This is a genomic window from Pseudomonas sp. PP3 (genome assembly GCF_905336995.1).
Taxonomy (GTDB): domain Bacteria; phylum Pseudomonadota; class Gammaproteobacteria; order Pseudomonadales; family Pseudomonadaceae; genus Aquipseudomonas; species Aquipseudomonas reinekei.
The window spans coordinates 4461215-4517534 of record NZ_HG995459.1 but is presented as its reverse complement, the minus strand read 5'-3'; the positions used below and the strand labels follow the sequence as shown (position 1 = coordinate 4517534).

The following is a 56320-nucleotide window of genomic DNA, read 5'->3' as shown; positions in this document are numbered from 1 at the left end:
GGGGCGCACGGAATTGTTCCGCATGCTCAGCGGCCTGGAACGCAACACGGCCGGGCGCCTGCATTTGCGCGGTCATGAGCTGAAATTACGATCACCTCGCGATGCAATTTCGGCGGGGATTCTGCTCTGCCCCGAAGACCGCAAAAAGGAGGGCATCATGCCGCTCTCCAGCGTCGCCGAGAACATCAACATCAGCGCCCGCGGCGCTCATTCCACCTTCGGTTGCCTGTTGCGCGGCCTATGGGAAAAGGGTAACGCCGACAAGCAGATCAAGGCGCTGAAAGTGAAGACGCCCAGCGCGGCGCAAAAAATCATGTACCTGTCCGGCGGCAATCAACAGAAGGCCATTCTTGGTCGCTGGCTGTCGATGCCGATGAAAGTCCTGCTGCTCGATGAGCCTACCCGTGGCATCGACATCGGCGCCAAGGCCGAGATCTACCAGATCATCCACAACCTGGCGGCGGATGGCATCGCCGTGATCGTGGTGTCGAGCGACCTGATGGAAGTGATGGGCATTTCCGACCGCATCCTGGTGCTGTGCGAAGGCGCGCTGCGTGGCGAGCTGAGCCGCGAACAGGCCAATGAATCCAACCTGCTGCAACTGGCTTTGCCGCGCCAACGCGCTGACGGCGTGGCGAACTGAGAGGTGACTATGATGACAACCCAAAACGAAACCCTGCCGACTGCGCGCAAACCACTGGACCTGCGGCGCTTTCTCGATGACTGGGTGATGCTGCTGGCGGCTGTCGGCATTTTTGTCGCCTGTACCTTGCTGATCGACAACTTCCTGTCACCCCTGAACATGCGGGGGCTGGGGTTGGCGATTTCAACCACGGGGATCGCGGCGTGCACCATGTTGTACTGCCTGGCGTCCGGGCATTTCGACTTGTCGGTGGGCTCGGTGATTGCCTGCGCCGGGGTCGTCGCGGCGGTGGTGATGCGTGACACCGACAGCGTGTTGCTCGGCGTCGGCGCGGCGTTGGTGATGGGCCTGATCGTCGGCCTGATCAACGGTATCGTGATCGCCAAGCTGCGGGTCAATGCGTTGATTACCACGCTGGCGACCATGCAGATCGTGCGCGGCCTGGCTTACATCTTCGCCAACGGCAAAGCGGTGGGCGTGTCCCAGGAATCGTTCTTCGTCTTCGGCAACGGTCAGTTGTTCGGCGTGCCGGTGCCGATCCTGATTACCATCGTCTGCTTCCTGTTCTTCGGCTGGTTGCTCAACTACACCACCTACGGGCGCAACACTATGGCCATCGGCGGCAACCAGGAAGCGGCGCTGCTGGCCGGGGTCAACGTAGACCGGACCAAGATCATCATCTTCGCCGTGCACGGTGTGATCGGTGCGTTGGCCGGGGTGATCCTCGCCTCGCGCATGACCTCCGGCCAGCCCATGATCGGCCAGGGTTTCGAGCTGACGGTGATCTCGGCGTGCGTGCTCGGCGGGGTCTCGTTGAGCGGCGGGATCGGCATGATCCGGCATGTGATCGCCGGGGTGCTGATTCTGGCGATTATCGAGAACGCGATGAACCTGAAGAACATCGACACGTTTTACCAGTACGTGATTCGCGGTTCGATTCTGCTGTTGGCGGTGGTCATCGACCGACTGAAACAGCGCTGACACCCACCTTTGTGGCGAGGGAGCTTGCTCCCGCTCGAGTGCGCAGCACTCGCAAATTCCTCGATCAAAACAGAGGATTTGGGGCCGCTTCGCTGCCCAGCGGGAGCAAGCTCCCTCGCCACAATGATTCCTCCTTCCGTCACCTCCCCATAAATATTTCTTGCTCGTTTCATCCACTTTCGGTTATCACTTTGTACATGATTAGACAGGTTCGATTTGACAAGAAACAACGGGTGGTCGACGAGCTCATCCGGCGCATCGAAAGCGGCCTCCTGGAGGACGGCTTTCAGTTGCCGGGCGAGCATCAGTTGGCTCAAGAATTCAAAGTCAGCCGAGGCACTTTGCGTGAAGCCCTGGCCGAATTGAAACGGCGCAACTACATCGCGACGCAAAGCGGGGTGGGTTCCATCGTCACATTCGACGGTGTGGTGCTCGACCAGCGCAGCGGCTGGGCCCAGGCCCTCGCCGACAGCGGGGCGCTGGTCAATACCGAAGTGCTGCGGCTGGAGGCGGTGACCCGTCCCGACTTGCTGTCGCGCTTCGGCACCGAGCAGTTCATCACCCTCGACCGTCGTCGCCGTTCCAACGACGGTACGCTGGTGTCCCTCGAACGCTCGTTGATGCCCGCTACCGGAGGCCTGGAAAGCCTGCCGCGCGTGGGGCTGATCGACAACTCCCTGACCATCACCCTGGCGGCCTACGGCTACATCGGCGAGCGTGGCGATCAATGGATCGGCGCCGAACCGTTGAGTGAACAGGACGCCGAGCTGCTGGGACGTCCGGTCGGCACGGTTTTCCTCAAGGCCTTGCGTACAACCTACGACCGGCAAAACCGCTTCATGGAGCAAGTGGAAAGTTTGCTCGACCCTGTGCATTTTCGTCTGCACCTGCAATTTGGAACTTCAAAATGACCGCGCTCGATCGTGCCTTGGGCGCGTTCTATGGCCTGGCCCTGGGCGATGCCCTGGGCATGCCGACCCAATCGTTAAGCCGCGCTGAAATTCAGGCGCGCTTTGGCGACATCACTGACCTCGAAGATGCCGGCCCCGATCAACCGATCGCCGCGAACATGCCCAAAGGCTCGATCACCGACGACACCGAACAAGCCATCCTGGTCGGCCAGTTGCTGATTGATGGCGAAGGCAAGATCGAACCGTCGGTCCTCGCCCAGCGTTTGATCGAATGGGAAGCCGTAATGCAGGCCAAGGGCTCGCAGGATCTGCTCGGGCCCTCGACCAAACGCGCCATCGAGATGATCCTCGCCGGCCATTCACCGCAAGAGGCGGGGCGCTACGGCACCACCAACGGTGCGGCGATGCGCATTACGCCAGTGGGGATCGCAGCGAATGTTGCCGATCCGCAGCGTTTCATTGCAGCGGTGGTGCAGGCCTGCCAGGTCACCCACAACACCACGCTGGGTATTTCCAGTGCGGCGGCAGTGGCGGCGGTGGTGTCCGCCGGGATCAACGGCATGGACCTGGGCGAAGCGTTGAACCTCGGTCAGCACATCGCCCAGCAAGCCGAAACCCATGGCCACTGGGTAGCCGGTGGACGCATTGCGTCGCGCATCAGTTGGGCGCGGACTATCAGCGTCGACAGCGACAAGGCATTACTGGCCGACTTGATGTACGACGTGATCGGCACGTCAGTGGCTTCGCAGGAGTCGGTGGTGGTGTCGTTTGCCCTGGCCCAGCAAGTGGCCATCGGTGAAATGAATGCCTTCGAGGCGCTCTGCATGGCGGCGAGCCTGGGTGGCGATACTGACACCATCGCGGCGATCCTGGGCGCGATGCTCGGGGCCTGTCTGGGTCTTGAGAGTTGGCCTGTGGAGATGATCGACACTGTCAAGGCGGTGAACGATCTTGAGCTGGAGCCCTTGGTGCAGCAGCTGCTGACGCTGCGCTGATTTTCGGGTCGATCCGATTTCCCGTGGCGAGGGAGCTTGCTCCCGCCCGGCTGCGCAGCAGTCGTAAACGCTGACGACTCGGTGTGCCTGCCTCACGACTGTCGCAGGTTCCTCGCCACACATGTCTTATCGTTTTGCGTCATTGCCACAACCACAAAAATGGCAACAGGAGCATTTTCATGAGTTCATCAAACGCCGGGCAAAGTGCCGGGCAACTGGAAACCCGCGGCATCGAACCGGTGCCGGAATCCGAGTGCAACGGCCATCCGCTGCAACTGTTCTGGGTCTGGTTCGCCGCCAACATTTCCATCCTCGGCCTGCCCCTGGGCGCGACCCTCGTGGCCTTTCGCGGGCTGGCGATCTGGCAGGCAGTCATCGTCGCGATCCTCGGTGCCGCCGGCTCTTTCGCGGTGGTCGGGATCATCTCCATTGCCGGTCGTCGTGGCCGTGCGCCGAGCCTGACCCTGTCACGGGCGATCTTCGGCGTACGTGGCAATATCGGTCCGACCCTGGTGTCGCTGATGTCGCGTCTGGGCTGGGAAACCGTCAACACCACCACCGCGGCATTCGTGCTGCTGTCGCTGTGCTCGATCCTGTTCGGCTCGCCGGTGGAAGCGAAAAGTGCACCGCTGCTGACCCTGGTGTTCATCGCGATTTTCGTACTGTTGACGTTGTCGGTGTCCGGCCTGGGTCACGCCACATTGCTGGTGATCCAGAAGTGGGCCACCTACGTGTTCGGTGCGCTGAACATTCTGGTCGGCGGGTTCCTCTGCGCGACCATCGACTGGAGCGCGGTGTTCAACGCGACGCCTGCACCGATTAGCGCGATGATCATCGGCATCGGCACCATGGCGGCCGGCACCGGGATCGGTTGGGCCAACGCCGGCGCGGACATGTCGCGCTATCAGCACCGCAGCGTCAAGGCCGTGCGCCTGGTGGCCTCGGCGGCCTTCGGCGCGGGGATTCCGCTGGTGCTGCTGATCACCCTCGGGGGCCTGCTGTCGGTGGGCAACAACGACCTGGCCCAGGCCACTGACCCGATCATCGCGATCCGCGACATGTTGCCGACGTGGATGGCCGTGCCGTACCTGATCACCGCCTTCGGTGGCCTGTTGCTGTCGAACAACTTGTCGGTGTACTCCGCCGGCTTGACCACGCTGACCCTCGGCCTCAAGGTCAAGCGCGTCTACGCGGTGGTGGTCGACATCGTCGCGATCTTTGCCGGTTCGATCTACTTCATGCTGATCGCCGACAGTTTCTACGGCCCGTTCATCACCTTTATTTCCCTGCTGGCCGTGCCGATCACGGCGTGGGTCGGGATCTTCGTGGTCGACTTGATTCACCGTCACTACTACAGCCCCAAGGATCTGTTGGACGTCAGCCCGAGCAGCGCCTATTGGTATCGCGGCGGCGTGGAATGGCGTGCATTCGGTGCGTGGGCCATTGCCATCGTGTTGGGTTTCAGCTTCACCACCATCGGCACCACGGCAGAGAACGTCTGGTTCAAGGGCTTCCTCTCCGACTCGTGGCTGGGCCATAACGGCCTCGGCTGGATCGTGACTTTTGTGGTGGCCGGCGGGATCTACTGTGTACTCGGTGGGGCGAAGGACCGTCGCGCTGGGTTGACCGAGAATGCTCATGCCTAAGATGTTGCACACCGGCCAGGTCATCATCGACCTGGTCATGGCCGTGGATAAACTGCCGCAAGCCGGGGGCGATGTGCTGGCGCAATCCGCCAGTTTCGAAGCCGGCGGCGGTTTCAATGTGATGGCCGCCGCGCAGCGCAACGGGTTGCCGGTGGTGTATCTCGGTCGCCACGGCAGCGGGCGTTTTGGTGATCTGGCCCGTGACGCGATGAACGCGCAAGGTATTCACATCGGCATCGCCGATCCCGCCGAGCGTGATACCGGTTTGTGCGTTGCAATCACCGATGCTTCTGCTGAGCGTAGCTTCGTCTCCTACATAGGCGCCGAGGGTGAATTAAGCGCAGAGGATCTGGCCAGCGTCTCGGCCGAGGCGGGCGACTATGTCTACGTCAGCGGCTACAGCCTGCTGCACGTGGGCAAGGCGCAACCGTTGGTTGACTGGGTACTGACGCTGCCGGCAGGCGTCAACGTGGTCTTCGATCCGGGCCCGCTGGTGGATTCCCCGGATGCGCCGTTGATGCAGGCGTTACTGCCGCGCATCAACGTGTGGACCAGCAACAGCGTCGAGGCGTTGAAGATTACCGGCGCGACGGACATCGCTCAGGCATTGGATCGACTGGTCGGATATCTGCCGCGCGATGTGCTGATGGTGGTGCGTGACGGGCCGCAAGGGTGCTGGATCAGCCAGGGTTCTGAGCGCAGTCATGTGCCGGGATTCAAGGTTGAGGCTGTGGACAGTAACGGGGCCGGTGATGCCCATGCGGGCGTGTTCGTCGCGGGATTGGCGCAGGGCTTGTCGGCGTTTGACGCGGCGCGTCGGGCCAATGCGGCCGCGGCGTTGGCGGTGACTCGCTGGGGGCCGGCGACCTCGCCCGGGACTGCTGAGGTGGATGCGTTGATGGGTAAGACTTTCGGCGACTGATCCGCCGCTATCGCGAGCAAGCTAGCTCCTACAGAGGTTCTGTGTACCACACAAATTCCTTGTGGGAGCGAGCTTGCTCGCGATAGGTCAATCAGCTTCAACACAAATCCCGGACGCATGCCCGGGAATGTCATCGCCCTCAGGCATCCAGCTTGCGTGCCGCCTCAACCCCGGCGGCGCTGAGCTTGATGGGCAGATTCAATGAATGTTCGCCGGCTTCATTGCACTGCACATTGCCGTGCTGGATCAAACCGCGCTCCTGCAACGTGGCGAGGGTGCTGGCCACGACTTTCTCCCCCCGGTAATTGTCCAGGACCTCCTTGCCCAGGCCGCTTGGGTGGGCGTGCAGCAGGCGGGTCAGGACTTCTTTTTCCAGGTTTTTATCGACGTTCATGGTTACCTCTTCATGGTGATGGACTTCATGATGATGGGTAGGTACTGCGGAGAATTACTGGCTGGCACCGCCTTCTGAACCCGAACCACCGGTCGTGGTTTTCGAGTCCATGCCAGGGCCGGCGTTGTCTGGCGTTTTGGTGTCCGGCACGTTGAGGCCGCCCTGACGGCCCATGTCGTTACCTTGAGTTCGCGGGTCGGTGCCGGTGGACGGCGGCAGGCTATTGTCAACGCCCGTGCCGTTGGTGTTCATGCCGGGGGCGCTCTGGATGGCGGGGGACTTGGGCGCTTCGACCGGATTGGTCGGGCCGGTGCCGGACGCGGTGGTCGCAGCGATGGCAAGCGGGGAAAGCAGGGCAGCGAAGGCGAGGGCGGTCAACCGGGTCGAGATCATGGGGGTGTCTCCATTGATTTAGAGTCCTTACCTGATGTTGGTCCGCCCTTGTTTTGAATTGGTGCCTGATGAACGACGAACGGTTCAGGTTCGCTGCAAGGTCTTTTGTGGCGAGGCAGCTTGCTGCCGCTGGACTGCGAAGCCGTCCCAATAGATATCGAACGCGCGGCGACTTAGTATGGCGTTTTCAACCTCTGACAAGGCATGTCCATGACGATCGAAATCCGCCCGGCAACCCCCAGTGATGCGCCGCAAATCCTCGCGTTCATCACTGAACTGGCCGACTACGAACGTGCCCGCCATGAAGTCATCGCCAGCGTCACCGACATCGAGCGCAGCCTGTTCAGCGAAGGCGCCACGGCCCATGGCCTGATCTGCCTGCGCGAGGGTTTGCCGATCGGCTTCGCGGTGTTCTTTTTCAGTTACTCCACGTGGCTGGGCAGCAACTGCCTTTACCTCGAAGACCTCTACATCACCCCGGAACAACGCGGCGGCGGTGCCGGTAAAACCCTGCTGCGGCACCTGGCGAAAATCGCCTGCGCCAATGATTGCGGGCGGTTTGAGTGGAGCGTGCTGGAATGGAACACGCCGGCCATCGATTTTTATAAATCCCTGGGCGCGCAACCGCAGGAAGAGTGGGTTCGCTATCGCATGGACGGCAAGGTACTTCGCGAGTTCGCAGACGGAAATTGAACCGTGACAGTTCGCTGTAAACCCATTCTGTAGGAGCTGGCTTGCCAGCGATGGCAGGCTCGAAAGCAACGTAGCGCTTTAGGGCTGGCTCCTACCGTTGCTTTATCAATATCGCAGAAATCGACCTCTGCGATTTTTTTTGCCTGACTCAAGTGCATCCCAATATATGGGAGTGATATTTATATATTGAGATTTCGCCTCGCGAGGGTTTATAGTCCAGCTCACTCACTGCCAAAAAACAAAACAGGTGAAGCGATGCTGGCGCAATTGATCGCGCTCGATTGGGGGACAACCTCATTACGTGCTTACAAACTTGCCGAAGGTGGCCAGGTTCTCGAACAGCGTTCGCTGTCGTCGGGGATCATGCAGTTGCCCAAGGCGCCACGAATCATCAACGGTCGTGAATGCACCGACGGTTTTGAGCTGGCTTTCGACGAGGCCTGCGCAGACTGGCTCGATGCTCAGCCCGATCTGCCGGTGATCGCCTGCGGCATGGTCGGCAGCGCCCAGGGCTGGCGCGAAGCGGCCTACCGCGATACGCCGGCCAACGTTGCCAATCTCGGAACCTCCCTGCAAACCGTGCGCAGCCTGCGTGGCGTCGATGTGTATATCGTGCCGGGTGTGATTCAACGTTCGCACCTGCCGAACGTGATGCGCGGCGAAGAGACTCAAGTCCTCGGTGTCCTGCAAACCCTCGCGGGCGAGGCGGGCGCTGACCTGTTGATCGGCCTGCCGGGCAGCCATTCGAAATGGGTGGAAGTGAGCGATGGCTGCATCGTGCATTTCGATACCTTCATGACCGGCGAAGTCTTCGCCGTGCTCAGCGAACACAGCATTCTGGGGCGCACCCAACAGCGCGGCGGTTCGTTCGATGGCGAGGCGTTTGATCGTGGTGTCCAGGTCGCGCTGTCGGCGGACGGTGACATCGGCGTGCTGTCGACCCTGTTCAGCGCCCGCAGCCTCGGATTGACCGGCGAACTGAGCGCTGCGGCGCAACCGGATTACCTGTCCGGCCTGCTGATCGGCCATGAGCTGTCGGCCCTGGCCTCCGTTCAGCGTCGTCGGCGCAACAGCGTTCATCTGCCGGCGATCATCCTCATCGGCAATTCCCAACTCTGCACCCGTTACAGCCGTGCCCTCGACGCTTGCGGCTTTACCAAGGTGTCTCTGGCCGAGCAGGCCACTGAACGCGGGTTGTGGCAACTGGCGCTGGCTGCCGGGCTGATCCGGCCCAACCCAATCCGTTAAACCTGACTGGAGTCCTGACATGCTCAAACAAGCACTGGCGCAAAACGGTCTGATCGCGATCCTGCGCGGCTTGCATCCGCAAGAAGCGGCGGCCATCGGGGAAGTCCTGTACGCCGCCGGTTTTCGCGTTATCGAAGTCCCGCTCAACTCTCCTGTGCCGTACGAAAGCATTCGCATCCTGCGCGATGCCTTGCCCGCCGATTGCCTGATCGGTGCGGGGACGGTGTTGAGCCCGGCACAGGTCGAACAGGTGAAAGCGGCGGGCGGCCAGGTGATCGTCATGCCCCACAGCGACCCGAAAGTCCTGCGCGCAGCGAAAGCAGCCGGGTTGTTCCTGTCACCGGGCGTGGCTACACCGACCGAGGCGTTCGCGGCACTGGCTGAAGGCGCCGATGTGCTGAAGATGTTCCCGGCCGAGCAGATGGGGCCGGCGGTCGTCAAAGCCTGGCTCGCGGTGTTGCCGGCTGGAACCGTTCTGGTACCTGTCGGCGGGATCACCCCGGACAACATGCAGGCGTTTATCGACGCCGGCGTCAAAGGTTTCGGCCTCGGTTCGGGCCTGTTCAAACCGGGCATGACAGCCGAGCAAGTGGCGGCCAATGCCAAGGCCTACGTCGCTGCCTGGAAGGCCCTTCGCTAAGACTTTTTTGGCGCTGCGAGCGCTGCATCCAATAAGAGAGACAAACAGATGAAAATCACCAAACTGACCACTTTCATCGTTCCGCCACGCTGGTGCTTCCTCAAGGTTGAAACCGACGAAGGCGTAACCGGTTGGGGCGAGCCCGTCGTCGAAGGCCGCGCCCACACCGTGGCTGCTGCCGTTGAAGAATTGTCCGATTACCTGATCGGCAAGGACCCGCGCAACATCGAAGACATCTGGACCGTGCTTTATCGCGGTGGCTTCTACCGTGGCGGTGCGATTCACATGAGCGCCCTGGCCGGTATCGACCAGGCCTTGTGGGACATCAAGGGCAAGGCGTTGGGCGTGTCGGTCAGCGACCTGCTTGGTGGTCAGGTGCGGGACAAGATTCGTGTCTATTCGTGGATCGGCGGCGACCGTCCGGCGGACACCGCGCGGGCGGCGAAAGAAGCCGTCAGCCGTGGTTTCACAGCAGTAAAAATGAACGGCACCGAAGAGCTGCAGTTCCTCGATACCTTCGACAAGGTCGACCTGGCCCTGGCCAACGTTGCCGCCGTGCGTGACGCGGTCGGCCCGAATGTCGGCATTGGTGTCGACTTCCATGGCCGGGTGCACAAGCCGATGGCCAAGGTGCTGATGAAGGAGCTCGACCCCTACAAACTGATGTTCATCGAAGAGCCGGTGCTCAGCGAAAACTATGAAGCACTGAAAGAACTGGCACCGCTGACCAGCACGCCGATTGCCCTCGGTGAGCGCCTGTTTTCGCGCTGGGATTTCAAGCGCGTGCTCAGCGAAGGCTACGTCGACATCATCCAGCCGGATGCGTCCCACGCGGGTGGCATCACCGAAACCCGCAAGATCGCCAACATGGCCGAAGCTTACGACGTGGCGCTGGCGCTGCATTGCCCGCTGGGTCCGATTGCCCTGGCGGCGTGCCTGCAACTGGACGCGGTTTGCTACAACGCGTTCATTCAGGAGCAGAGCCTGGGCATCCATTACAACGAGAGCAACGACCTGCTCGACTACATCAAAGACCCACGGGTGTTCGACTACGACAAAGGCTTCGTGAAGATCCCGAACGGCCCGGGCCTGGGCATCGAGATCAACGAGGAATACGTGATCGAACGCGCCGCCGTCGGCCACCGCTGGCGCAACCCGATCTGGCGCCATGCCGATGGCAGCTTTGCCGAGTGGTGAGAGATCTCTGACCCACGACAAATCCCCTGTAGGAGCTGGCTTGCCAGCGATAGCGTCCTGTCAGTCACATCAATGCCGGATGTGATGCCGCCATCGCCGGCAAGCCAGCTCCTACAGGGTTAGCGTCAGTCTTTAGAACGACCTCAATAAACATAAAAAGAGGCACTCCCCATGCAACCGCAAACCCTCACCGGGCAGGCGTCGTTGGCGGCGCCCAGCCGTAAGCGTTTTTTCATCATGGTGCTGCTGTTCATCACGGTGGTGATCAACTACCTGGACCGCAGCAACCTGTCGATCGCCGCCCCGGCGCTGACCAGCGACCTGGGTATCGACCCGATCCACGTCGGGCTGATTTTCTCCGCATTCGGCTGGACCTATGCCGCCATGCAAATCCCCGGCGGCTGGCTGGTGGACCGCGTTCCGCCGCGCATCCTCTACACCGCTGCATTGCTGCTGTGGTCGATCGCCACGGTGATGCTCGGGTTCGCCGGCAGCTTCATTGCGCTGTTCGTCCTGCGCATGGCCGTCGGTGCCCTCGAAGCCCCGGCCTATCCGATCAACAGCCGCGTAGTCACCACTTGGTTCCCGGAACGTGAACGCGCCACGGCCATCGGCTTCTACACCTCCGGGCAGTTTGTCGGCCTCGCGTTCCTGACGCCGGTACTGGCCTGGCTTCAGCACGAATTCGGTTGGCACATGGTATTCGTCGCCACCGGTGCGGTGGGCATTCTCTGGGCGGTGATCTGGTACGCGGTGTACCGCGAGCCGCGTGATTTCAAGGGGGCGAACGAAGCCGAAATCGAACTGATCCGCGAAGGCGGCGGGCTGGTGGATATCCAGGCCGAACAAGCCAAGGTCAAGGCCAAATTCAGCTGGACCGACCTCGGCATTGTCCTGAGCAAACGCAAACTCTGGGGCATCTATCTCGGCCAGTTCTGCCTCAACTCGACGCTGTGGTTTTTTCTGACGTGGTTCCCGACCTACCTGGTGAAATACCGCGGCATGGACTTTATCAAGTCCGGCCTGTTGGCATCGCTGCCGTTTCTCGCGGCGTTCGTCGGCGTGCTGTGTTCCGGGTTCTTCTCGGACTTCCTGATCCGTCGCGGCTACAGCGTGGGGTTCGCCCGCAAGTTGCCGATCATCAGCGGCTTGCTGATTTCCACCTCGATCATCGGCGCCAACTTCGTCGAGTCGACGCCGCTGGTGATTGCATTCCTGGCGTTGGCCTTCTTCGGCAATGGCCTGGCGTCGATCACCTGGTCGCTGGTGTCGACGCTGGCTCCGGCGCGATTGCTGGGATTGACCGGTGGGGTGTTCAATTTCATCGGCAACCTGTCGGCCATCGCCACGCCCATCGTCATCGGTTTCCTCGCCAGCGGTGATTCCTTTGCCCCGGCGATCACCTATATCTCGGTTCTGGCGTTGATCGGTGCGCTTTCCTACATCTTGCTGGTGGGCAAGGTCGAGCGTATCAAGTTGTAGTCGTGGCATCCGGGCGACCATAATGCCGCCCGTTCACTCGCTCAACGGTAAAGGCTGGATATGCAGGAAGACGCCCCAAAAATCGCCAAGGACGCCGCACCGACCGGCACTCAGACACTGCTTCGCGGTTTGGGTGTGGTCCAGGCTGTGGCCAGCGGTGCCCGCGATCTCAAGGAAATCGCCCGGCTGATCGGCACCACGCGCAGCACCACCCATCGTCTGGCCAGTTGCCTGGTGGACGAGCGTTATCTGCGAGTGGTGCCGCAAGTGGGTTATCTGCTGGGGCCGAAGCTGATCGAACTGGGATTCCAGGCGCGTGAAGAGTTGCCATTGGTGACGCTCGCCGGGCCGTATCTGGATGAGTTGTCGGCATTGACCGGCGACACCATTCATCTGGCGATCCGTGAAGGCGACGAGGTGCTGTACCTGCACAAGAATCCGGGGCGCAATGGCCCGGAAATGCGTTCGCGGGTCGGCCATCGCATGCCGTTGGCGCGCACCGGGATCGGCAAGGCGCTGATGCTCGATGACACGCCGCAAGAGTGGCAACGGCTGTACGAAGTCAGCCTGCCGGCGGGTGGGAAAAATCAGTTCTGGCCGCAGCACCCGGAGCAGTCCTGGGAGCAATTTCAGCAGCGCATGATTGAGTACGTGGCCGGCGGTTATGCCTTCGACCTGGAAGACAACGAACCGTCGATCCGCTGCGTGGCGGCGCCGATCCGTGATGCCAGCAAACGCATCGTCGCCGCGATCAGCATCGCCAGCACCGTGCCTTATATGCCGCTGGAAAAAATGGCCGAGCTGATTCCCCTGATCAAAGGGGTCACAGCCCGGCTGTCGGCGGAGCTTGGCCTCAAGGTTTAAACCTTGAGGGTCGCCATGTCGATGACGAAGCGGTACTTCACGTCACCGGCGATCATGCGCGTGTAAGCCTCGTTGATCTGGCGGATGTCGAGCATCTCGATGTCGCAGGAGATGTTGTGTTCGGCGCAGAAATCCAGAACTTCCTGGGTTTCGGCGATGCCGCCGATCAAGGAGCCGGCCAGTACGCGGCGGCTCATCACCAGTTTGCCAGCGTGTACCGGTGGCTCTACCGGCTCGATCAGCCCCACCAGAATGTGCACGCCGTCGAAGCGCAGGGTATCGAGGTAGGGATTGAGGTCGTGTTGCACCGGAATGGTGTCGAGCAGGAAGTCGAAATGCCCGGCAGCGGCTTTCATCTGTTCGGCATCGGTGGAGACGATGACGTGGTCCGCACCTTGGTGGCGAGCTTCTTCAGCCTTGCTAGCCGATCGGGTGAACAGCGTCACTTCAGCGCCCATCGCCTTGGCGAACTTGATGCCCATATGGCCCAGGCCACCCATGCCGAGAATCCCGACTTTGTCACCGGCCTTCACGCCGTAGTGCTTGAGCGGCGAGTAGGTGGTGATGCCGGCGCACAGGATCGGCGCGGCACTGGCCGGATCGAGTTTCTCGGGGATGCGCACCACGAAGTGCTCGCTGACCACGATGCTGTCGGAGTAACCGCCCATGGTGTTGCTGCCATCCACGCGGTCCGGGGTGGCGTAAGTCATGGTCGGGCCTTCGAGGCAGTATTGCTCGAGGTTGGCCTGGCAGGCTTCGCAGCTACGGCAGGAATCGACCATGCAGCCAACGCCAACCAAATCGCCGACTTTGTGCTGGGTGACATTCGCACCCACGTCGGTAACTTTTCCGACGATTTCGTGGCCAGGCATCAGCGGATAAACGGCAATGCCCCATTCGTTGCGGGCCTGATGGATGTCGGAGTGGCAGACGCCGCAGTAGAGAATCTCGATGGCCACGTCGTCGGCCCGTGGGCTGCGCCGTTCGAATTTCACTGGGGCGAGGGGGGTGGTGGCCGATTGGGCGGCATATCCGATGGCGGTGTACATGGTGAACCTCGCAAAAGCTTTGACAGGTGAGGTGGCGCATTCTGGGCGCCGAGACCTGTGTCGCAAATGACGATTCCTCCGGGTGTCATGCCTAATCCTCCGGCATGCGGGGGGCAGCCATCGAATTGGCCAGCGGATCTGCGATGATGCTTTCATCCCTTTTTCCGTGACTTTTTTTGCGAAGAACTCCGATGCTGTTAACCCGTCATCTTGATGCCAACGCCGCGCTGGTTTCGTTGATCGAGCCTTTGTCGTCCCGCGACGGCTTCGTCCCGACTGCACTACCGGGCGTACAGGTTTTGCGTGCCACCTGTGACGTGGCCCGTGGACCGCAGATTTATGAGCCGAGCCTGGTGATCATCGCCCAAGGCAGCAAACTGGCGTATCTCGGGCCTCGTACCCTGGAATATGGCGCCGGGCACTATCTGATTCAGGCGCTGCCAGTGCCGTTCGAGTGTGAAACCTTTGCCGCACCGAACGGGCCGATGTTGGGCGTTTCCGTCGCCATCGACCGGGTGATGCTGGGCGAGTTGGTGATGGCGATGGGGTTAGTGCCGGGGCGGCATATTCCGGCTCAAACGCCTGAGTCCATGACCTCGGCGGTGCTTGACGATGCCATGCGGGGTTGTGTTGAGCGGTTACTGCGTTGCCTGCACGATCCGCTGGAATGCCAGATCATGGGACAAGCGCGGTTGCGCGAATTGTTGTTCGTCGCCTTGCGCGGTCCTCAAGCCGATGTGTTGCGGGCACTGGTGGAGCAGCAGGGGCAATTCGCCCGGATCGCGGCATCGCTCAGTCATCTGCATGCGCACTACACCGAACCCTTGAATGTCGAGACTTTGGCCAGTTGCGCGAACATGAGTGCGTCGACGTTTCATGAGCATTTCAAGCGCAGTACGTTGCTGTCACCGGTGCAGTATCTGAAGCGATTGCGTTTGCTTCGGGCACAGCAGTTGCTTGTGAGCGAGGGGTTGGGTGTGGCGCAAGTGGCGCACAGGGTGGGGTATCAGAGCACGTCGCAGTTCAGTCGCGAGTACAAACGCTACTTCGAGCGCAGCCCCGGAGAAGAACGCGCCGCCTGATCCCGAAACGAAGCCCTGTGGCAGGTGTTTATATGCAGGCAACAAAAAGGCCCCCATTCGGGAGCCTTGATGTTCAGCGGTTCGGCTTACATGTTCGGGTAAGTCGGGCCGCCAGCGCCTTCCGGCGTCACCCAGGTGATGTTCTGTGCAGGATCCTTGATATCGCAGGTCTTGCAATGAACGCAGTTCTGGGCGTTGATCTGGAAGCGCTTCTCGCCGTCTTCCTTGGTGATCACTTCGTACACGCCGGCCGGGCAATAACGCTGGGCAGGTTCATCGTACAGCGGCAGGTTCTTGCTGATCGGGATGCTCGGATCGGTCAGCTTCAGGTGGCACGGCTGCTCTTCTTCATGGTTGGTACCGGAGATGAACACCGAGCTCAGTTTGTCGAAGCTGATCTTGCCGTCCGGTTTCGGGTAGTCGATCTTCTTGCAGTCGGCGGCCAGCTTCAGGCAAGCGTAATCCGGCTTGGTGTCGTGCAGGGTGAACGGCAGTTTGCCGCCGAAGATGTTCTGGTCGAGCCAGTTGAAACCACCACCCACGATCGCGCCGAACTTGTGGATCGCCGGGCCGAAGTTGCGGCTGGCGAACAGTTCTTCGTGCAGCCAGCTGTTCTTGAACGCGTCGACGTAGCTGGTCAGTTCTTCGCTGCCGTCCTTGTCGGCGAACAGTGCGTCAGCCACGGATTCCGCAGCGAGCATGCCGGACTTCATTGCCGTGTGGCTGCCTTTGATCTTGGCGAAGTTCAGGGTACCGAGGTCGCAACCGATCAGCGCGCCGCCCTTGAAGACCATTTTCGGCAGCGAGTTCAGGCCGCCCTTGCAGATGGCACGTGCGCCGTAGCTGATGCGCTTGCCGCCTTCCAGATACTGCTTGAGCACCGGGTGATGCTTGAGGCGCTGGAACTCGTCGAACGGTGAGAGATAGGTGTTGCTGTAGGAGAGGTCGACGATCAGGCCCACTACGACCTGATTGTTTTCCAGGTGATAGAGGAACGAGCCACCGGTGTTCTCGGTGCCCATGATGTCCATCGGCCAACCGGCGGTGTGGACTACCAGGCCTGGCTGGTGCTTGGCCGGGTCGACTTCCCAGATTTCTTTCAGACCGATGCCGTAGTGCTGGGCATCGGCGTCAGTGTCCAGGTTGAAGCGCTTGATCAGTTGCTTGCCGATGTGGCCACGGCAGCCTTCGGCGAACAGCGTGTATTTGCCACGCAGTTCCATGCCCGGGGTGTACAGGCCTTCTTTCGGATTGCCTTCGCGGTCAACGCCCAGATCACCGGTGATGATCCCGCGAACGATACCGTTTTCGTCGAACAGCGCTTCCTGGGCGGCGAAGCCTGGGTAGATTTCTACGCCCAGGTTCTCGGCCTGCTGGGCCAGCCAGCGGCACAGGTTGCCCAGGGAAATGATGTAGTTGCCTTCGTTGTGCATGGTCTTGGGCACAAAGAAGTCAGGAATCTTCTGCGCGCTTTCGGCGTTCTTGAGCACGAAGATGTCATCGCGGGTGACGGGCGTGTTCAGCGGCGCGCCGAGTTCCTTCCAGTCCGGGAACAGTTCGTTCAGGGCGCGTGGTTCAAACACGGCACCGGACAAGATGTGAGCACCGACTTCGGAGCCTTTTTCGACCACGCAGACGCTGATTTCCTTACCGGCTTCAGCAGCCTTCTGCTTCAAGCGGCAGGCGGCGGAAAGACCAGCGGGGCCGGCACCGACGATGACCACGTCGAATTCCATGTATTCGCGTTCCACAGGCTATCTCCTACTCAAGGCTCAACAGTTTTTTTCTAATTTTGGAGGTTAGGTGTCGCATCCTTGAATCCCGGCGCAAGGTCGGGAGAGGACAATCGAGTGACCACCTTTCTCTTTGGGTGGCGCATTATATCTACACCACTCTCAGGGTCCAATACAAACGTTTGTTTGAATTGGCTCAAAGCCAGAGAAATCAAAGTCACGCGGCTTATGAACGGCTATTTTGCCGTATTGACCGGAATAGGTGTTCCGGTCAAGATACGGGCGGTTTTGCGCTCGCCGTAGGCTGACTGTTGGTTTCAAGAGCACCTCTAAAGACAGGGCGATGGCAGTAGCAAGTGATGCGCCACGACGATTTGGCGCGCAGTTTACACGCCGCGATATTGAATGACTCGTCAGTCACTCCTGACGAACGGTCATCAACATCATGAGCGAAGCTCACTTGACACTTTTGCCGGCGTTTTTGGAGGTGCCCTTGCGCCCGATGAGCATCAACCGCCAGGTTCGCCTAGGCGACTTTCTTTTCACCGGAGAGTAACGAGGAATCCATGAAGGTTCTTGTAGCTGTCAAACGCGTTGTGGATTACAACGTCAAGGTCCGCGTCAAGGCGGACAATTCCGGCGTCGATCTTGCCAACGTCAAGATGTCGATGAACCCGTTCTGCGAGATCGCAGTGGAAGAAGCCGTACGCCTGAAAGAGAAAGGTGTTGCGACTGAAATCGTCGTCGTCTCCATCGGCCCGACCACCGCTCAAGAGCAACTGCGCACCGCGCTGGCTCTGGGTGCCGATCGCGCCATCCTCGTCGAATCCGCCGAAGATCTGACTTCCCTGGCTGTTGCCAAACTGTTGAAAGCTGTTGTCGACAAGGAACAGCCACAGCTGGTGATCCTTGGCAAACAAGCCATCGACAGCGACAACAACCAGACTGGCCAGATGCTCGCTGCATTGAGCGGCTACGGTCAGGGCACGTTCGCTTCGAAAGTCGAAATCAGCGGCGACAGCGTTGCTGTCACCCGCGAAATCGACGGCGGCGCGCAGACGGTTTCCCTGAAACTGCCGGCCATCGTCACCACCGACCTGCGTTTGAACGAGCCACGCTACGCGTCTCTGCCAAACATCATGAAAGCCAAGAAGAAGCCTCTCGAAGTGCTGACTCCGGACGCTTTGGGCGTTTCCACCGCCTCCACCAACAAGACCGTAAAAGTCGAAGCGCCTGCTGCACGCAGCGCGGGTATCAAGGTCAAGTCGGTGGCTGAACTGGTCGAGAAACTGAAAAACGAAGCGAAGGTAATCTAAATGACTATCTTGGTTATTGCTGAACACGACAACAAAGTGCTGGCTCCGGCCACGCTGAACACCGTGGCTGCTGCTGCCAAAATCGGCGGTGACATCCACGTTCTGGTTGCAGGCCAGGGCGCTGGCGCCGTGGCTGAAGCCGCTGCGAAAGTGGCTGGCGTGGCTAAAGTGCTGGTTGCCGACAACGCTGCCTACGCTCACCAGCTGCCGGAAAACGTTGCGCCTCTGGTCGCTGAACTGGGCAAGGGCTACAGCCACATCCTGGCTGCCGCTACTTCCAACGGCAAAAACATCCTGCCGCGCGTTGCCGCTGCACTGGACGTTGACCAGATCTCCGAGATCATCTCGGTAGAAAGCGCCGACACCTTCAAGCGTCCGATCTACGCCGGTAACGCCATCGCTACCGTTCAATCGAACGCTGCGGTGAAAGTGATCACCGTGCGTGCCACCGGTTTCGACCCGGTTGCTGCTGAAGGTGGTTCGGCTGCCGTTGAAGCCGTTGCTGCTGCTCACGACGCTGGCATCTCCAGCTTCGTCGGCGAAGAACTGGCCAAGTCCGATCGTCCGGAACTGACTGCTGCCAAGATCGTCGTTTCGGGCGGGCGCGGCATGCAGAACGGCGACAACTTCAAACACCTGTACGCCCTGGCCGACAAGCTGGGTGCTGCCGTGGGTGCTTCGCGCGCCGCGGTCGACGCAGGTTTTGTACCGAACGACATGCAGGTCGGTCAGACCGGCAAGATCGTTGCTCCACAGCTGTACATCGCCGTCGGTATCTCCGGCGCGATCCAGCACCTGGCCGGCATGAAAGACTCCAAAGTGATCGTTGCGATCAACAAGGACGAAGAAGCGCCAATCTTCCAGGTGGCCGATTACGGCCTGGTGGCGGACCTGTTCGAAGCCATCCCTGAGCTGGAGAAGCTGGTCTAATCCGGCTGCTTCACTTATAAAGAGCCCGACCTTTTGGTCGGGCTTTTTTTTGCTTGTCTGTAGGATTCGGCTTGCTGGTGATGGCATCCCTGCGGTTCATCTGGAACACCGCAATCATGCCATCGCCAGCAAGCCGGCAACTACAGGGAGATATAACGGGGTTTGAGTGGAGTGTAACGCCATGGATTTGCGTGTTGTGTGGAGTTTGCTGGGGTTGACGCTGTTACCGGGGCTTTGCGCCGCCGCAGGCAAGTGCGAACGCCTGGTGGTAACCGGCAGCCCCGACGCGCCGCCATACCTGTGGCAAGACCCGCAAAACCCCAAGCATCTGATCGGCGCCAGTGCCGATTTGTTGGAGCAAGTGGCAGGGCAGTTGGGCATCAAGGTCGAACTGCTTTACGCCGGCAAACGCTCTCAGGCTCTGGACGAGGTGCGCAGCGGACGCATGGACATGCTGGCTGACGCGCCCTTGACGGTCAGTGAGCTCGAGTCCCTGGATTACATTCATCCACCGTTGCTGGAAAACGATTATCTGGTCTGGACCCGCAAAGACTCGCCACTGGTTTACAACGATGTGCAGGATCTGCAGGGCCACCCCGGCGCTTTGTCGGAAAAGTCTCGATTAACCTCTGCATTCGGCACATATGCCGAACAGAAATTGACCCTCACCCGTACACCCAATCTGACCCAGGCCTTTCAGAAATTGCTCTTGGGCGAGGTGGAATTTGTTCTCGCCGGACGCTACTCCGGCATGGCGATGGCGCAGACACTGGGCATGGCCAACGACTTGATCGCCCGTGTGCAACCGGTCGACAGGCCGGGGCTGTTTCTGGCGGTTTCCCATAACTCGGCATGCAACGACCCCTGGTTGCGCGGACAGCTGGCCAAAAAGATGACAGAATTGCCCGCGTCCGGACTGACGGAGGCTGTGCTGCAACGCAATATCGAGCGTTGGAATGCGCAACAGAAAGAACCTGTCAGTGCCCCAAAACAGTAGGGATTTTTAGTGAGTATTCGACCTCTTTTCGCTGCCCTGGCCGTTCTGGCTCTGGCGGGTTGTGCAGCCGATCCGGCGCCGAATGAACAAATGCGCCTGACCGAACAGGCACTCGAACAAGCCAAGGCTGTTGGCGCCACTGCCGATGAAGTGCCGGAAATGAAACTGGCCGAAGACAAGTTCAAGCGGGCCAAAGGCAGCATGGCCGACCAGTCTTACAAGAATGCGCGGATGCGGGCCGAGCAGGCCGAGCTGGACGCGCGTCTGGCTGAAGCCCGGGTCCTGACCCTCAAGAGCGAGGAACAGTTGAACGTTCTCAACACCCGCATCGCCCGTCTGCGCAAGCAGTTGGGAGATGCCCAATGAATCTCAAGTCCAAAGTGCTCGGTGGTTTGATCCTGGCCGGTTGCGCCAGCCTCTATGGTTGCGCCGGCCAACACAGCGAGGCGGCGTTGCAGCAGGCAAGTGCCGACTTCCAGAAGGTCAAGGAAGATTCCAATGTGCTGCGTATCGCGCCCAAGGATGTGATTCGTGCCGGTGAGTCCCTGGCTCGGGCCGACCGCTTGTCCACTTACTGGGGCAGTGGTTCGGACGTGTTGCAGTACGCCTATCTGAGCCAGCGCTACAGTGAGATCGCTCGGGAGCACACCAATCAGGTGCTCAACGAAGAGCGTGCAGCCAAGCTCGAACTGGAGCGTCAGCGCCTGCAACTGGCCTTGCGCGAATCCAAGCTGCTCAGCGTGCAGCAACAGGGTAAATGGCTCGAAGAGCAGATCGTGGAGTTGGCGACGACGCAGACTGATCGCGGCTTGGTGATGACCTTGGGCGATGTGCTGTTCGATACCGGTGAAGCGGAGCTGAAAAGCTCGGCCAACCGCGTGGTATTGAAGATCGTGCAGTTCCTGCAGCTCAACCCCAAGCGTGTGGTGCGAATCGAAGGCTACGCCGACAGCACCGGCGGCAAGCAGGAAAACCTCAAACTGTCCCGTGACCGTGCGCAATCGGTGGCGGACGTGCTGATGGACCTGGGCATCGAAGACAAACGCATTCAGGTCGAAGGTTATGGCGACGAATACCCGGTGGACGCCAACGCTTCCGAGCGTGGACGTGCGCAGAACCGCCGCGTGGAAATCGTCTTCTCCGACGAAAAAGGCCAGCTCGGCGCCGCCCGCTAAGGGCGCTTTCCGCTGAAACTCTGCACTCTTACAAAACCCGGCCTGCCAGACAGCGCCGGGTTTTTTTGTGCCTGCCGAATACCCAGCAAAAACAGTACAGTTTTTGCTGACACTGCACTGTACTGTCGACTATTGTGACAACTGTCCCAGTACACTTCCAAACTGTTCCGGTATTGTTTCACACAAGAATAAAACGCCCGTGAAATCGAGTGCTGCGTCATGACCAATCTCTTGCTTTATCAACGTATTGCTCAGCAACTGGCCGAGGACATCCGTCGTGGTGTCTATCAACCGGGCGAGCGCGTGCCTTCGGTGCGCAAGATGAGTTCGCAGCTCAATGTCAGCCATGCCACGGTTTTGCAGGCGTATGCCAACCTGGAAGATCAGGGTCTGATTCGCGCCCGGCCACAGTCCGGTTACTACGTGCACCAGACGCCGGCCCTGACAGCGCCGACGCCGGACATCGCCAGGGTCGAGCGTCCGGGCCTGGTCACGCGCAGCAGCATCATCCAGCAGGTGCTGGTCGAGTCGCGCCGCGAAGGTGTGTTCCCGTTGGGGGCTGCTGTGCCAAGCGTCGACTATTTGCCGGTGCGGGCGTTGCATCAGCAATTGGCCAAAGTCACCCGTTTCCATAGTCCCCGTGCGTTCAGCTACATGTTCAGCCCCGGTTTCGAACCGCTGCGCCGACAAGTGGCGATCCGCATGCGCGATGCCGGTGTCGTGGTCGATCCTTCGGAAGTGGTCATCACCCACGGTTGTGTCGACGCCTTGCAGATGTCGCTGCGGGTGCTGACCCGGCCTGGCGATCTGATCGCCGCCGAGTCGCCGACTTACTACGGTTTGCTGCAACTGGCCGATTTGCTGGGCCTCAAAGTCATCGAAATCCCTAGTGACCCGTCCACCGGCATGAGCCTCGAAGCCCTGCAACTGGCGGCCAACCAATGGTCGATCAAGGCACTGGTGCTGACCACTCGCTTGAGTAATCCGTTGGGCGGCACCATGCCCGAAGAGCGGCAAAAGCAGCTGCTTCGCCTGGCATCGGACTTCGATATTCAGATCGTCGAGGATGATATCTACGGCGAGCTGATGTTCGAGCAGGGGCGCACCAAATCCCTCAAGGCCTATGACCGGCTGGATCGGGTTATCTACTGTTCGAGTTTCTCCAAGACCCTGTCACCGGGGGTTCGCATTGGCTGGATGATCGCTGGCAAGTTCCAGCAGGAAATTCAGCGGCTACAGACCTTCAGTACCCATTCAGCCTGCAGCGTCACGCAGATGGGCATTGCCGCCTATCTGGAAAACGGCGGTTACGACCGGCACCTGCGCTACATCCGTCAGGAGTATCGCAAGAACCTCAGTGCCTTCCAGCTCGCGGTGCAACAGTACTTCCCCGAAGGCACGCAGATGACGCGGCCGACGGGCGGTTTCATTTTGTGGGTGAGTCTGCCAGGGCGGGTCAACACCCAGGAATTGCATGTGCGGGCGCTGCAGCAAGGCATCAGTATCGCGCCGGGGCTGATTTTCAGTAACACCGAGCAGTTCAATCACTGTATCCGGCTCAACTGCGGTATCCCGTGGAACCGCGAGGCTGAGCGTGCATTGATGACGCTGGGCATGCTCGCCACTCAGCTCTGTCAGGAAATGGCCGGAGGGCTGTAACAAGTAATATGGCGTTACTGGCCGTGCTTGTCTTGTTGGTTGCAACAGGCGAGCATAGGCGTCTCTGCCGTTTGCGCCGTTGGGTCCATGAAACCGATTTTTCCTGCTGCCTGGCTTTTGGTCTGCCTGTTAATCAGTGCTCAGCCGGGATTTGTGATGGCCGCTACCGCTCAGGAAAAACCGGCGGCAAGCACGCCTTCGAAAAAAACCGCAGCCACCAAACAAACGGTGCCGGTTAAAAAGAAACCTGCCGCGGTTAAAAAGCGTCCACCCATCGCCTCGAAATCGAAAACGGCCAGTGAAGTGGCGAAAACCCAATTGCCTTCCACCCACCTGGATTTGAGCTTGCCCAAGGACATGGTTGAAGAGCTTGATCCGGTCGGCACGGTGCCATTGCCCAAGCGCGAACCTGTGTTGCCGCAAATGTTCGGTGACAAAAGCAGTCAGTTTCAGCTCAACGGTCGCTTGATCAGTAACGAAATGCAGCTGCAATTGCGCAATGAAGAGCGCCGCGAAGTCGAAGGCGCCGCGCTGGAGTTCGAGTTCAAGCAATAACCCCCAGCAGTTCATGACCTGCGAGCCAGACGCTTTGTCGGAGACTGGGCAGTCACGCCGCCGTTCAGGTAAAAACCCATGGCCGGGTAATTTAAAACAACTGTTTTAGCGGTTACTCTGTGCCCCGTCCTTTAATACATTGCTCGTCGTGAGGTACTTGTCGTCATGAAATGCCGTGAGGGCTGTGGCGCTTGTTGCATTGCCCCTTCCATCAGTTCGCCGATTCCCGGAATGCCTAAGGGCAAAGCCGCCGGTGAACGCTGCCTGCAATTGTCTGCCGAGAATCTGTGCAATATTTTCGGACAACCGGAGCGTCCAGCCGTGTGTTCGGCATTCGAGGCTGATGTTGAGGTGTGTGGCAGCAGCAGTGAAGAAGCCATCAGGCTGATTGGCTGGTGGGAGCAAATGACGGCGGCGTAATGTGTCAACGAACGGAACTTCAACAATAAGGAATAACATGATGGGTTCGCTGCATCGTATCGCTGTGTTGTGTGGTTTGACGGCTGTATTGGCCACCTCGGTTGCACAGGCCGAAGACTGGAAAGTCGCCAAGAACGAAGACGGCATCAAGGTTTCCTTGAGTGAAGTGGCGGGTTCCGACTACAAGGCCTACCAGGGTGTCACCCTGATGAAAACCACCATGGCCAAGCTGCGCGCGCTGCAGGAAGACGTATCCGGTGCCTGTGCCTGGATCCACGAGTGCAAGAGCCAGAAGTTGCTCAAGCACGAAGGTGACCAGAGCTGGACCTACACTCAATTCAATACGCCATGGCCAGTCACCCCGCGTGACTCGGTGTTGCACATCACCACCGTTGAAGGTGCCGACGGCAGCCTGACCCGCAAGCTTGAAGGCGTGCCCACGTACGCTCCCGAAGAAAAGGGGTTTGTGCGGGTGACCAAGGTTGAAGGCTTCTGGAAGTTCGTGCCCAAGGGCGATCAGGTTGAAGTGACTTATCAGGTTCACACCGAGCCGGGTGGCAGTATTCCTTCGATGGTTGCCAACAAGTTTGTGGTAGATGCGCCGTTCAATACGCTGAAAAATCTGAAGGCTCGCGCCGAGAAGTGATGAGGTTGCTGGTAATGCGCCCCGACTTGCTCGGGGCGTTTTGTTTGCGGCCAACCCGGCGTAATCGTCCCCGCGTAAAGGGAATCAGCCACCTGGATGCCCCCAACTCCTGGGGTCCAAACCTGTTTCTTTTGTTTCCAAATATGCGTTGCACAGAATTTTCACAATGCCTACAAGACAATTCGCCCGCGTTTGCATCGGCAACAGTAATCAATGGCAATGCCGCCGTTGATCGTGCAACATTTGCGCACCGCGCAAGCCCCGGGGCCGGGTAATGGCCAATAGAGGGCAAGGCGCCGCTGTATCTTGAAACTTCAACTTCCAATGGGTCCTAAAACGACATGGCAATCCCGGACGCCCTGAGTCAGCAGCGAGCTTCGAGTCGCCTGCTGCAACCGACCGTCAAATCGCATCTGGCCTACACGCTGCTGTGTGCCTTCGTGATGATGGTGATGTTTTCCGCCCTGCGCCTTGCGCTGCTGGTCTACAACCGCGAAATGATCCTCGATACACCGGCCTCGACCTTTTTCGAAGCGTTCGCCAACGGCCTGCGTTTCGACCTGCGTCTGGTGGTCTACCTCAGCATCCCGTTGATCCTGGCACTGTTCAGCGCCCGGGCCATGGCTGCGCGCGGGTTCTTTCGCTTTTGGCTGACCATTGCGTCCAGCATCGCGTTGTTCCTGGGCCTGATGGAGATGGACTTCTACCGTGAGTTCCACCAGCGCCTCAACGGACTGGTTTTCCAGTATGTGAAAGAAGATCCGAAAACCGTGATGAGCATGCTCTGGTACGGTTTTCCGGTGGTCCGCTACCTGCTGGCCTGGGCCGTTGGCACCTGGCTCCTGAGCCTGGCGTTCAAGGGCGCAGACCGAGCGACCCGTCCTCGTGGTCCGTTCAGCGGCGGCAGCATCAGTACCCGCCAGGTTGCACCGTGGTACGCACGCATCATGGTCTTCGTGGTCTGCCTGCTGATTTGTGTGGTCGCCGCTCGTGGCACCTTGCGCCAGGGCCCGCCAATGCGTTGGGGTGATGTCTACACCACCGATTCCAACTTCGCCAACCAACTGGGCCTGAACGGCACGCTTTCTCTGGTAGCCGCGGCGAAGAGCCGGATGTCCGAAGATCGCGACAACATCTGGAAAGCCACGTTGCCGCAACCGATGGCGCAGCAGACCGTGCGCGACATGCTGGTGATGAAGGACGACAAGCTGGTGGATGGCGAAACCGCCGCAGTACGTCGTGACTACACGCCGCCAGCCGACAAGACCCTGCCGATCAAGAACGTCGTTGTGATCCTGATGGAAAGCATGGCCGGACACTCGGTCGGTGCGTTGGGCGCCTCGGGCAACATCACGCCGTACCTCGACAAACTGTCGAAGGAAGGCCTGCTGTTCGACCGTTTCTTCTCCAACGGTACCCACACCCATCAGGGCATGTTCGCCACCATGGCGTGCTTCCCGAACCTGCCGGGCTTCGAGTACCTGATGCAGACCCCGGAAGGCAGCCACAAATTGTCCGGCCTGCCACAGTTGCTCAGCGCCCGTGACTACGACGACGTGTACGTCTACAACGGTGATTTCGCCTGGGACAACCAGTCGGGTTTCTTCAGCAACCAGGGCATGATCAACTTCATCGGGCGTAACGACTTCGTTAACCCGGTGTTCTCCGATCCGACGTGGGGCGTGTCCGACCAGGACATGTTCGACCGTGGTCTGGTTGAACTGAAGGCCCGTGACGGCAAGGACAAGAAACCGTTCTATGCCTTGTTGCAAACCCTGTCCAACCACACCCCTTACGCCTTGCCGACGCCATTGCCGGTCGAGCGTGTGACCGATCGTGGCAGCCTGAACGAGCACTTGACCGCCATGCGTTACGCGGACTGGGCGTTGGGCCAGTTCTTCGAGAAGGCCCGCAAGGAGCCGTACTTCAATGAAACCCTGTTTGTTGTGGTTGGCGACCACGGTTTCGGCAACGAGCGGCAGATCACCGAAATGGATCTGGGTCGTTTCAACGTGCCGATGCTGCTGATCGCACCAGGCATCCAGGAAAAATTCGGCACGCTGAACCACACCGTGGGTACGCAGATCGACATCGTACCGACCATCATGGGGCGTCTCGGTGGCGAAGTGCGTCATCAGTGCTGGGGGCGTGACCTGCTCAACCTGCCTGAAGGCGATACCGGTTTTGGTGTGATCAAGCCATCGGGCAGCGAACAGACCACGGCCATCGTCACGGCAGACCAAATTCTGGTTCTACCACGGGACAAGGACATGGCGCCGAAAATGTACCAGTACGAACTGGGTGCCAAGCCGCACGCCGAGGTTGTACCGGATGCACCGCGCACCGCCGAACTGAAAACCAAGCTTGAGGCGTTCCTGCAAACGGCGACCAAGAGCTTGATCGATAACACTGCCGGTGTTGTCGACGGCACGCCGGACTAAACGGTGACGCAATAAAAAAGAGGCCCTTGAAAAGGGCCTCTTTTTTTTGCTTTTCAAACCTTCATATTTTGCCGAGTAACAACAGAATCAATATCACCACCAACACCACGCCAATGATACCGGACGGGCCATAACCCCAACTTCTGGAGTGCGGGAAGACCGGCAGACCACCGATCAGTAACAAAATCAGAATGACGAGAAGAATTGTGCCCATGTCTATTTCCTTGCTGTAAGAGTTCAGGAATGACGTTGCCGTTATCAGTCAGCGGGAATGTCATTAATTCGAGCTGCTTAAAACTTCCGACCATCGCGCTCGAAAAATAATTCCAAGTTTTTTTGCTGTTTTTCGAACCAACGCCAATTCCAATTCTTGTTGTATTAGTTTATCCATCCGTTCCGCCGGTTTGCTCGGGCCATTCAGCAATCTGATGGAGCGTGGGTCGGGCAATATCCTTCGCTACACTCGACGCATCTTCCCCGGAACAACAAGGCTGTTTGCTATGCAAAATCGCATGATGATCACTGGCGCAGGCTCTGGCCTGGGTCGCGAAATCGCGCTGCGCTGGGCGCGTGAGGGCTGGCAACTGGCCTTGTCGGACGTCAGTGAGCCCGGCCTGCAGGAAACCCTGAAACAGGTGCGCGAAGCGGGCGGCGACGGTTTTATCCAGCGTTGCGATGTCCGCGATTACAGCCAGCTGACCGCGTTTGCCCAGGCTTGCGAAGTGAAGCTCGGTGGTATCGATGTCATCGTCAATAACGCCGGCGTGGCGTCGGGTGGGTTCTTCAGTGAACTGTCCCTGGAAGACTGGGACTGGCAGATCGCGATCAACCTGATGGGTGTGGTCAAGGGCTGTAAGGCCTTCCTGCCGCTGCTGGAAAAGAGCAAAGGCAAGATCATCAACATCGCGTCGATGGCAGCGTTGATGCAGGGCCCGGCCATGAGCAACTACAACGTGGCCAAGGCCGGCGTGGTGGCGTTGTCCGAAAGCCTGCTGATCGAACTGGCTCAACAGGAAGTCGGCGTGCATGTGGTATGCCCGTCTTTCTTCCAGACCAACTTGCTCGACTCTTTCCGTGGCCCGACCCCGGCGATGAAAGCCCAGGTTGGCAAGTTGCTGGAAAGTTCGCCGATCAGCGCCGCTGACATCGCCGACTACATCTATCAGCAGGTCGCTGCCGGCGAGTTCATGATTTTGCCCCACGAGCAGGGCCGCATGGCTTGGGCACTGAAACAGAAGAACCCGCAATTGCTCTACAACGAAATGACGATCATGGCTGACAAGATGCGCGCCAAGGCCAAACAAAGCGCAGGCTGAACTTGCCCGCGCGCGACGGCATCGTTAGGGTGGCCGCCATCGGCCACTCTCACGAGACGTTCGCATGCTCAACTATTTGTGGTTCTTCCTCGCCGCGCTGTTCGAAATCGCCGGTTGCTTCGCGTTCTGGATGTGGTTGCGCCAAGGTAAAAGCGCCTGGTGGATTGTGCCCGCGCTGCTTAGCCTGACCTTGTTCGCACTGTTGCTGACCCGCATCGAGTCGACTTATGCCGGTCGCGCCTATGCCGCCTACGGTGGCATTTACATCATTGCCTCGATTGGCTGGCTGGCGGTGGTCGAACGGATTCGTCCGCTGGGCTCGGACTGGATCGGCGTGGCGTTGTGCGTGATTGGCGCCAGCATCATCTTGTTCGGACCACGTTTTTCCGCCTCCTGAAAACGGGCGGTACTTTTACAAGCTTTGTCAGACGTTTCCGTCAGCACTCTGGTCGCGGGCTGTAAGTTCAGTCTGGATTACCGCTGCTGCCTTGAAGGCCCGACCTGCGCCGGGCATCTTCAGGGTTCGGTAATCCTTAAAGGACCAAGGCCATGCTTGTACTCAGTCGCGTTGTGGGCGAAAAAATTTCCATCGGTGACGACATTTCCATCCGCGTTGTCGCCGTCAATGGCAACAATGTGCGTTTCGGCATCGAGGCGCCGAAGACCGTCAGTGTGCATCGTTCGGAGATTTACGATCGCATCAAGCGCAAGCTGCCCCGACAGAAAGAATCAGTCGAATAGATGTTTGGGCACGTCGTGCTTGAGCATCAGCTGGCACTGTTCGCTTTCCGGGTCGAAGACGATCAATGCCTGGCCCTTGGTCAATGCCTGGCGCACCCGAAGAACACGGGTTTCCAGCGGCGTGTCGTCGCCATTGTCGGTGCCGTCGCGGGTCACGAAATCCTCGATCAGGCGGGTGAGGGTGTCGACTTCAAGTTGGTCGTGGGGGATGAGCATAGGCACCTCGGGTGAACAATGTGGCGATGCTACGGCGAATGGGCGAGTGCGGCTAGTTCTGCCTCCTCCGTTGACGGCACCATCGCCATCGCGAGCAGGCTCGCTCCCACAGTCAATCGCGTAGTCCTGTGGGAGCGAGCCTGCTTGCGATGGCGCCAGATCAGTCCACAAAAATGCAGTGATCAACTATCCGACCGCTGCCCTACGAGGCTGTCCACCGACGGCACCCGCGTATCGCTTTCCATCTGGGTGTCGTGCTCGATCTGGTGACTGAACCGATCCAGTGATCCCGTGGCAGGTTGGGCGTCGCTGGCGAAGACCGGCGGGCTGAGGATGTAGGCGCCAAGCAGGCGGCTCAGGGCTGCAAGGCTGTCGATGTGGGTACGTTCGTAGCCATGGGTCGCGTCGCAGCCGAAAGCGAGCAGGGCGGTGCGGATGTCATGGCCGGCGGTGACCGCCGAGTGCGCATCGCTGAAGTAGTAGCGGAACAGGTCGCGGCGCACGGGCAAGTCGTTATCGCTGGCCAGGCGCAGCAAGTGTCGCGACAGGTGGTAGTCGTAAGGCCCGCCAGAGTCCTGCATCGCGATGCTCACCGCGTGTTCGCTGGAGTGCTGGCCCGGGGCGACTGGCGCGATGTCGATGCCGACGAATTCGCTGACGTCCCACGGCAATGCCGCCGCGGCGCCGCTGCCGGTTTCTTCGGTGATGGTGAACAGGGGATGACAGTCGATCAGCAGTTCCTCACCACTGTCGACGATGGCTTTCAGCGCCGCCAGCAGTGCCGCGACCCCGGCCTTGTCGTCGAGGTGACGGGCACTGATGTGACCGCTTTCGGTGAACTCCGGCAGCGGGTCGAAGGCGACGAAATCGCCGACGCTGATGCCCAGCGAATCGCAATCGGCGCGAGTCGCGCAGTAGGCATCCAGACGCAATTCGATGTGGTCCCAACTGATCGGCATTTCATCCACGGCCGTGTTGAAGGCATGCCCGGACGCCATCAACGGCAACACGCTGCCACGGATCACACCGTTGTCGGTGAACAGGCTCACCCGGCTGCCCTCGGCAAAGCGGCTGGACCAGCAACCTACCGGGGCCAGGGTCAAACGACCGTTATCCTTGATGGCCCGCACGGCTGCACCGATGGTGTCCAGGTGGGCGGAAACGGCGCGGTCGGGGCTGTTCTTCTTGCCCTTGAGGGTGGCACGGATGGTGCCGCGACGGGTCATTTCAAAGGGAATGCCCAGTTCTTCCAGGCGTTCGGCGACGTAGCGCACGATGGTGTCGGTGAACCCGGTAGGGCTGGGAATGGCGAGCATTTCCAGCAGGACTTTTTGCAGATAAGCGAGGTCGGGTTCGGGGTATTTAATAGTCATGGAAACTCCTGATGAGTGAAGAGCATCGATGGTTTCGATGAGTGAAAACGTTGTCGTCTGTTGAGCCGCCATCGCGAGCAGGCTCGCTCCTGCATGGGTGCGCGTCACCTTGGAGGAGCGGGCCTGCCGATCAGGCGCTACATCACTAGGAAGCTGCCGGCTGGCTATGCGGAAACAACAAATCCACAAAACGCTCAGCCGTCGGTTGCGGCTCGTGGTTGGCCAGCCCGGCGCGTTCATTGGCTTCGATAAACACATACTCCGGCTGATCGGCGGCAGCCACCATCAGATCCAGGCCCACCATCGGGATATCCAGCGCGCGAGCGGCTCGTACGGCAGCGTCCACCAGGGTCGGGTGCAGGATCGCGGTGACGTCCTCGAGAACGCCGCCGGTATGCAGATTCGCCGTACGCCGCACGAACAGATGTTCGCCCGCCGGCAGGATGCTGCTGTAGTCGTAACCGGCCGCGTGCAGGGTGCGCTGGGTTTCATGGTCCAGGGGGATTTTGCTTTCGCCGTCGGTGGCCGCCTGGCGACGCCGGCTCTGGGCTTCGATCAGCGCGCCAATCGAATGCTGACCATCACCCACCACTTCCGCCGGCCGGCGAATGGCCGCCGCCACCACTTCAAAGCCGATCACCAGAATGCGCAGGTCGAGGCCTTCATGGAAGCTTTCCAACAACACACGACTGTCGAACTGGCGGGCTGACTCGATGGCCTGCTGGACCTCTTCGATGCTCTGCAAATCCACCGCCACGCCCTGGCCTTGCTCACCGTCCAGCGGTTTGACCACCACACGTTGGTATTCGTCGAGGAACGCCAGGTTGTCATCGGCATTTGCGGCCAGTTGTTGTGCGGGCAAGTTCAAACCGGCGGCCTTGAGCACTTTGTGGGTCAGGCTTTTGTCCTGGCACAGGCTCATGCTGATGGCGCTGGTCAGGTCGCTGAGCGATTCACGGCAGCGAACACGCCGCCCGCCGTGACTGAGGGTGAACATGCCGGCCTCGGCATCATCGACATGCACATCGATGCCGCGTCGATGCGCTTCTTCGACGATGATCCGCGCGTATGGGTTGAACTCGGCTTCGGGGCCCGGACCGAGAAACAACGGCTGATTGATGCCGTTCTTGCGCTTGATGGCGAATGTCGACAGGTTGCGAAAGCCGAGCTTGGCGTAAAGGTTTTTCGCCTGGCGATTGTCGTGCAACACCGACAAGTCGAGGTAACTCAGCCCGCGGCTCATGAAGTGCTCAATCAAATGCCGCACCAGCACTTCGCCGACGCCAGGCCGCGAACAGTGCGGATCGACCGCCAGGCACCAGAGGCTGCTGCCGTTCTCCGGATCGTTGAATGCCTTGTGATGATTGAGGCCCATGACGCTGCCGATGACCGCGCCGCTGTCCTCGTCTTCGGCCAGCCAGTACACCGGGCCGCCAAGGTGTCGCGGGGTCAGCAAAGTAGCGTCGATCGGCAGCATGCCGCGTGCCTGGTACAGCTGGTTGATCGCATTCCAGTCAGCGTCGCTCTGGGCGCGGCGGATACGAAAGCCGCGAAACACCCGAGTGGCCTGACGATAGTCGCTGAACCACAGGCGCAAGGTGTCGGACGGGTCGAGAAACAATTGGGTCGGTTCCAGCCCCAGCACTTGTTGGGGGGCAGCGACGTACAGCGCAATATCGCGTTCGCCGGGTTGCTCGTTGAGCAGCTCCTTGGCGAGGCTGGCCGGATCGGCAAAGGTATGACCGATCAGCAGGCGGCCCCAGCCGCAATGCACGGCAATCGGCTCGCCGCCCAGTGCGCTGCCGTCTTCGGCCAGGCGCGCCTGCAAGCGTTCGTAGGAGGGCGCCTGACCGCGTAACAAGCGTTGGCTGAACGCCGTGGCGTGAGGTTTCATCGATCAGATTCCTTGTTCACTGAGCCACAGGTTCAGGGCCGCCAGTTGCCACAGCTTGGAGCCGCGCAGCGGGGTCAGTTGCCCTTGCGGGTCAGTCAGCAGCCGGTCGAGCATGGCCGGGTTGAACAGGCCGCGATCCTGGCTAGGGTCGAGCAACAATTCGCGCACCCAGTTCAGCGTGTCACCCTGCAAATGCTTCAGACCCGGCACCGGGAAGTAGCCTTTCTTGCGTTCGATCACTTCACTCGGGATCACGAGTCGCGCGGCCTCCTTGAGCACCTGTTTGCCACCGTCCGGCAGTTTGAATTTACCCGGCACTCGGGCCGACAATTCCACCAGGCGATAGTCCAGAAACGGTGTGCGTGCTTCCAGGCCCCAGGCCATGGTCATGTTGTCGACGCGTTTGACCGGGTCGTCCACCAGCATCACCGTACTGTCCAGGCGCAGGGCTTTGTCCACCGCTGCATCGGCACCCGGTTGTGCGAAATGGGCTTTGACGAAGTCACCGGCGGCGTCATTGGCGGTCAGCCATTTCGGCTGCACGGTGGCGGCGTAGTCGTCGTAGCTGCGGTCGAAAAACGCTTCGCGATAGGCCGCATACGGATCGCTGGCGCCGTCCACCTGCGGGTACCAGTGGTAACCGGCAAACAGCTCATCGGCGCCCTGGCCGCTTTGCACCACTTTGCAATGCTTGGCCACTTCCCGGGACAGCAGATAGAAGGCGATGCAATCGTGGCTGACCATCGGCTCGCTCATCGCGCGGAACGCGGCGGGCAGTTGCTCGATGATCTCTTTTTCATCGATGCGCAGTTGATGGTGTTGGGTGCCGTAGTGTCTGGCGATCAGGTCCGAATACTGGAACTCGTCGCCACGCTCGCCACCGGCATCCTGGAAGCCGATGGAAAACGTCGACAGGTTTTCAACACCGACTTCACGCAACAAGCCCACCAGCATGCTCGAATCGACACCGCCGGAAAGCAGCACGCCAACATCGACCGCTGCTCGTTGGCGGATCGCTACGGCCTCGCGGGTACTGTCGAGCACACGGTCGCGCCAGTCTTCGAGTGTCAGATTCATCTCATCAGCGTGTGGGCCGTAGGGCAGGGTCCACCAGGTTTTCTGCTCGGTACGGCCATCCGCCTCGATGCGCATCCAGGTCGCGGGCGGCAGTTTTTCGATGCCGGCCAGCAACGTACGTGGCGCCGGGACCACAGCATGAAAATTCAGATAATGATTGAGCGCCACCGGGTCAAGGATCGGGTTGATGTCGCCCCCCTTGAGCAGCGCCGGCAACGCCGAGGCAAAGCGCAGGCGCTGGCCGGTGCGCGACAGGTACAGCGGTTTTACACCGAGACGGTCGCGGGCGATGAACAGGCGTTGGGCATCACGCTCCCAAATGGCGAAGGCGAACATGCCGTTGAGTTTCGGCAGCAGCGCTTCACCCCAGGCGTGAAAGCCTTTGAGCAGCACTTCGGTGTCGCCACCGGAATAGAAGGCATAACCGAGCGCTTCCAGCTCGGCACGCAATTCGGGGTAGTTGTAGATGGCGCCGTTGAAGGCCAGGGACAAGCCCAGTTGGTTGTCGATCATCGGCTGCGCCGAGCCGTCCGACAGGTCCATGATTTTCAGGCGTCTGTGGCCCAGGGCAATCGGCCCTTGGCTGTGAAAACCCCAGGCATCGGGGCCGCGTGGTGCCAGGTGATGGGTAATTCGTTCAACCGCCGCGAGGTCTGCAGGTTGATGATCAAAACGTAACTCGCCAGCTAATCCGCACATAAATTCCTTACCGGTTTTTCCGTTGGGGAGGGGCAAACGATACCGCGCCAAAACGGCGGGTACTCAGAAACTGACCCGGCTCAATCCCCGGAGTTTTAGACCGATAAGTTATAAAGAGCGCTAGCCCTCCCGGTTGGGCGACGGTCACCCAACCTGTAGGCGTTGGCTTGCTGGCGATGGCGTCCATGGATTTGGCGCCGGGTTTGAGGCCCTGTCGCCAGCAAGCCAGCTCCTTCAAGGGGCGAGTCAGGCGTGGGTGCGGCGGATCAGGTTGCGCAGTGCGAACCGGTTCGGGTGACAGGCTTCGGCCACGCTTCTGGGCAGGGGCAAGGGTTCATCATCCAGCCAGGCGGCCAGCAGTTCTCCGGACAGCGGTGCGGTGATCAAACCACGTGAGCCATGACCACTGTTGACGTACAAACCGTCGAGCCACGGGCAGTCGATATTCGGCACCTGCCGGGCGTCCTTGCTCAGGGCGGCGTAAGCCTGGGTAAATGCCTGGCTGTCCGCCAACGGGCCGACGATTGGCAGGTAGTCGGGGCTGGTGCAGCGAAATGCGGCGCGCCCCTGGAGGCTTTCAGGGGCCAGTTCGGCGATGCGTAATCGGCTGACCAGATCCTCGGAAATCTCTTCGAGCATGGCCAGGTTGCCCAGGTGTTCAGCGGTGGTCGGGGTCAGGTCATCGCTCTTGAAGTCGAAACTCGCGCCCAGTGTGTGCTCGCCCAGACGCGCCGGTGCGACATACCCTTCGGCGCAGACCACCGTGCTCAACGCCTGACTTTGTGGGGTTTGCATCAGGCGGGTGATTTGCCCGCGAATGCGTTTGAGCGGCAGCCCGGCGCTTTCCGGAAAACGCTGAATCTCGGCGGCACCGGCCAGCACCACCACCGGAGCGCTGGCGAGCAAGCGCTCGCCGTCCCAGGCTTGCCACTGGTCATCGACCTTGCGCAATTGCACGGCATCGTGATGCGTCAGTATTCGAATATCGGGGTGCGCGGCCTGCCATTGGCACAACGCCGGAGGATGCACCCAGCCACCTTCGGGATAGTACAAACCACCGTGCGCCAGGCCGATCCCCGCCAGCGCCTGGGCCTGGGGCTGCTCGACCAGGTGCAGCAGGTCCGCAGGAAACGCCTCGGCCAGTTGCGCCTGACGTTCGCCTTCCTTGGCGTTGAACGCCAGTTGCAGCACGCCGCAATCGTCCCAATCAGTGCCGCGTTGCAGGTGTTCGAGTTGGCGTCGGGTGTAACCGAAACCGCTGACGATCATTTGCGACAGCGCGGTGCCGTGAGCGGATAACTTGAGGTAAAGCACGCCTTGCGGATTTCCGGAGGCTTCCTGGGCAATGTCGGCGTGGCGCTCGAGCACGGTCACCTGCCAGCCCCGCGCCGCGAGGCTGGCCGCGCTGGCACAACCGGCCAGTCCGGCGCCGATCACCAGTGCGCGGCGTTCACCGGCCAGCGGTGCAGGTCGGGCGAACCAGGGTTTGGCTGGCAAAGGCGCGGGAACCTCCTGCGGCCAACCCAGAAACTCACCGCGCAGGATCTCCCATTTATGGCCGATACCCGGCGTGCGTTTCATCTTGAAACCGGCGGCGTTGAGTAGTCGCCGGACCCAACCGGTGCTGGTGAACGTGCTGATGGTCGAGCCTGGGGCGGCCAGTCGCGCCAGTTCGACGAACAGTTCGGCGGTCCACATGTCAGGATTTTTCGCCGGGGCAAACCCGTCGAGAAACCAGGCGTCGATCTGCGCGTCCAGTTGCGGCAGTTGCTCCAGTGCATCGCCGATCAGCAAGGTCAGGGTCACCCGACCGTTGGCCAGCGTCAGCCGCTGAAAGCCTTGATGGATGGCCACGTATTGCGCCAGCAATTGATCGGCCAATACTTTGAGTTCGGGCCACAGGGCCAGGGCGCGTTGCAGGTCGGCGGGGCTCAAGGGGTACTTTTCGACACTGACAAAATGCAGCCGCGCACCGGCCGGCGCGTGTTGCTCGAACACCTGCCATGCACACAGAAAATTCAGCCCGGTACCAAACCCAGTCTCGCCGATAACCAGCCGGCCATCGTGCGGCAACGCGGCAAAGCGTTCCGCCAGGCGGTTCTGCTCGATGAACACGTAGCGGGTTTCGTCCAGCCCCGACTTATCGGAGAAATACACATCGTCGAACAGGCGCGAATAGGGACGACCCTGGTCGTCCCAGTCGAGCTGGGCGTGGGGCAATACAGGTTTCATGGCGGGCTCGGTCACGGCAAGGTGGCCATTCTAGCTGATCGCGGGGCCGTGCTTGATCCGCTTTTGTGGCGAGGGAGCTTGCGTCTGCAAAAATTGGATTTCTTCCACGTGACACCGGTCAATCCGCTAGTCTTGCTCACATCTGGAAGGGAGCCATCCATGTTCGAATCCGCTGAAATCGATCACGCCATCGACAAAGAAACCTACGACGCCGAAGTACCCGCGCTGCGCGAAGCTTTGCTGGAAGCGCAATTTGAGCTGCAGCAGCAGCACCGGTTTCCGGTGATCATCCTGATCAACGGCATCGAAGGCGCCGGCAAGGGCGAGACGGTGAAATTGCTCAACGAGTGGATGGACCCACGCTTGATCGAGGTCCGCACGTTCGATCAGCAAACCGATGAAGAGCTGGCGCGGCCGCCGGCCTGGCGTTACTGGCGGATGCTGCCGGCCAAGGGGCGCATGGGCGTTTTCTTCGGTAATTGGTACAGCCAGATGCTGCAGGGCAGGGTGCATGGCGAATTCAAGGACCCGCGTCTCGATCAAGCCATCAACGGTGCCGAGCGCCTGGAAAAGATGCTGTGCGATGAAGGCGCGCTGATCGTCAAATTCTGGTTCCACCTTTCCAAGAAACAGATGAAGGCGCGCCTCAAGGCGTTGGCCGACGATCCATTACACAGCTGGCGCATCAGCCCGCTGGACTGGCAGCAATCGCAGACCTACGACCGCTTCGTGAAGTTCGGCGAGCGGGTCTTGCGTCGCACCAGTCGTGACTATGCGCCGTGGCACGTCATCGCCGGGATGGACGCGCGGTATCGCAGCCTGGTGGTGGGCAAGATTTTGCTCGACAGCCTGAACGGTGCGTTGAAGCGGCCGAAGATCCATCCGGAAAAAGTCAGCGCCGCACCGGTGTTCCCCAGCGTTGATCATGTCAACCTGCTCGACAGCCTGGACCTGAGCCTGCACCTGGATAAAGACGATTACGAGGAACAGTTGGTGACCGAGCAGGCACGGCTTTCCGGGTTGATGCGTGACAAACGCATGCGCCGTCACGCGCTGGTTGCGGTGTTCGAAGGCAATGACGCCGCGGGCAAGGGCGGGGCGATTCGGCGAGTGGCAGCGGCGCTTGACCCACGGCAATACAACATCGTGCCGATTGCCGCGCCCACTGAAGAAGAGCGCGCGCAGCCGTACCTGTGGCGCTTCTGGCGACACCTGCCGGCGCGGGGCAAGTTCACCGTGTTCGACCGCTCCTGGTATGGCCGGGTGCTGGTGGAGCGTATCGAGGGCTTTTGCAGCCCCGCGGACTGGTTGCGCGCCTACAGTGAAATCAATGACTTCGAAGAGCAGATCGCCGATGCCGGGGTGGTCGTGGTCAAGTTCTGGCTGGCCATCGACAAACAGACGCAACTGGAACGCTTCCAGGAGCGCGAAAACATCCCCTTCAAGCGCTTCAAGATCACCGAGGATGACTGGCGCAATCGGGACAAGTGGGACGACTATCGCGCCGCTGTCGGCGACATGGTCGACCGCACCAGCACTGAAATCTCGCCGTGGACATTGATTGAAGCCAACGACAAGCGCTGGGCGCGGGTCAAGGTCTTGCGCACCATCAATCAGGCACTGGAAGACGCCTTCGAGAAGTCCGACAAGCGCGCCAGCAAGGAAAACAAAAGCAAGAAGTGAGGCGATGTTTGCGCATACGCGGGGTGAATGATTGTCGCGGTCGGTAATTGGGTGGGCTTATGCTCGGTCCATTCTCAACCGACAACAACAATGAGGTATGCCATGCGTGAAGTGGTGATCGTCGACAGCGTGCGGACCGGCCTGGCCAAATCCTTTCGCGGCAAGTTCAACCAGACCCGTCCGGATGACATGGCCGCGCATTGCGTCAACGCCTTGCTGGCGCGCACCGGTATCGACCCGGCCAGCGTCGAGGACTGCATCGTCGGCGCCGGCTCCAATGAAGGCGCCCAGGGCTACAACATCGGTCGCAATGTCGCGGTGCTGTCGCGTTTGGGCATCGGCACCGCCGGCATGACCCTCAACCGCTTCTGCTCGTCTGGCCTGCAGGCGATAGCCATCGCCGCCAACCAGATCGCTTCGGGTTGCAGCGACATCATTGTCGCCGGTGGTGTCGAGTCGATCAGCCTGACCATGAAAAGCGTCAACACCGATCACCTGATCAACCCGCTGCTCAAGGAGCAGGTGCCGGGTATTTATTTCCCGATGGGCCAGACCGCCGAAATCGTCGCTCGCCGCTACAGCGTCAGCCGCGAAGAACAGGATCTGTACGCCCTGCAAAGTCAGCAACGCACCGCCCAGGCGCAGGCTGCCGGGCTGTTCGACGATGAAATCGTGCCGATGGCGGTGAAGTACCGCGTTGAGGACAAGGCCACCGGTCAGGTTCAGATCCTCGACGCAATCGTTGATCGCGATGACTGCAATCGTCCCGAGACCACGCTGCAAAGCCTGGCCGGATTGAATCCGGTGTTCGCCGAGGATGGTTCGGTCACGGCGGGCAACTCGTCGCAGTTGTCGGACGGCGCTTCGATGACCTTGGTGATGAGCCTGGAAAAAGCCCTGGCGTTGGGCTTGAAGCCGAAAGCGTTTTTCCGTGGATTCACCGTGGCAGGTTGCGAACCGGATGAAATGGGCATCGGCCCGGTGTTCTCGGTGCCGAAACTGCTCAAGGCCAAGGGGTTGCAGATGGGCGATATCGATCTGTGGGAACTCAACGAAGCGTTCGCCTCGCAGTGCCTGTACGCGCGTAATCGGCTGGAGATCGATAACGACAAGTACAACGTCAACGGCGGCTCGATCTCCATCGGCCATCCGTTCGGCATGACCGGTTCGCGTCAGGTCGGGCACATCGTTCGCGAGTTGCAGCGGCGTAATCTGCGCTATGGCATCGTGACGATGTGTGTGGGTGGCGGGATGGGCGCTAGCGGGTTGTTTGAGGCGGTGCGGTAAACGCGTCGGATTTTGTTGGTGACTGTTGTATAGCTATCGCTAGCAGGCTATCTCCCACACTGGATCTGTGTCGCCTATCAGACCCCTGTGGAAGCTAGCCTGCTAGCGATAAAGGCGACTCGGTTTATCTATTTACCGCCATATTCTGCATCCGCTCAATGTACGCCTGAATTTCCCGCGCCGCCGCCTCGGCACTCTCAAACGGCCCCTCCAGGGTGTTTTCCCGGGTGCTGAAAAACAACTCTCCATTGACCCGACATAACCGGTCGCTGCGAAAGTGCAGGGCGGGGGCGTTATCCTGGGCACGCATGCCATACATGGCGATCTCCTGAAATTTTCCTGGCGTGGATCCAATCAGCTTATGCAAGAACCACTTGCGGCGCCTGGCGATCCGATCGACGGCAGATCGCCAACTTAACGTTGCGACCTGCACAGTTTCATTCGCGGCCGGATGCCAACTGTCCCTGTGTAGTGCGGGCCAGTGCGCCTAGAATGCGGTGACTTGTCATTGGGTTTCGGGGTTTGCATGCACATTTCATCGGGTCGCTGGGTGTACGGTTTGTTTCTGGCCCTGCTGACCGCGCTGCTGTGGGGAATCCTGCCCATCAAACTCAAGCAGGTCTTGCTGGTGATGGACCCGGTCACGGTCACCTGGTTTCGCCTGATGGTGTCCGGCAGCTGCCTGTTCATTTATCTGGCCGCGACCAAACGTCTGCCGAGCCGCAAAGTGCTCGGCCCGCGCGGCGGCTGGCTGGTAGCGATGGCGGTGCTTGGGCTGGTGGGTAACTACGTGCTGTACCTGATGGGACTCAACCTGCTCAGCCCGGGAACCGCACAATTGGTGGTGCAGATGGGGCCGATCATGTTGCTGATCGCCAGTCTGTTTGTATTCAAGGAGCGTTTCAGCGTAGGGCAGGGGATTGGCCTGCTTGTGCTGCTGATCGGGTTCGCGTTGTTTTTCAATCAACGACTGACCGAGTTATTGACGTCGTTGAGCGATTACACCGCCGGTGTGTTGCTGGTGTTGTTGGCGTCTACGGTCTGGACCTTCTATGCCTTGGGGCAGAAGCAGCTGCTGACGGTGTGGAATTCATTGCAGGTGATGATGGTGATCTATCTGTTCTGCGGGCTGTTGCTGACGCCGTGGGTGCATCCGCTTGAGGCGCTGGAGTTGAGCCCGTTGCAAGGCTGGTTATTGCTGGCGTGTTGCATGAACACCCTGATCGCCTACGGTGCGTTTGCCGAAGCGCTGGCGCATTGGGAAGCTTCGCGGGTCAGCGCGACGCTGGCGATCACGCCGTTGGTGACCTTTGGCGCTGTCGCCATCGCCGCCTGGATGTGGCCAGACTATGTGCATGCCGAGACCATCAATGGCCTGGGGTATGGCGGCGCGGTGCTGGTGGTGCTGGGGTCGGCACTGGTCGCGTTGGGGCCTTCGCTGATCGCCGGCCTCAGGGCGCGCAAGATGCGGATGGCGGCTAACTAGACCGCGTCATCGTTCATCGCGGGCAAGCCACGCTCCCACAAGGACTGTGTCGGTCACAAATATTGCAATCGACACAAAACCTGTGGGAGCGTGGCTTGCCCGCGATGACGGACTATCCGGCGCTAGAGATCTCAGCCCTTTGCCCCAGCCTCCAGCATATTCTCCGGCCGCACCCATTCATCAAACTCTTCATCGGTCAGATACCCCAACTGAAGAGCAGCCTCACGCAAGGTCAGTCCCTCGGCGTAGGCCTTCTTGGCGATCTCCGCCGATTTGTCATAGCCGATGTGCGGGTTCAGCGCCGTCACCAGCATCAAGCCTTGCTCCAGGTGCTCAGCCATTTTCCCGGCATCCGGTTCCAGGCCGGCAATACAATGCTGCTGGAAGTTGCTGCAGCCATCACCCAGCAGGCGAATCGATTGCAGCAGGTTGTGGATGATCACCGGTTTGAACACGTTCAGTTGCAGGTGACCCTGGCTCGCGGCGAAACCGATGGCGACGTCGTTGCCCAACACCTGACAGGCGAGCATCGACAGCGCTTCGCACTGGGTCGGGTTGACCTTGCCGGGCATGATCGAACTGCCGGGTTCGTTGGCCGGCAGTTTCACTTCGGCGAAACCGGCACGTGGCCCGGAGCCCAGCAAACGCAAGTCGTTGGCGATTTTCATCAGCGTCACGGCGAGGGTTTTCAGGGCGCCGGACAGCGTCGTCAGCGGCTCGTGCCCGGCCAATGCCGCGAACTTGTTCGGCGCGGTAATGAACGGCAGGCCGGAAAGCGCGGCCAGTTCGGCGGCGATGGCTTCACCGAAACCGTGGGGTGAATTCAGCCCGGTGCCGACCGCGGTACCGCCCTGGGCGAGTTCACACACCGCCGGCAGGGCGCTGCGAATGGCCCGCTCGGCGTAATCGAGTTGCGCTATGAAGGCTGATATTTCCTGGCCGAAAGTGATTGGCGTGGCGTCCATCATGTGCGTGCGGCCGGTTTTCACCAGTTTCATGTGCCGCGCCGACAACTCGGCCAGACCGCCCGACAGTTCGCTGATCGCCGGCAGCAAATGGTGCTGCACGGCCTGCACGGTGGCGATGTGCATGGCGGTGGGGAAGCAATCGTTGGAACTCTGGGAGCGGTTGACGTGATCGTTGGGGTGCACCGGCGACTTGCCGCCACGCGGGTTGCCGGCCAGTTCGTTGGCACGGCCGGCAATCACTTCGTTGACGTTCATGTTGCTCTGGGTACCGCTGCCGGTTTGCCAGACCACCAGCGGGAATTGATCGTCGTGCTGACCGTCGAGCACTTCATCCGCCGCTTGTTCGATCAGCCGGGCGATGTCGGCGGGCAGGTCGCCGTTGCGGTCGTTGACCCGGGCCGCCGCTTTCTTGATCAGCGCCAGGCCGTGAAGCACGGCCAGAGGCATGTGTTCGTTGCCAATGGCAAAGTTGACCAGCGAGCGTTGCGTCTGAGCGCCCCAGTAAGCTTCGTCCGGGACTTCAACCTGGCCCAGGCTGTCTGTTTCAATACGGCTCATCGGTCACACTCCTGTAGGTCTGATTGCGCAGTTTAGGCCGTGATCACCGGCCGGGGTTCCATCCGTCTCGATTCTGCCCATTGAAGCCCTCTAAATCACGCGCCACAAGGCTTGGGGTTGAGCGACACACTTTTTTAGGCGCAGAATGGTCGTCCTTGGGGTTTTACCTCGCCTGCTAGAAAAGGAAACTCGATGACTCGTCTTCGTGCCATCTGTACCGCGGTTGCATTGGTTTGTGCCAGCGGCCAGGTTTTTGCCGATACCGCCAGCCACAACGCCAGTGCCGAGGCTTTCCTGACTCTGGCGCATGCTGACAAATTGGGCACTCCGGTGTACATGCAGGTCCAGCAGATGTTCGCCCAGCGCTTCCAGCAAACCAAAGCCCCGGAATCGAAAAAAGCCGTACTCGAAACCTACCAGGCCAAGGCTAACGCCGCCCTGGACCAGGCCATTGGCTGGAACAAGCTGAAACCGGACATGGTCAAGCTCTACACCACCAACTTCACGGAATCCGAGCTCAAGGACCTGGTGGCGTTCTACAAGTCGCCACTGGGCAAGAAAGTTCTGGAAAAAATGCCGCAGCTGACCCAGCAATCGGCACAGATGACCCAGGCCAAGCTGGAAAGCGCGGTGCCTGTGGTCAACAAACTGCTGGCTGACATGACGGCCGAGCTGGAGCCGAAAGGCGCCGCCGAGCCAGCCAAGAAAAAGCCTTAAGCGGAGTTCGGTATGACCATGCAACAACGCATCGAATCGACGCTGGGCCTGCTTCAGCCTCAGCATCTGCAGGTGCTTGATGAAAGCCATATGCACAGTCGCGGGTTGCAGACCCACTTCAAGGCTGTGGTGGTCAGTCAGCAGTTCGAAGGCCTGAACCGGGTCAAGCGCCACCAGAAAGTCTACGGCACGCTCGGCGAGCTGATGGGCGAGTTCCATGCGTTGGCGCTGCATACCTACACGCCTGAAGAATGGGCACAGATCGACGCGGCTCCGGCTTCGCCGACCTGCGCCGGTGGTAGCAAACACTAAAGATCACCCCCTGTAGGAGCCGGCTTGCTGGCGATGGAGTGACAGTCGACTGCATCGTAGCTGGCTCACCATCGCCAGCAAGCCGGCTCCTACAGGGATGGCTTTTTTGGTAGAATGCCCAACGCGCCGCTCACCCGGCGCGTTTTTTTTCGCATCCGGTTCACCCCTTACGAGGGTAGCCACCTGGAGATTTACCCATGACACAACAGATTGTCGTGGCGGCACTGTATAAGTTCGTCACCCTGGAAGATTACGTTGACCTGCGCGAGCCACTGCTCAAGGCGATGGTCGACAACGGCATCAAAGGCACCTTGCTGATCGCCGAAGAAGGCATCAACGGGACCGTGTCCGGTAGCCGCGAAGGCATCGACGGGTTGATGGCCTGGCTCAAGAACGATCCGCGCATGGACGACATCGACCACAAAGAGTCGTACTGCGACGAACAGCCGTTCTACCGCACCAAAGTCAAACTCAAGAAAGAAATCGTCACCCTCGGCGTCGAAGGCGTGGACCCGAACAAAAAGGTCGGCACCTACGTTGATCCGCAGGACTGGAACGCGCTGATCAGCGATCCGGAAGTGCTGCTCATCGATACCCGGAACGATTACGAAGTCTCGATCGGCACCTTCGAAGGTGCGATCGACCCGAAAACCACCAGTTTTCGTGAATTCCCCGACTACATCAAAGCCAACTTCGACCCGGCCGTGCACAAGAAGGTCGCGATGTTCTGCACCGGCGGCATTCGCTGCGAAAAGGCATCGAGCTACATGCTCAGCGAAGGCTACGGTGAGGTCTATCACCTCAAGGGCGGCATTCTGAAGTACCTCGAAGAGGTGCCGCAGGAAGAAACCAAGTGGCAGGGCGACTGCTTTGTGTTCGATAACCGCGTGACCGTTCGCCACGACTTGAGCGAAGGCGATTACGATCAATGCCATGCCTGCCGCACGCCGGTCAGCGTCGAGGATCGCGCTTCGGAGCACTACGTGGCCGGCATCAGTTGCCCGCATTGCTGGGACAAACTGAGCGAGAAAACCCGCCGCAGCGCCATCGATCGGCAAAAGCAGATCGAACTGGCCAAGGCCCGCAACATGCCTCACCCGATCGGCTACAACTACAAGCAAGCATCATCTTCCGAGGCCTGAACCATGACTGCGCGCCTGCTCTATGTGATGGACCCGATGTGTTCCTGGTGCTGGGGCTTTGCTCCGGTTGCAAACGCATTGGTAGAGCAGGCGGCGGCCGCCGGAGTAGACGTGCATCTGGTGGTGGGCGGTTTGCGCACCGGCAGTGGCGCCGCGCTCGAACCGACCACCCGGCGCTACATTCTCGAGCACTGGCAGGCGGTCACCGAGGCTACCGGCCAGCCGTTCAAGCGCGAAGGCGCATTGCCTGACGGTTTTGTCTACGACACCGAACCTGCCTGCCGGGCACTGGTGACGGCACGTAACCTGGCGCCGGATTGTGCGTGGAAACTGCTCGGGCTGATTCAGCACGCCTTTTACGCTGAAGGTCGCGATGTCACCCGGGCCAGTGTTCTGGTGGAGCTGGCAGAGCAGGCCGGTCTGCCGCGAATTGAATTTGCCGCCGCGTTCGACCGTGCCGATACGCACGCCGCGACATCGGCCGACTTCACCTGGGTCCAGGACCTGGGCATCGCCGGTTTCCCTACGCTGCTGGCTGAGCGAAACGGCCAATTGGCGTTGTTGACCAATGGCTATCAGCCTTTGCGCGAATTATCCCCGTTGCTCGGCCGCTGGCTGGAGCGCGCTGCCTGTGCATGATCTGCCCGACGAAGCCGTACCCGCTAAACGTGTCGACCGCTTGAGCTGGGCGGAAATCCGTCGCCTGGCCCTGCATCACAAGAAATCCCTCTGGATCGCCAACGGCGTGGCCGTACTGGCGACGCTGTGCAGCGTACCGATCCCGTTGCTGTTGCCGTTGCTGGTGGACGAAGTGTTGCTGGGGCACGGCGATGCTGCGCTGAAAATCATGAACCTCGCGCTGCCTGACGTTTGGCAAAAAGCCGCGGGTTACATCGGCCTGATGCTGGTGGTGACCCTGGCCCTGCGTTGTGCCGCGTTGTTGTTCAACGTACTTCAGGCGCGATTGTTCGCCGCGCTGGCCAAAGACATCGTCTACCGCATTCGCATCCGCCTGATCGAACGCCTCAAACGCATTTCGCTGGGCGAGTACGAGAGCCTGGGCAGCGGCACGGTGACCACGCATTTGGTCACTGACCTCGACACGCTGGACAAATTTGTCGGCGAAACCCTCAGCCGTTTCCTCGTGGCCATGCTGACCCTGGTCGGCACCGCCGGGATTCTGATGTGGATGCATTGGCAACTGGCGCTGTTGATTCTGCTGTTCAACCCGCTGGTGATCTACGCCACGGTGCAGTTGGGCAAGCGGGTCAAGCACCTGAAGAAACTCGAGAACGACAGCACGTCGCGCTTCACCCAGGCCCTGACCGAAACCCTGGACGCGATCCAGGAAGTGCGCGCCGGCAACCGCCAGGGTTTTTTCCTCGGTCGTTTAGGGCTGCGCGCCCGGGAAGTTCGCGATTACGCGGTTAACTCACAATGGAAAACCGACGCCTCGAACCGTGCCAGCGGTTTGCTGTTCCAGTTTGGCATCGATATTTTCCGTGCTGCCGCCATGCTCACCGTGCTGTTCTCCGACCTGTCCATCGGCCAGATGCTCGCGGTGTTCAGCTACTTGTGGTTCATGATCGGTCCGGTCGAACAACTGCTGAACCTGCAATATGCCTTCTACGCCGCCGGTGGTGCGCTGTCGCGGATCAACGAATTGTTGTCGCGCGCCGATGAGCCGCAATACCCGAAGGGCGTGGACCCGTTCACCGGGCGCGATACCGTGGGTATCGAGGTTCAAGGCTTGAGCTTCGGTTACGGCGACGAACTGGTGTTGAGCCAGATGAACCTGTCCATCGCCCCCGGTGAGAAGGTTGCGATTGTCGGTGCCAGTGGTGGCGGCAAGAGCACGCTGGTGCAGCTGCTGCTGGGCTTGTACACGCCGTTGGCCGGGACCATCCGCTTCGGCGGCTCGACCCAGCAGGAGATTGGCCTGGAAACGGTGCGGGAAAATGTCGCCGTGGTCCTGCAACATCCGGCGCTGTTCAATGACACCGTGCGCGCCAACCTGACCATGGGCCGCGAACGCAGCGATGAGGCCTGCTGGCAGGCACTGGAAATCGCCCAATTGCACACCACCATCCGTGACCTGCCCAACGGGCTGGACAGCATTGTCGGGCGCTCCGGCGTGCGTTTGTCCGGCGGGCAGCGCCAGCGTCTGGCGATTGCGCGAATGGTATTGGCAGAACCGAAAGTGGTGATTCTCGACGAAGCCACCTCGGCGCTGGACGCCGCCACCGAATACAACTTGCATCAGGCACTGGCACGGTTCCTGAGCAACCGCACCACGCTGATCATTGCCCATCGACTTTCGGCAGTGAAACAGGCCGACCGTGTATTGGTGTTCGATGGCGGGCAGATTGCCGAAGATGGCGATCACCAACAGTTGATCGCCGACGGCGGCTTATACGCCAAGCTGTATGGTCACCTACAGCAAATGTAATTTTTGAGGCCGAGTGAATGAACGCTGTTTGAAACTTGTCTGAAGCCCGAAAACAAGAACATCGTCAACGGCACCAACGGCTGTCCAACCCCTCTCGGGCGAGGCTCGCCGCTTGCCGGGAGCGCAATCGCCACCTAGTCTAGCTGGAGCGATTTCGTCCGGATGACGATCAAGCAGTGCTAATGCAAGGGACCTCATGAATCAAACGCGGACTCTCGGAACGCCACGGTTGTTGGGCATCGTCTGGCCATTTATTGCCGTTGTGCTATTTCAAGCCTTGTTGGGTGGCGTTAGCCTCTATGTGCTGTCGGCGGTTCGCGGCTATGTTGCCGGCGAAAGCCTCTGGTCCAAGGGCCAGAAAGATGCCATCTATTACCTCAATCTCTATGCCGATAGCGGCGATGAGGGGATTTTTCGCAAGTACCAGCACGCCATCTCCGTGCCTCAGGGCGGGCATGAGTTGCGCGTGGCACTGGATCAGCAACCGCCTGATATTGACGCGGCGCGGCTGGCGATTCTCAAGGGCGGTAACCACCCGGACGACGTCACCAGCCTGATCTGGCTGTACCTTAATTTCCGCCATTTCAGTTACCTGGAAAAAGCCATCGATCTGTGGACGGTCGGTGACGCCTATCTGGTCAAGCTCGACGACGTTGCGCGGGACATGCACCAGCACATCACCACCAGGCCGGCTTCCGAGGCGGATATCCTGCGCTGGAAGGATCAGATTTTCGCCATCAATGATGAGGTGACGCCGGCTGCGAAAGCCTTCAGTGATGCGCTGGGGGAAGGGTCGCGGGTCATTCTGCGAATATTGCTGCTGACCAACCTCGCCACCGCCCTTGGCTTGATCGCGCTGGCGTTGATGCGCACCCACAAGCTGCTCAAGCAGCGCCATGAATTTGCCAATGCACTGCAGCTGGAAAAAGACCGGGCGCAGATCACCCTGCAATCGATTGGCGACGGGGTGATTACGACGGATGTCGATGGCGCCATTGCCTACATGAACCCGGCCGCCGAAGCGTTGACTCACTGGAAGGCCGAGCAGGCAGCGGGATTGCCGCTCGCGGCGTTGTTCAATCTGCTGGATGAAAACGCACAGGCCGATGGGTTTACCTTGATCGAGCGCATTCTGAGCGGCCAGCTCAGCGGTGGCAGCGAGCATTCAAAACTGATTCAACGCCTGGATGGCAGCACGGTTTCGGTGACATTGGTGGGGGCGCCGATCAGCAACGCCGGCAAGGTCAGCGGCACGGTGCTGGTGTTGCATGACATGACCCAGGAGCGGCAATACATTGCCAATCTGTCGTGGCAGGCTACCCATGACGCCTTGACCGGCCTGGCCAATCGCCGCGAATTCGAGTATCGCCTGGAACAGGCGCTGCACAACCTGACGCGGCAGCCGGGGCGGCATGCCTTGATGTTTCTCGATCTGGACCAGTTCAAACTGGTCAACGATACCTGCGGTCATGCCGCGGGCGACGAGTTGCTTCGACACATCTGCGCGCTGCTGCAATCCGGTTTGCGCGAAGGCGATACCCTGGCCCGGCTGGGCGGTGACGAGTTCGGCATCCTCCTGGAAAACTGCGGGCCCGAGGCTGCGGAGAAAATCGCCGAGTCGCTGCGCCAGACCGTGCAGAACCTGCACTTTGTCTGGAAGGGCCGGCCATTCGTGACCACCGTGAGTCTCGGCCTGGTACATGTTTCACAGACGCCGACCACCCTTGAAGCCTCGCTTCGCGCTGCCGACATGGCGTGCTACATGGCCAAGGAAAAGGGGCGCAACCGGGTTCAGGTCTATCACCCCGACGATTCGGAACTGTCCCTGCGCTTCGGTGAAATGGCCTGGGTGCAGCGCTTGCACATGGCGCTGGAAGAGGACCGCTTCTGTCTGTACGCGCAGCAAATCGCGCCGCTGGGGATCGACGCGGAGGCTGGGCATATCGAAATTCTGCTGCGCCTGCATGATGAAGCCGGGCGGATGATCCTGCCTGACAGTTTCATTCCGGCTGCCGAGCGTTATGGCCTGATGAGTACCATCGATCGCTGGGTCGTGAAGAACGTGTTCAAGATCATTGCCCAATGCCGCGCGGAGAGCCCTGGCGAGCCGCTGGCCATGTGTGCGATCAATCTGTCAGGCACCACCATCGGTGACGAGGCGTTTCTCGACTTCCTGCGTGAACAGTTCGTAACGTATTCAATTCCGGCTGAAATGATTTGTTTTGAAATCACAGAAACCAGCGCAATTTCCAATCTCGGCAGCGCAATTAGATTCATTAATGAACTCAAAGGCTTAGGCTGCCTGTTTTCGCTGGACGACTTTTGCGCCGGGATGTCCTCATTCGCGTACCTGAAACATTTGCCTGTAGACTTCCTGAAGATCGACGGGAGTTTCGTAAAGGATATGCTGGACGACCCGATTAACCGCGCCATGGTCGAAGTGATCAACCACATCGGCCATGTCATGGGTAAGCGCACGATCGCCGAGTTTGTCGAAACAACTCAGATCGAGCAGGCATTGCTGGAGATCGGGGTGGATTACGCTCAAGGGTATGTCATTGAACGTCCGCAACTGTTTACCTGCGATAGCCTCCAAAGTCGTCCTGCCAGGCCCCAGCCTTTGCTGTTCAAGGCGCCTGGCACATTCCGTTGAAAACTCTCGATGATCTAACAATCACAATCAAAAGGAGCTCGACAGTGATCGACACATTCAACAGAACCGGACCGCTCATGGAAGCTGCAAGTTATCCTGCCTGGGCCCAGCGCCTGATTCAGGATTGCAGCGAGAGCAAGCGCCGGGTCGTGGAACACGAACTGTATCAGCGCATGCGAGATAACAAACTCAGTGCAAAAACCATGCGTCAGTATCTGATAGGTGGCTGGCCGGTGGTTGAACAGTTCGCGTTATACATGGCACAAAACCTGACCAAGACCCGTTTCGCCCGCCACCCTGGCGAGGACATGGCGCGTCGCTGGCTGATGCGCAATATTCGTGTCGAATTGAACCATGCCGACTACTGGCTGAACTGGAGCCGTGCACACGGCGTCAGCCTGGAAGATCTGCAGGCACAACAGGTTGCCCCTGAACTTCACGCCTTGAGCCATTGGTGCTGGCACACCAGTTCGGCGGATTCGCTGATCGTCGGCATTGCCGCCACCAATTACGCCATTGAAGGCGCGACGGGCGAGTGGTCGGCGGTGGTCTGTTCCAATGGCGTGTACGCCGCCTCGTTCCCCGAGGAAGAGCGCAAGCGTGCGATGAAGTGGCTGAAGATGCATGCCCAGTACGACGATGCCCATCCTTGGGAAGCGCTGGAAATCATCTGCACCCTGGCGGGCACCAACCCGAGCAAAGCCCTGCAAGTGGAGCTGCGTCAGGCGGTGTGCAAGAGCTACGACTACATGTACCTGTTCCTTGAACGGTGCATGCAGCTGGAGCATTCAGAGAAAGCGCCGGTAGTCCGGGAGCGATTGGAGTTGGCTGAAAGCTGATTCCGAAATACGCAATAAAAACTGTGGGAGCGAGTTTGCTCGCGATGAGGCTGTGTCAGTCAGCGATCATGTTGAATGACACACCGCTATCGCGAGCAGGCTCGCTCCCACATTGTTTTGGGTTGTGGCTGAAAATCAGCCGGCCATCGTCAACCGGTTACGCCCCTCGCGCTTGGCGATATACAACGCATTATCGGCCCGTCGCACGAGGCTCTCGGCGGACTCGCCGGGCAGCAGGGTCGAGCAACCGAGGCTGATCGTCAGCTGGATCGAGCGTCCATCGGCGATGTATTCCTCGGCCTGCGCGGCAAATCGCAGACGCTCACCCACCAGGGCAGCGGCTTCGCGGCTGGTGTTCGACAGCAGAATCAAAAACTCCTCGCCGCCGAAACGAAACACCATGTCGACATTGCGCAGCTGATTTTTGATCGAGGCGGCAACCGCCTTGAGCACGTCATCGCCGGCGCTGTGGCCATGGGTATCGTTGACCCGCTTGAAGTGGTCGATGTCCAGCATCAGCAAGGACAACGGTTGCAGATGACGCCGTGACAGCTCGATTTCCCGTTGCAGCGTCTGATCCATTGCGATGCGGTTGCCGGTGTCGGTCAATGGGTCGCGTAAGGCACTTTGGGTGGCGGCGCGGTACAGCAGGGTATTGCGCATCGGGTACAGCAGCGTCGCCAGCAGCGATTCAAGGTTGCCCTGTTCCTGCTCGCTGAAACGCTGATTGCGGCGAAACACCAACTCACCCAGATGTTCACCCTCGTGGCTGAGGCTGTAGCTGATCGAGTGGTGACCCCGTTGGCCGAACTCCAGTCGCAGGTCGCTGCTCTTGTGCTCGTAGCTCAAGGCATCCAGCGGGACCAGGCGCTGAACCTCGCGGAAGAACAAACCGAGAATGCGTTGCGGCTCAAGACTGGTTTGCAGCTGCATGCTCATTTGCTGGCGCAGTTTCGCAAGGCTGACCGGGCTTTCCAGAGAGGGTTGTTGCTGACCAAAGCCCAGGCGTTGCAATTTGGCGCTATCGAAGTCAATTGCGTTGGTCTGGGAAGGTGATTTCATATGGCGTGCGCCCTTGAGCAGTAAGGCTGTCTTACAAGCTGGGTGAGAGCGGCTTTGGGCTGCGCGTCAGTACTGGTCCGTCAGTCCCGTAGGACATTTCGTACAAGTTTAATCTGCTTTGTAGAAGTTGAGCATGCTCAAATGCCGCGACGGGAAGTCGACGCGGCACAAAAGCGACGTACGGCATTACTGCGCGTTGAAAGCCTGGCCGTTGATGCCCGTGCTGTCCGGGCCCATCAAGTACAGATACACCGGCATGATCTCTTCCGGGGTCGGATTGTTGAGCGGGTTTTCTCCCGGGTAAGCCTGGGCGCGCATGCTTGTGCGGGTGGCGCCCGGGTTGATGCTGTTGGAGCGCACAGGCGCTACGCTGTCGACTTCGTCAGCCAGGGTTTGCATCAGGCCTTCGGTGGCAAACTTGGAAACGCCGTAAGCGCCCCAGTACGCGCGGCCCTTGCGGCCGACGCTGCTGGAGGTGAACACCACCGAGGCGTCCTGGGACAACTTGAGCAGCGGCAACAGTGTGCTGGTGAGCATGAACATGGCGTTGACGTTGACTTGCATGACACGCATGAAGTTTTCGCCCGACAGCTGTTCGATCGGCGTGCGCGGACCAATGATCGAGGCGTTGTGCAGCAAGCCGTCAAGGTGACCGAATTCAGTTTCAATCATCGCGGCCAGCTCATCGTATTGATGGGGCAGGGCGGTCTCCAGATTGAACGGAATCACCGCCGGTTGCGGATGGCCCGCGGCTTCGATTTCGTCGTAGACCTGAGTGAGGTTGGCTTCGGTCTTGCCCAGCAATAGCACGGTCGCGCCGTGGGCTGCATAGGTTTTAGCGGCGGCAGCGCCGATGCCACGACCCGCGCCGGTGACCAGAATGACCCGATCCTTGAGCAAGTCGGGGCGGGCGGAATAATCAAACATAAAAACCTCTACACAATTATGCGGGCACCGAACTGTGGTGAGGGAGCTTGCTCCCGCTCGGCTGCGAAGCAGTCGTAAAACCATTCAATGCGGTGTGCCCGAGATACGGTGGTGGTAGATAGAGGGGCGCTTCGCACCCCGGCGGGAGCAAGCTCCCTCGCCACAAAATCCGGTTCGGCTCAGCAGCTGCAGAGGGCGCTATCGAGCACTTTGCGCAACTCCAACGGATGATCAACCACCACATCCGCACCCCAATGCCGCGGATTGTCATCCGGGTGGATGTAGCCGAAGGTCACTGCTGCCGTCTTGGTGCCGGCATCACGCCCCGACTCGATATCGCGCAAGTCATCGCCCACAAACAGCACGCTGGCCGGATCCAGGTTGAGCATCTTGCAGGCAAGGATCAACGGTTCCGGGTCCGGTTTGCTGTTCTTCACGTGGTCCGGGCAGATCAGCAGGGCCGAGCGTTCGGCCAGCCCCAGTTGCTGCATGATCGGTTCGGCGAAGCGCAGCGGCTTGTTGGTGACCACGCCCCAGATCAGGTTGGCCCTTTCGATGTCCGCCAGCAGTTCGCCCATGCCGTCGAACAGTTTGCTGTGGACCGCGCAACCGACCAGGTAGCGCTCCAGAAACTCCAGGCGCAGTTCCTCGAAGCCCGGTGATTCCGGGTCCATGGAGAAGGTCACTGCGACCATCGCCTTGGCGCCGCCGGAGATCTCGTCGCGGATGTGTTTATCGTTGATCGGTGGCAAGCCACGGTCGGCACGCATCGCCTGGCAGATCGCAATGAAGTCCGGCGCGGTGTCGAGCAGGGTGCCGTCCATGTCGAAAAGAACTGCTCTGATACGCATCGGCTTACTCCTCGCGCAGGGTCTGGATCATGTAATTGACGTCCACGTCGGCCGCCAGTTTGTAATGTTTGGTCAGCGGGTTGTACGTCAGGCCGATGATGTCCTTGACGGTCAGCCCGGCCATGCGGCTCCAGGCGCCCAGCTCGGAAGGGCGGATGAATTTCTTGAAGTCGTGGGTGCCGCGCGGCAGCAGCTTCATGATGTATTCGGCGCCGACGATGGCGAACAGGTACGCCTTCGGGTTGCGGTTGATGGTGGAGAAGAACACCTGGCCGCCCGGCTTGACCATGCGGAAACAGGCACGGATCACCGAGGACGGGTCCGGTACGTGTTCGAGCATCTCAAGGCACGTGACCACATCGAACTGTTCCGGCATTTCTTCGGCCAGGGCTTCAGCGGTGATCTGTCGGTATTCGACGCTCACGCCGGATTCCAGTTGATGCAGCTGCGCGACCGCCAACGGCGCTTCGCCCATGTCGATGCCCATCACGGTCGCGCCGCGCTGAGCCATGGCTTCGCTGAGGATGCCGCCGCCGCAACCGACGTCGAGGACTTTCTTGCCGGCCAGGCTGACGCGTTCGTCAATCCAGTTGACCCGCAGCGGGTTGATGTCATGCAGGGGTTTGAATTCGCTTTCACGGTCCCACCAGCGATGGGCCAGGGCTTCGAATTTGGCGATTTCGGCGTAGTCGACGTTGCTCATGGTTTAAGTCCTCTAAAACTTGAAAAATCCTGTTGCCCCGGGGTTGAGTCCGGGGGGCTTACGATTCGGTACGGCCGCTGATGCGCTGGCCCCAGGCCTTGGCGGTGGCGACCAGTTGCTGTTCATCCAGGCGCGTCAGGCGACGGTCGTCGAGCAGTTGCTTGCCGGCGACCCAAACATGTTTCACGCAGTCCCGGCCGGTGGCATATATAAGCTGTGAAACCGGGTCGTAGATCGGTTGCTGGGCCAGGCCGGAGAGATCGAACGCCACGATGTCGGCGGCTTTGCCGACTTCCAGAGAGCCGGTTTCGGTTTCGATCCCCAAGGCGCGGGCGCCGTTCAACGTGGCCATGCGCAGTGCGCGATGGGCGTCCAGTGCGGTGGCCGAGCCGGCGACGGCTTTGGCCAGCAGCGCGGCGGTGCGGGTTTCGCCCAGCAGGTCCAGGTCATTATTGCTGGCGGCGCCGTCGGTGCCCACGGCAACGTTGACCCCGGCCTGCCACAAGCGCTCCACCGGGCAGAAGCCGCTGGCCAGTTTCAGGTTCGACTCCGGGCAATGAATCACATGGGTGTTGCTTTCTACCAGCAGCGCCAGGTCTTCTTCGCTGATCTGGGTCATGTGAACGGCCTGGAAACGCGGTCCCAGCAAGCCCAGCCGAGCGAGGCGGGCCAGGGGCCGTTCGCCGCGCTGTTCGACCGCTTGCTGCACTTCGAAGGCGGTTTCATGCACGTGCATGTGGATCGACGCGTCCAGCTCTTCGGCGATCACGCGGATTTTTTCCAGGTTTTCGTCGCCCACGGTGTAGGGTGCATGGGGGCCGAAGGTGATCTTGATGCGTTCGTGATGCTTGAGATCGCCAAACAACTCGATGCCCTGACGAATGGCTTCGTCCGCGGTGCTGGCGCCGGGGATCGGGAAATCGAGGACCGGAATCGCGATTTGGGCGCGAATGCCGCTGTTGTGCACGCGCTCGCTGGCAACCTTCGGGAAGAAGTACATGTCTGAGAAACAGGTGATGCCACCTTTGAGCTGCTCGGCGATAGCCAGGTCAGTGCCATCACGCACGAACGCTTCGTCGACCCATTTCGCCTCGGCGGGCCAGATGTGGTTTTCCAGCCAGGTCATCAAGGGCAGGTCATCGGCCAACCCGCGGAACAAGGTCATGGCCGCATGCCCGTGGGCATTGATCAGGCCCGGACTGAGCAGCATGTCCGGCAATTCGCGGACTTCGCTGGCGTCAAGCTTGAGTGCGGCAGTCCGTGGCCCGATAAAAACGATGCGTCCGTCGCGGATGCCCAGGGCATGATCCTTGAGGACAACGCCGGCAGGTTCGACGGGTACCAGCCAGGTCGGCAGTAATAGCAGGTCGAGCGCAGCGGCAGTGTTCGGCATCGAGGGTCCAGTGCTTTTGTAAAGGATGGCGAAGTATACCCGAGCGTCTTCGCGGGGGGATCGCTATAATCGGCGGCTTTTGTTCATGAGTGCGGGGTGTGGGATGCGCGATCGACTGTTGGCTGCGGAGAAGGTGAAGGCCATCGATTGGCGTGATGGCGCCCTCTATCTGCTGGATCAGCGTGTTTTGCCGTTCGAGGAAACCTGGATCCCCTACACCAGCGCCGCTGGCGTGGCCGAAGCCATTCGGTCGATGGTGGTGCGCGGTGCGCCGGCGATTGGCATCAGCGCCGCCTATGGCATCGTGCTGGCAGCCCGCACCCGGATTGCCGAAGGCGGCGACTGGTATGCGGCACTCGAAGAGGATTTCGCGCTGCTGTCCGATGCACGCCCGACGGCGGTCAACCTGTTCTGGGCGCTGGGCCGCATGCACGACCGGCTCGATCGCCTGAAAGACAATGTCGACCCGTTGGTGGCGCTGGAGGCCGAAGCGCTCGCCATTCATGAAAGTGACCGCGAAGCCAACCTGACCATGGCGCAATTGGGCGTGGACCTGATCCGCAAGCATCAGGGCAATGCCCAGACGATCCTGACCCACTGCAATACCGGGGCGTTGGCGACCGGTGGTTTCGGCACGGCGCTGGGGGTGATTCGCGGTGCATTCATCGAAGGCATGGTCGAGCGCGTGTATGCCAACGAAACCCGGCCCTGGCTGCAAGGTTCGCGGTTG

54 protein-coding genes (2 of these 54 cut by a window edge) are annotated in these 56320 nt (G+C 60.1%); 37 read left to right on the top strand and 17 right to left on the bottom strand.

Annotation, left to right across the window (positions count from 1 at the left end):
- The 6 genes from araG to KHO07_RS20585 all read left to right on the top strand — a co-directional run.
- On the top strand, nucleotides 1–643 hold the end of the coding sequence (gene araG / locus KHO07_RS20610) for an L-arabinose ABC transporter ATP-binding protein AraG (RefSeq protein ID WP_212625357.1). It extends 899 nt beyond the left edge of the window; the window shows 643 of its 1542 coding nt (coding positions 900–1542); its start codon lies off the left edge, out of view; it ends in the stop codon at nucleotides 641–643.
- 12 nt (nucleotides 644–655) lie between these two features.
- On the top strand, nucleotides 656–1624 hold the full coding sequence (gene araH / locus KHO07_RS20605; RefSeq protein ID WP_150732351.1) for an L-arabinose ABC transporter permease AraH: 969 nt from the start codon (nucleotides 656–658) through the stop codon (nucleotides 1622–1624).
- A 197-nt stretch (nucleotides 1625–1821) separates the two neighbouring features.
- A complete protein-coding gene (locus KHO07_RS20600; protein WP_212625356.1) occupies nucleotides 1822–2535 on the top strand; it encodes a GntR family transcriptional regulator in 714 nt (237 codons plus the stop codon).
- Nucleotides 2532–3530: an ADP-ribosylglycohydrolase family protein gene (locus KHO07_RS20595; RefSeq protein ID WP_150732353.1), complete on the top strand. Its 999-nt coding sequence runs from the start codon at nucleotides 2532–2534 to the stop codon at nucleotides 3528–3530. Before KHO07_RS20600 ends, KHO07_RS20595 begins: the two co-directional genes overlap by 4 nt.
- Nucleotides 3531–3709: 179 nt before the next feature.
- Entirely contained in the window at nucleotides 3710–5176 is a 1467-nt protein-coding gene (locus KHO07_RS20590; protein ID WP_212625355.1) for a cytosine permease, read from the top strand.
- The gene (locus KHO07_RS20585; protein ID WP_212625354.1) at nucleotides 5169–6098 is read left to right on the top strand and encodes a PfkB family carbohydrate kinase; all 930 of its coding nucleotides are present in this window, start codon (nucleotides 5169–5171) and stop codon (nucleotides 6096–6098) included. Before KHO07_RS20590 ends, KHO07_RS20585 begins: the two co-directional genes overlap by 8 nt.
- 139 nt (nucleotides 6099–6237) lie before the next feature.
- Here the strand turns inward: KHO07_RS20585 and KHO07_RS20580 are convergent, their stop codons facing one another.
- A complete protein-coding gene (locus tag KHO07_RS20580) occupies nucleotides 6238–6492 on the bottom strand; it encodes a hypothetical protein (protein WP_075947394.1) in 255 nt (84 codons plus the stop codon).
- Nucleotides 6493–6546: 54 nt separating this feature from the next.
- Nucleotides 6547–6885 carry a hypothetical protein gene (locus tag KHO07_RS20575; RefSeq protein WP_212625353.1) on the bottom strand — a complete coding sequence of 113 codons (339 nt, stop codon included), beginning with the start codon at nucleotides 6883–6885 and terminating at the stop codon, nucleotides 6547–6549.
- Between the two features lie 210 nt (nucleotides 6886–7095).
- On the opposite strand from KHO07_RS20575, the gene KHO07_RS20570 reads away from it, so the two are divergent.
- The 6 genes from KHO07_RS20570 (at nucleotide 7096) to KHO07_RS20545 (ending at nucleotide 13009) form a co-directional block, all read left to right on the top strand.
- Nucleotides 7096–7578, top strand: a complete 483-nt coding sequence (locus KHO07_RS20570; RefSeq protein ID WP_150732357.1) for a GNAT family N-acetyltransferase — start codon at nucleotides 7096–7098, stop codon at nucleotides 7576–7578.
- Nucleotides 7579–7833: 255 nt separating this feature from the next.
- On the top strand, nucleotides 7834–8826 hold the full coding sequence (locus tag KHO07_RS20565; protein ID WP_212625352.1) for a 2-dehydro-3-deoxygalactonokinase: 993 nt from the start codon (nucleotides 7834–7836) through the stop codon (nucleotides 8824–8826).
- Between the two features lie 19 nt (nucleotides 8827–8845).
- On the top strand, nucleotides 8846–9466 hold the full coding sequence (locus KHO07_RS20560; protein ID WP_150732359.1) for a 2-dehydro-3-deoxy-6-phosphogalactonate aldolase: 621 nt from the start codon (nucleotides 8846–8848) through the stop codon (nucleotides 9464–9466).
- 48 nt (nucleotides 9467–9514) lie between these two features.
- Nucleotides 9515–10663 carry a galactonate dehydratase gene (dgoD, locus tag KHO07_RS20555; RefSeq protein WP_212625351.1) on the top strand — a complete coding sequence of 383 codons (1149 nt, stop codon included), beginning with the start codon at nucleotides 9515–9517 and terminating at the stop codon, nucleotides 10661–10663.
- A gap of 171 nt (nucleotides 10664–10834) precedes the next feature.
- Nucleotides 10835–12145, top strand: a complete 1311-nt coding sequence (locus tag KHO07_RS20550) for an MFS transporter (RefSeq protein WP_150732361.1) — start codon at nucleotides 10835–10837, stop codon at nucleotides 12143–12145.
- Between the two features lie 60 nt (nucleotides 12146–12205).
- Nucleotides 12206–13009, top strand: coding sequence for an IclR family transcriptional regulator (locus KHO07_RS20545; protein ID WP_150732362.1), 804 nt, complete (start codon nucleotides 12206–12208; stop codon nucleotides 13007–13009).
- Here the strand turns inward: KHO07_RS20545 and KHO07_RS20540 are convergent.
- A complete protein-coding gene (locus KHO07_RS20540; protein ID WP_212625350.1) occupies nucleotides 13006–14058 on the bottom strand; it encodes an NAD(P)-dependent alcohol dehydrogenase in 1053 nt (350 codons plus the stop codon). The genes KHO07_RS20545 and KHO07_RS20540 overlap by 4 nt on opposite strands.
- A gap of 191 nt (nucleotides 14059–14249) precedes the next feature.
- Between KHO07_RS20540 and KHO07_RS20535 the strand changes: the two genes are divergently transcribed.
- Nucleotides 14250–15140 carry an AraC family transcriptional regulator gene (locus KHO07_RS20535; protein WP_150732364.1) on the top strand — a complete coding sequence of 297 codons (891 nt, stop codon included), beginning with the start codon at nucleotides 14250–14252 and terminating at the stop codon, nucleotides 15138–15140.
- 86 nt (nucleotides 15141–15226) lie between these two features.
- Here KHO07_RS20535 and KHO07_RS20530 read toward each other — a convergent pair whose 3' ends face one another.
- Nucleotides 15227–16891 (bottom strand): electron transfer flavoprotein-ubiquinone oxidoreductase, encoded by a 1665-nt coding sequence (locus KHO07_RS20530; protein WP_150732365.1) that lies wholly within the window; start codon nucleotides 16889–16891, stop codon nucleotides 15227–15229.
- Nucleotides 16892–17439: 548 nt separating this feature from the next.
- Here KHO07_RS20530 and KHO07_RS20525 point away from each other — a divergent pair.
- The 10 genes from KHO07_RS20525 to KHO07_RS20480 all read left to right on the top strand — a co-directional run bounded on the left by KHO07_RS20525 (nucleotide 17440) and on the right by KHO07_RS20480 (nucleotide 27012).
- Nucleotides 17440–18189, top strand: coding sequence for an electron transfer flavoprotein subunit beta/FixA family protein (locus KHO07_RS20525; RefSeq protein ID WP_075947384.1), 750 nt, complete (start codon nucleotides 17440–17442; stop codon nucleotides 18187–18189).
- Nucleotides 18190–19119, top strand: a complete 930-nt coding sequence (locus tag KHO07_RS20520) for an FAD-binding protein (RefSeq protein ID WP_056727194.1) — start codon at nucleotides 18190–18192, stop codon at nucleotides 19117–19119.
- A 181-nt stretch (nucleotides 19120–19300) separates the two neighbouring features.
- Nucleotides 19301–20116, top strand: a complete 816-nt coding sequence (locus KHO07_RS20515; RefSeq protein ID WP_212625349.1) for a transporter substrate-binding domain-containing protein — start codon at nucleotides 19301–19303, stop codon at nucleotides 20114–20116.
- Between the two features lie 9 nt (nucleotides 20117–20125).
- Nucleotides 20126–20482: a DUF4398 domain-containing protein gene (locus KHO07_RS20510; RefSeq protein ID WP_075947381.1), complete on the top strand. Its 357-nt coding sequence runs from the start codon at nucleotides 20126–20128 to the stop codon at nucleotides 20480–20482.
- A complete protein-coding gene (locus tag KHO07_RS20505) occupies nucleotides 20479–21291 on the top strand; it encodes an OmpA family protein (RefSeq protein ID WP_212625348.1) in 813 nt (270 codons plus the stop codon). Before KHO07_RS20510 ends, KHO07_RS20505 begins: the two co-directional genes overlap by 4 nt.
- Before the next feature lie 219 nt (nucleotides 21292–21510).
- A complete protein-coding gene (locus tag KHO07_RS20500; protein ID WP_075947379.1) occupies nucleotides 21511–22950 on the top strand; it encodes a PLP-dependent aminotransferase family protein in 1440 nt (479 codons plus the stop codon).
- A gap of 87 nt (nucleotides 22951–23037) precedes the next feature.
- Nucleotides 23038–23505 carry a translation initiation factor 2 gene (locus KHO07_RS20495; protein ID WP_212625347.1) on the top strand — a complete coding sequence of 156 codons (468 nt, stop codon included), beginning with the start codon at nucleotides 23038–23040 and terminating at the stop codon, nucleotides 23503–23505.
- Between the two features lie 165 nt (nucleotides 23506–23670).
- Nucleotides 23671–23925 carry a YkgJ family cysteine cluster protein gene (locus KHO07_RS20490; protein WP_212625346.1) on the top strand — a complete coding sequence of 85 codons (255 nt, stop codon included), beginning with the start codon at nucleotides 23671–23673 and terminating at the stop codon, nucleotides 23923–23925.
- Nucleotides 23926–23965: 40 nt separating this feature from the next.
- The gene (locus KHO07_RS20485; RefSeq protein WP_150732370.1) at nucleotides 23966–24571 is read left to right on the top strand and encodes an START domain-containing protein; all 606 of its coding nucleotides are present in this window, start codon (nucleotides 23966–23968) and stop codon (nucleotides 24569–24571) included.
- Between the two features lie 341 nt (nucleotides 24572–24912).
- The gene (locus KHO07_RS20480; protein ID WP_212625345.1) at nucleotides 24913–27012 is read left to right on the top strand and encodes an LTA synthase family protein; all 2100 of its coding nucleotides are present in this window, start codon (nucleotides 24913–24915) and stop codon (nucleotides 27010–27012) included.
- A 61-nt stretch (nucleotides 27013–27073) separates the two neighbouring features.
- On the opposite strand, the gene KHO07_RS20475 is transcribed toward KHO07_RS20480, so the two are convergent.
- On the bottom strand, nucleotides 27074–27232 hold the full coding sequence (locus tag KHO07_RS20475; RefSeq protein WP_173668865.1) for a DUF3309 family protein: 159 nt from the start codon (nucleotides 27230–27232) through the stop codon (nucleotides 27074–27076).
- Between the two features lie 280 nt (nucleotides 27233–27512).
- Between KHO07_RS20475 and KHO07_RS20470 the strand changes: the two genes are divergently transcribed.
- The 3 genes from KHO07_RS20470 to csrA all read left to right on the top strand — a co-directional run bounded on the left by KHO07_RS20470 (nucleotide 27513) and on the right by csrA (nucleotide 29069).
- Nucleotides 27513–28328, top strand: coding sequence for an SDR family oxidoreductase (locus tag KHO07_RS20470; protein WP_075947373.1), 816 nt, complete (start codon nucleotides 27513–27515; stop codon nucleotides 28326–28328).
- Nucleotides 28329–28392: 64 nt separating this feature from the next.
- Entirely contained in the window at nucleotides 28393–28725 is a 333-nt protein-coding gene (locus KHO07_RS20465) for a YnfA family protein (protein ID WP_075947372.1), read from the top strand.
- 152 nt (nucleotides 28726–28877) lie between these two features.
- On the top strand, nucleotides 28878–29069 hold the full coding sequence (gene csrA / locus KHO07_RS20460) for a carbon storage regulator CsrA (RefSeq protein ID WP_150732374.1): 192 nt from the start codon (nucleotides 28878–28880) through the stop codon (nucleotides 29067–29069).
- On the opposite strand, the gene KHO07_RS20455 is transcribed toward csrA, so the two are convergent.
- From KHO07_RS20455 to mnmC, 5 genes are all read right to left on the bottom strand, one after another.
- Entirely contained in the window at nucleotides 29058–29285 is a 228-nt protein-coding gene (locus KHO07_RS20455) for a YheU family protein (protein ID WP_003199186.1), read from the bottom strand. The two genes, csrA and KHO07_RS20455, sit on opposite strands and share 12 nt — an antisense overlap.
- A gap of 182 nt (nucleotides 29286–29467) precedes the next feature.
- A complete protein-coding gene (locus KHO07_RS20450) occupies nucleotides 29468–30658 on the bottom strand; it encodes an osmoprotectant NAGGN system M42 family peptidase (protein ID WP_212625344.1) in 1191 nt (396 codons plus the stop codon).
- A gap of 145 nt (nucleotides 30659–30803) precedes the next feature.
- Nucleotides 30804–32552: an N-acetylglutaminylglutamine synthetase gene (ngg, locus tag KHO07_RS20445; RefSeq protein ID WP_150732376.1), complete on the bottom strand. Its 1749-nt coding sequence runs from the start codon at nucleotides 32550–32552 to the stop codon at nucleotides 30804–30806.
- Nucleotides 32553–32555: 3 nt separating this feature from the next.
- Nucleotides 32556–34328: an N-acetylglutaminylglutamine amidotransferase gene (locus tag KHO07_RS20440; protein ID WP_212625343.1), complete on the bottom strand. Its 1773-nt coding sequence runs from the start codon at nucleotides 34326–34328 to the stop codon at nucleotides 32556–32558.
- A 246-nt stretch (nucleotides 34329–34574) separates the two neighbouring features.
- Entirely contained in the window at nucleotides 34575–36560 is a 1986-nt protein-coding gene (mnmC, locus tag KHO07_RS20435) for a bifunctional tRNA (5-methylaminomethyl-2-thiouridine)(34)-methyltransferase MnmD/FAD-dependent 5-carboxymethylaminomethyl-2-thiouridine(34) oxidoreductase MnmC (RefSeq protein WP_212625342.1), read from the bottom strand.
- A 159-nt stretch (nucleotides 36561–36719) separates the two neighbouring features.
- On the opposite strand from mnmC, the gene pap reads away from it, so the two are divergent.
- Nucleotides 36720–38243: a polyphosphate:AMP phosphotransferase gene (gene pap / locus KHO07_RS20430; RefSeq protein WP_212625341.1), complete on the top strand. Its 1524-nt coding sequence runs from the start codon at nucleotides 36720–36722 to the stop codon at nucleotides 38241–38243.
- Between the two features lie 102 nt (nucleotides 38244–38345).
- The gene (locus KHO07_RS20425; RefSeq protein WP_212625340.1) at nucleotides 38346–39530 is read left to right on the top strand and encodes a thiolase family protein; all 1185 of its coding nucleotides are present in this window, start codon (nucleotides 38346–38348) and stop codon (nucleotides 39528–39530) included.
- 124 nt (nucleotides 39531–39654) lie between these two features.
- Here KHO07_RS20425 and KHO07_RS20420 read toward each other — a convergent pair whose 3' ends face one another.
- Entirely contained in the window at nucleotides 39655–39849 is a 195-nt protein-coding gene (locus KHO07_RS20420) for a DUF6316 family protein (RefSeq protein WP_075947364.1), read from the bottom strand.
- 207 nt (nucleotides 39850–40056) lie between these two features.
- Between KHO07_RS20420 and KHO07_RS20415 the strand changes: the two genes are divergently transcribed.
- Nucleotides 40057–41016: a DMT family transporter gene (locus KHO07_RS20415; RefSeq protein WP_150732382.1), complete on the top strand. Its 960-nt coding sequence runs from the start codon at nucleotides 40057–40059 to the stop codon at nucleotides 41014–41016.
- Between the two features lie 131 nt (nucleotides 41017–41147).
- Here KHO07_RS20415 and KHO07_RS20410 read toward each other — a convergent pair whose 3' ends face one another.
- Nucleotides 41148–42542, bottom strand: a complete 1395-nt coding sequence (locus KHO07_RS20410; RefSeq protein ID WP_150732383.1) for a class II fumarate hydratase — start codon at nucleotides 42540–42542, stop codon at nucleotides 41148–41150.
- Nucleotides 42543–42734: 192 nt separating this feature from the next.
- On the opposite strand from KHO07_RS20410, the gene KHO07_RS20405 reads away from it, so the two are divergent.
- The 7 genes from KHO07_RS20405 (at nucleotide 42735) to KHO07_RS20375 (ending at nucleotide 50654) form a co-directional block, all read left to right on the top strand.
- A complete protein-coding gene (locus tag KHO07_RS20405; protein WP_075947361.1) occupies nucleotides 42735–43259 on the top strand; it encodes a DUF2059 domain-containing protein in 525 nt (174 codons plus the stop codon).
- Nucleotides 43260–43271: 12 nt separating this feature from the next.
- Nucleotides 43272–43571 carry a BolA family protein gene (locus tag KHO07_RS20400; RefSeq protein WP_008151216.1) on the top strand — a complete coding sequence of 100 codons (300 nt, stop codon included), beginning with the start codon at nucleotides 43272–43274 and terminating at the stop codon, nucleotides 43569–43571.
- Between the two features lie 197 nt (nucleotides 43572–43768).
- The gene (locus tag KHO07_RS20395) at nucleotides 43769–44713 is read left to right on the top strand and encodes a rhodanese-related sulfurtransferase (RefSeq protein WP_212625339.1); all 945 of its coding nucleotides are present in this window, start codon (nucleotides 43769–43771) and stop codon (nucleotides 44711–44713) included.
- A 36-nt stretch (nucleotides 44714–44749) separates the two neighbouring features.
- Nucleotides 44750–45352, top strand: a complete 603-nt coding sequence (locus KHO07_RS20390) for a DsbA family protein (protein WP_191635185.1) — start codon at nucleotides 44750–44752, stop codon at nucleotides 45350–45352.
- Nucleotides 45345–47162, top strand: coding sequence for an ABC transporter ATP-binding protein (locus KHO07_RS20385; protein ID WP_212625338.1), 1818 nt, complete (start codon nucleotides 45345–45347; stop codon nucleotides 47160–47162). Before KHO07_RS20390 ends, KHO07_RS20385 begins: the two co-directional genes overlap by 8 nt.
- A 196-nt stretch (nucleotides 47163–47358) precedes the next feature.
- A complete protein-coding gene (locus KHO07_RS20380) occupies nucleotides 47359–49815 on the top strand; it encodes an EAL domain-containing protein (protein WP_212625337.1) in 2457 nt (818 codons plus the stop codon).
- A 44-nt stretch (nucleotides 49816–49859) separates the two neighbouring features.
- A complete protein-coding gene (locus tag KHO07_RS20375) occupies nucleotides 49860–50654 on the top strand; it encodes an iron-containing redox enzyme family protein (protein WP_150732389.1) in 795 nt (264 codons plus the stop codon).
- Between the two features lie 135 nt (nucleotides 50655–50789).
- Here the strand turns inward: KHO07_RS20375 and KHO07_RS20370 are convergent, their stop codons facing one another.
- The 5 genes from KHO07_RS20370 to KHO07_RS20350 form a co-directional block, all read right to left on the bottom strand.
- The gene (locus KHO07_RS20370; RefSeq protein ID WP_212625336.1) at nucleotides 50790–51716 is read right to left on the bottom strand and encodes a GGDEF domain-containing protein; all 927 of its coding nucleotides are present in this window, start codon (nucleotides 51714–51716) and stop codon (nucleotides 50790–50792) included.
- Nucleotides 51717–51902: 186 nt separating this feature from the next.
- Nucleotides 51903–52643, bottom strand: coding sequence for a YciK family oxidoreductase (locus KHO07_RS20365; protein ID WP_150732391.1), 741 nt, complete (start codon nucleotides 52641–52643; stop codon nucleotides 51903–51905).
- A 179-nt stretch (nucleotides 52644–52822) separates the two neighbouring features.
- Nucleotides 52823–53494 (bottom strand): N-acetylmuramic acid 6-phosphate phosphatase MupP, encoded by a 672-nt coding sequence (mupP, locus tag KHO07_RS20360; protein WP_212625335.1) that lies wholly within the window; start codon nucleotides 53492–53494, stop codon nucleotides 52823–52825.
- Nucleotides 53495–53498: 4 nt separating this feature from the next.
- The gene (gene ubiG / locus KHO07_RS20355; RefSeq protein WP_075947352.1) at nucleotides 53499–54197 is read right to left on the bottom strand and encodes a bifunctional 2-polyprenyl-6-hydroxyphenol methylase/3-demethylubiquinol 3-O-methyltransferase UbiG; all 699 of its coding nucleotides are present in this window, start codon (nucleotides 54195–54197) and stop codon (nucleotides 53499–53501) included.
- 58 nt (nucleotides 54198–54255) lie between these two features.
- Complete coding sequence (locus KHO07_RS20350) at nucleotides 54256–55590, bottom strand: TRZ/ATZ family hydrolase (protein WP_212625334.1); 1335 nt, start codon at nucleotides 55588–55590, stop codon at nucleotides 54256–54258.
- A 103-nt stretch (nucleotides 55591–55693) separates the two neighbouring features.
- Between KHO07_RS20350 and mtnA the strand changes: the two genes are divergently transcribed.
- Nucleotides 55694–56320, top strand: the 5' portion of a protein-coding gene (gene mtnA / locus KHO07_RS20345) for an S-methyl-5-thioribose-1-phosphate isomerase (protein WP_150732395.1). Its footprint extends 450 nt past the window's final position; the window shows 627 of its 1077 coding nt (coding positions 1–627); the start codon lies at nucleotides 55694–55696; the stop codon falls past the right edge of the window.

Excerpts from the sequence above, each read along its gene's own strand:
- KHO07_RS20455 (WP_003199186.1), bottom strand. The coding sequence starts at position 29,285 with ATGCTCATCCCCCACGACCAACTTGAAGTCGACACCCTCACCCGCCTG.
- KHO07_RS20585 (WP_212625354.1), top strand. The coding sequence starts at position 5,169 with ATGCCTAAGATGTTGCACACCGGCCAGGTCATCATCGACCTGGTCATG.
- KHO07_RS20365 (WP_150732391.1), bottom strand. The coding sequence starts at position 52,643 with ATGTTTGATTATTCCGCCCGCCCCGACTTGCTCAAGGATCGGGTCATT.
- KHO07_RS20565 (WP_212625352.1), top strand. The coding sequence starts at position 7,834 with ATGCTGGCGCAATTGATCGCGCTCGATTGGGGGACAACCTCATTACGT.
- KHO07_RS20370 (WP_212625336.1), bottom strand. The coding sequence starts at position 51,716 with ATGAAATCACCTTCCCAGACCAACGCAATTGACTTCGATAGCGCCAAA.
- KHO07_RS20350 (WP_212625334.1), bottom strand. The coding sequence starts at position 55,590 with ATGCCGAACACTGCCGCTGCGCTCGACCTGCTATTACTGCCGACCTGG.
- ngg (WP_150732376.1), bottom strand. The coding sequence starts at position 32,552 with ATGAAACCTCACGCCACGGCGTTCAGCCAACGCTTGTTACGCGGTCAG.
- KHO07_RS20480 (WP_212625345.1), top strand. The coding sequence starts at position 24,913 with ATGGCAATCCCGGACGCCCTGAGTCAGCAGCGAGCTTCGAGTCGCCTG.
- KHO07_RS20420 (WP_075947364.1), bottom strand. The coding sequence starts at position 39,849 with ATGTATGGCATGCGTGCCCAGGATAACGCCCCCGCCCTGCACTTTCGC.
- KHO07_RS20390 (WP_191635185.1), top strand. The coding sequence starts at position 44,750 with ATGTGTTCCTGGTGCTGGGGCTTTGCTCCGGTTGCAAACGCATTGGTA.
- mupP (WP_212625335.1), bottom strand. The coding sequence starts at position 53,494 with ATGCGTATCAGAGCAGTTCTTTTCGACATGGACGGCACCCTGCTCGAC.
- KHO07_RS20595 (WP_150732353.1), top strand. The coding sequence starts at position 2,532 with ATGACCGCGCTCGATCGTGCCTTGGGCGCGTTCTATGGCCTGGCCCTG.
- KHO07_RS20425 (WP_212625340.1), top strand. The coding sequence starts at position 38,346 with ATGCGTGAAGTGGTGATCGTCGACAGCGTGCGGACCGGCCTGGCCAAA.
- KHO07_RS20485 (WP_150732370.1), top strand. The coding sequence starts at position 23,966 with ATGGGTTCGCTGCATCGTATCGCTGTGTTGTGTGGTTTGACGGCTGTA.
- KHO07_RS20395 (WP_212625339.1), top strand. The coding sequence starts at position 43,769 with ATGACACAACAGATTGTCGTGGCGGCACTGTATAAGTTCGTCACCCTG.
- KHO07_RS20450 (WP_212625344.1), bottom strand. The coding sequence starts at position 30,658 with ATGACTATTAAATACCCCGAACCCGACCTCGCTTATCTGCAAAAAGTC.
- KHO07_RS20545 (WP_150732362.1), top strand. The coding sequence starts at position 12,206 with ATGCAGGAAGACGCCCCAAAAATCGCCAAGGACGCCGCACCGACCGGC.
- KHO07_RS20560 (WP_150732359.1), top strand. The coding sequence starts at position 8,846 with ATGCTCAAACAAGCACTGGCGCAAAACGGTCTGATCGCGATCCTGCGC.
- pap (WP_212625341.1), top strand. The coding sequence starts at position 36,720 with ATGTTCGAATCCGCTGAAATCGATCACGCCATCGACAAAGAAACCTAC.
- KHO07_RS20405 (WP_075947361.1), top strand. The coding sequence starts at position 42,735 with ATGACTCGTCTTCGTGCCATCTGTACCGCGGTTGCATTGGTTTGTGCC.
- KHO07_RS20500 (WP_075947379.1), top strand. The coding sequence starts at position 21,511 with ATGACCAATCTCTTGCTTTATCAACGTATTGCTCAGCAACTGGCCGAG.
- KHO07_RS20490 (WP_212625346.1), top strand. The coding sequence starts at position 23,671 with ATGAAATGCCGTGAGGGCTGTGGCGCTTGTTGCATTGCCCCTTCCATC.
- KHO07_RS20505 (WP_212625348.1), top strand. The coding sequence starts at position 20,479 with ATGAATCTCAAGTCCAAAGTGCTCGGTGGTTTGATCCTGGCCGGTTGC.
- KHO07_RS20570 (WP_150732357.1), top strand. The coding sequence starts at position 7,096 with ATGACGATCGAAATCCGCCCGGCAACCCCCAGTGATGCGCCGCAAATC.
- KHO07_RS20495 (WP_212625347.1), top strand. The coding sequence starts at position 23,038 with ATGAAACCGATTTTTCCTGCTGCCTGGCTTTTGGTCTGCCTGTTAATC.
- KHO07_RS20580 (WP_075947394.1), bottom strand. The coding sequence starts at position 6,492 with ATGAACGTCGATAAAAACCTGGAAAAAGAAGTCCTGACCCGCCTGCTG.
- dgoD (WP_212625351.1), top strand. The coding sequence starts at position 9,515 with ATGAAAATCACCAAACTGACCACTTTCATCGTTCCGCCACGCTGGTGC.
- KHO07_RS20515 (WP_212625349.1), top strand. The coding sequence starts at position 19,301 with ATGGATTTGCGTGTTGTGTGGAGTTTGCTGGGGTTGACGCTGTTACCG.
- KHO07_RS20470 (WP_075947373.1), top strand. The coding sequence starts at position 27,513 with ATGCAAAATCGCATGATGATCACTGGCGCAGGCTCTGGCCTGGGTCGC.
- KHO07_RS20525 (WP_075947384.1), top strand. The coding sequence starts at position 17,440 with ATGAAGGTTCTTGTAGCTGTCAAACGCGTTGTGGATTACAACGTCAAG.
- KHO07_RS20590 (WP_212625355.1), top strand. The coding sequence starts at position 3,710 with ATGAGTTCATCAAACGCCGGGCAAAGTGCCGGGCAACTGGAAACCCGC.
- KHO07_RS20465 (WP_075947372.1), top strand. The coding sequence starts at position 28,393 with ATGCTCAACTATTTGTGGTTCTTCCTCGCCGCGCTGTTCGAAATCGCC.
- KHO07_RS20600 (WP_212625356.1), top strand. The coding sequence starts at position 1,822 with ATGATTAGACAGGTTCGATTTGACAAGAAACAACGGGTGGTCGACGAG.
- csrA (WP_150732374.1), top strand. The coding sequence starts at position 28,878 with ATGCTTGTACTCAGTCGCGTTGTGGGCGAAAAAATTTCCATCGGTGAC.
- KHO07_RS20535 (WP_150732364.1), top strand. The coding sequence starts at position 14,250 with ATGCTGTTAACCCGTCATCTTGATGCCAACGCCGCGCTGGTTTCGTTG.
- ubiG (WP_075947352.1), bottom strand. The coding sequence starts at position 54,197 with ATGAGCAACGTCGACTACGCCGAAATCGCCAAATTCGAAGCCCTGGCC.
- mnmC (WP_212625342.1), bottom strand. The coding sequence starts at position 36,560 with ATGAAACCTGTATTGCCCCACGCCCAGCTCGACTGGGACGACCAGGGT.
- KHO07_RS20520 (WP_056727194.1), top strand. The coding sequence starts at position 18,190 with ATGACTATCTTGGTTATTGCTGAACACGACAACAAAGTGCTGGCTCCG.
- KHO07_RS20440 (WP_212625343.1), bottom strand. The coding sequence starts at position 34,328 with ATGTGCGGATTAGCTGGCGAGTTACGTTTTGATCATCAACCTGCAGAC.
- KHO07_RS20380 (WP_212625337.1), top strand. The coding sequence starts at position 47,359 with ATGAATCAAACGCGGACTCTCGGAACGCCACGGTTGTTGGGCATCGTC.
- KHO07_RS20540 (WP_212625350.1), bottom strand. The coding sequence starts at position 14,058 with ATGTACACCGCCATCGGATATGCCGCCCAATCGGCCACCACCCCCCTC.
- araH (WP_150732351.1), top strand. The coding sequence starts at position 656 with ATGACAACCCAAAACGAAACCCTGCCGACTGCGCGCAAACCACTGGAC.
- KHO07_RS20400 (WP_008151216.1), top strand. The coding sequence starts at position 43,272 with ATGACCATGCAACAACGCATCGAATCGACGCTGGGCCTGCTTCAGCCT.
- KHO07_RS20415 (WP_150732382.1), top strand. The coding sequence starts at position 40,057 with ATGCACATTTCATCGGGTCGCTGGGTGTACGGTTTGTTTCTGGCCCTG.
- KHO07_RS20575 (WP_212625353.1), bottom strand. The coding sequence starts at position 6,885 with ATGATCTCGACCCGGTTGACCGCCCTCGCCTTCGCTGCCCTGCTTTCC.
- KHO07_RS20410 (WP_150732383.1), bottom strand. The coding sequence starts at position 42,542 with ATGAGCCGTATTGAAACAGACAGCCTGGGCCAGGTTGAAGTCCCGGAC.
- KHO07_RS20550 (WP_150732361.1), top strand. The coding sequence starts at position 10,835 with ATGCAACCGCAAACCCTCACCGGGCAGGCGTCGTTGGCGGCGCCCAGC.